Annotated in this window: 43 protein-coding genes and 1 tRNA gene (2 of these 44 cut by a window edge); 15 read left to right on the top strand and 29 right to left on the bottom strand. The window is 66.6% G+C overall.

Annotated elements, in window-relative coordinates; translation table 11 throughout:
- From C8J45_RS12600 to C8J45_RS12580, 5 genes are all read right to left on the bottom strand, one after another.
- Window positions 1-811: the start of a DegT/DnrJ/EryC1/StrS family aminotransferase gene (locus tag C8J45_RS12600; RefSeq protein ID WP_107963505.1), read on the bottom strand. Its footprint begins 1,700 nt before the window's first position; only the first 811 of its 2,511 coding nucleotides appear in the window; it begins with the start codon at window positions 809-811; its stop codon lies off the left edge, out of view.
- 299 nt (window positions 812-1,110) lie between these two features.
- Window positions 1,111-1,410: a hypothetical protein gene (locus tag C8J45_RS12595; RefSeq protein WP_060525867.1), complete on the bottom strand. Its 300-nt coding sequence runs from the start codon at window positions 1,408-1,410 to the stop codon at window positions 1,111-1,113.
- 16 nt (window positions 1,411-1,426) lie between these two features.
- Window positions 1,427-4,258, bottom strand: coding sequence for a pitrilysin family protein (locus C8J45_RS12590; RefSeq protein ID WP_107963504.1), 2,832 nt, complete (start codon window positions 4,256-4,258; stop codon window positions 1,427-1,429).
- Window positions 4,259-4,361: 103 nt separating this feature from the next.
- Window positions 4,362-6,935, bottom strand: coding sequence for a TonB-dependent receptor (locus C8J45_RS12585; RefSeq protein ID WP_258191433.1), 2,574 nt, complete (start codon window positions 6,933-6,935; stop codon window positions 4,362-4,364).
- A 144-nt stretch (window positions 6,936-7,079) separates the two neighbouring features.
- The gene (locus C8J45_RS12580; RefSeq protein ID WP_107963502.1) at window positions 7,080-8,414 is read right to left on the bottom strand and encodes a sugar porter family MFS transporter; all 1,335 of its coding nucleotides are present in this window, start codon (window positions 8,412-8,414) and stop codon (window positions 7,080-7,082) included.
- Window positions 8,415-8,581: 167 nt separating this feature from the next.
- Here C8J45_RS12580 and C8J45_RS12575 point away from each other — a divergent pair, with 167 nt between their 5' ends.
- Window positions 8,582-9,619, top strand: coding sequence for a protein CsuE (locus tag C8J45_RS12575; protein WP_107963501.1), 1,038 nt, complete (start codon window positions 8,582-8,584; stop codon window positions 9,617-9,619).
- On the opposite strand, the gene C8J45_RS12570 is transcribed toward C8J45_RS12575, so the two are convergent.
- The 10 genes from C8J45_RS12570 to C8J45_RS12525 form a co-directional block, all read right to left on the bottom strand.
- Window positions 9,604-12,009 (bottom strand): DUF3772 domain-containing protein, encoded by a 2,406-nt coding sequence (locus C8J45_RS12570; protein ID WP_107963500.1) that lies wholly within the window; start codon window positions 12,007-12,009, stop codon window positions 9,604-9,606. The two genes, C8J45_RS12575 and C8J45_RS12570, sit on opposite strands and share 16 nt — an antisense overlap.
- 503 nt (window positions 12,010-12,512) lie before the next feature.
- Window positions 12,513-14,534 (bottom strand): acetyl/propionyl/methylcrotonyl-CoA carboxylase subunit alpha, encoded by a 2,022-nt coding sequence (locus C8J45_RS12565; protein ID WP_107963499.1) that lies wholly within the window; start codon window positions 14,532-14,534, stop codon window positions 12,513-12,515.
- Window positions 14,535-14,648: 114 nt separating this feature from the next.
- Window positions 14,649-15,704, bottom strand: a complete 1,056-nt coding sequence (gene bioB, locus C8J45_RS12560; protein WP_107963498.1) for a biotin synthase BioB — start codon at window positions 15,702-15,704, stop codon at window positions 14,649-14,651.
- Window positions 15,701-17,971 carry a methylmalonyl-CoA mutase gene (gene scpA / locus C8J45_RS12555; protein WP_107963497.1) on the bottom strand — a complete coding sequence of 757 codons (2,271 nt, stop codon included), beginning with the start codon at window positions 17,969-17,971 and terminating at the stop codon, window positions 15,701-15,703. The genes bioB and scpA overlap by 4 nt, the downstream gene beginning before the upstream one ends.
- A gap of 130 nt (window positions 17,972-18,101) precedes the next feature.
- Complete coding sequence (locus C8J45_RS12550; RefSeq protein WP_107963496.1) at window positions 18,102-18,887, bottom strand: enoyl-CoA hydratase-related protein; 786 nt, start codon at window positions 18,885-18,887, stop codon at window positions 18,102-18,104.
- 10 nt (window positions 18,888-18,897) lie between these two features.
- Window positions 18,898-19,323 carry a methylmalonyl-CoA epimerase gene (gene mce, locus C8J45_RS12545; RefSeq protein ID WP_107963495.1) on the bottom strand — a complete coding sequence of 142 codons (426 nt, stop codon included), beginning with the start codon at window positions 19,321-19,323 and terminating at the stop codon, window positions 18,898-18,900.
- Window positions 19,320-19,823, bottom strand: coding sequence for a hypothetical protein (locus C8J45_RS12540; RefSeq protein WP_107963494.1), 504 nt, complete (start codon window positions 19,821-19,823; stop codon window positions 19,320-19,322). The genes mce and C8J45_RS12540 overlap by 4 nt, the downstream gene beginning before the upstream one ends.
- A complete protein-coding gene (locus C8J45_RS12535) occupies window positions 19,820-20,032 on the bottom strand; it encodes a hypothetical protein (protein WP_146168618.1) in 213 nt (70 codons plus the stop codon). Before C8J45_RS12535 ends, C8J45_RS12540 begins: the two co-directional genes overlap by 4 nt.
- Window positions 20,029-20,331 (bottom strand): hypothetical protein, encoded by a 303-nt coding sequence (locus tag C8J45_RS12530; protein WP_107963492.1) that lies wholly within the window; start codon window positions 20,329-20,331, stop codon window positions 20,029-20,031. Before C8J45_RS12530 ends, C8J45_RS12535 begins: the two co-directional genes overlap by 4 nt.
- Window positions 20,332-20,388: 57 nt before the next feature.
- Window positions 20,389-21,915, bottom strand: coding sequence for an acyl-CoA carboxylase subunit beta (locus tag C8J45_RS12525; protein WP_107963491.1), 1,527 nt, complete (start codon window positions 21,913-21,915; stop codon window positions 20,389-20,391).
- A 100-nt stretch (window positions 21,916-22,015) separates the two neighbouring features.
- On the opposite strand from C8J45_RS12525, the gene C8J45_RS12520 reads away from it, so the two are divergent.
- Window positions 22,016-23,410 carry a short-chain fatty acyl-CoA regulator family protein gene (locus C8J45_RS12520; RefSeq protein ID WP_107963490.1) on the top strand — a complete coding sequence of 465 codons (1,395 nt, stop codon included), beginning with the start codon at window positions 22,016-22,018 and terminating at the stop codon, window positions 23,408-23,410.
- 132 nt (window positions 23,411-23,542) lie between these two features.
- On the opposite strand, the gene C8J45_RS12515 is transcribed toward C8J45_RS12520, so the two are convergent.
- From C8J45_RS12515 to C8J45_RS12490, 6 genes are all read right to left on the bottom strand, one after another.
- Window positions 23,543-24,895, bottom strand: a complete 1,353-nt coding sequence (locus C8J45_RS12515) for an ammonium transporter (protein ID WP_107963546.1) — start codon at window positions 24,893-24,895, stop codon at window positions 23,543-23,545.
- A gap of 23 nt (window positions 24,896-24,918) precedes the next feature.
- On the bottom strand, window positions 24,919-25,257 hold the full coding sequence (locus C8J45_RS12510) for a P-II family nitrogen regulator (protein ID WP_056053652.1): 339 nt from the start codon (window positions 25,255-25,257) through the stop codon (window positions 24,919-24,921).
- 273 nt (window positions 25,258-25,530) lie between these two features.
- A complete protein-coding gene (gene purH / locus C8J45_RS12505; protein WP_107963489.1) occupies window positions 25,531-27,105 on the bottom strand; it encodes a bifunctional phosphoribosylaminoimidazolecarboxamide formyltransferase/IMP cyclohydrolase in 1,575 nt (524 codons plus the stop codon).
- Between the two features lie 232 nt (window positions 27,106-27,337).
- The gene (locus tag C8J45_RS12500) at window positions 27,338-29,074 is read right to left on the bottom strand and encodes a heparinase II/III family protein (RefSeq protein ID WP_107963488.1); all 1,737 of its coding nucleotides are present in this window, start codon (window positions 29,072-29,074) and stop codon (window positions 27,338-27,340) included.
- Window positions 29,071-29,727, bottom strand: a complete 657-nt coding sequence (rpe, locus tag C8J45_RS12495; protein ID WP_107963487.1) for a ribulose-phosphate 3-epimerase — start codon at window positions 29,725-29,727, stop codon at window positions 29,071-29,073. Before rpe ends, C8J45_RS12500 begins: the two co-directional genes overlap by 4 nt.
- A 134-nt stretch (window positions 29,728-29,861) precedes the next feature.
- Window positions 29,862-31,139: an RsmB/NOP family class I SAM-dependent RNA methyltransferase gene (locus C8J45_RS12490; RefSeq protein WP_107963486.1), complete on the bottom strand. Its 1,278-nt coding sequence runs from the start codon at window positions 31,137-31,139 to the stop codon at window positions 29,862-29,864.
- A 106-nt stretch (window positions 31,140-31,245) separates the two neighbouring features.
- Between C8J45_RS12490 and C8J45_RS12485 the strand changes: the two genes are divergently transcribed.
- Window positions 31,246-31,404 carry a DUF1674 domain-containing protein gene (locus tag C8J45_RS12485; protein WP_107963485.1) on the top strand — a complete coding sequence of 53 codons (159 nt, stop codon included), beginning with the start codon at window positions 31,246-31,248 and terminating at the stop codon, window positions 31,402-31,404.
- A gap of 21 nt (window positions 31,405-31,425) precedes the next feature.
- On the opposite strand, the gene C8J45_RS12480 is transcribed toward C8J45_RS12485, so the two are convergent.
- Window positions 31,426-31,839, bottom strand: coding sequence for a thioesterase family protein (locus C8J45_RS12480; RefSeq protein WP_056064733.1), 414 nt, complete (start codon window positions 31,837-31,839; stop codon window positions 31,426-31,428).
- Between the two features lie 181 nt (window positions 31,840-32,020).
- Here C8J45_RS12480 and clpB point away from each other — a divergent pair, with 181 nt between their 5' ends.
- Window positions 32,021-34,600 carry an ATP-dependent chaperone ClpB gene (gene clpB, locus C8J45_RS12475; RefSeq protein WP_107963484.1) on the top strand — a complete coding sequence of 860 codons (2,580 nt, stop codon included), beginning with the start codon at window positions 32,021-32,023 and terminating at the stop codon, window positions 34,598-34,600.
- 58 nt (window positions 34,601-34,658) lie between these two features.
- Here the strand turns inward: clpB and C8J45_RS12470 are convergent, their stop codons facing one another.
- Window positions 34,659-37,667, bottom strand: coding sequence for a TonB-dependent siderophore receptor (locus tag C8J45_RS12470; RefSeq protein WP_181321208.1), 3,009 nt, complete (start codon window positions 37,665-37,667; stop codon window positions 34,659-34,661).
- 825 nt (window positions 37,668-38,492) lie between these two features.
- A tRNA-Leu gene (locus C8J45_RS12465) sits at window positions 38,493-38,579 on the bottom strand.
- 112 nt (window positions 38,580-38,691) lie between these two features.
- Here C8J45_RS12465 and C8J45_RS12460 point away from each other — a divergent pair.
- The 7 genes from C8J45_RS12460 (at window position 38,692) to C8J45_RS12430 (ending at window position 48,459) form a co-directional block, all read left to right on the top strand.
- Window positions 38,692-39,645 carry a complex I NDUFA9 subunit family protein gene (locus C8J45_RS12460; protein WP_107963482.1) on the top strand — a complete coding sequence of 318 codons (954 nt, stop codon included), beginning with the start codon at window positions 38,692-38,694 and terminating at the stop codon, window positions 39,643-39,645.
- 68 nt (window positions 39,646-39,713) lie between these two features.
- Window positions 39,714-40,520 (top strand): undecaprenyl-diphosphate phosphatase, encoded by an 807-nt coding sequence (locus C8J45_RS12455; protein ID WP_107963481.1) that lies wholly within the window; start codon window positions 39,714-39,716, stop codon window positions 40,518-40,520.
- A gap of 151 nt (window positions 40,521-40,671) precedes the next feature.
- A complete protein-coding gene (locus C8J45_RS12450; RefSeq protein WP_107963480.1) occupies window positions 40,672-42,114 on the top strand; it encodes an NAD(P)-dependent oxidoreductase in 1,443 nt (480 codons plus the stop codon).
- The gene (locus C8J45_RS12445; protein ID WP_181321207.1) at window positions 42,111-42,692 is read left to right on the top strand and encodes a DUF2059 domain-containing protein; all 582 of its coding nucleotides are present in this window, start codon (window positions 42,111-42,113) and stop codon (window positions 42,690-42,692) included. Before C8J45_RS12450 ends, C8J45_RS12445 begins: the two co-directional genes overlap by 4 nt.
- Before the next feature lie 2 nt (window positions 42,693-42,694).
- A complete protein-coding gene (gene gltB / locus C8J45_RS12440; RefSeq protein WP_107963545.1) occupies window positions 42,695-47,209 on the top strand; it encodes a glutamate synthase large subunit in 4,515 nt (1,504 codons plus the stop codon).
- 241 nt (window positions 47,210-47,450) lie between these two features.
- Window positions 47,451-48,125 (top strand): glutathione S-transferase family protein, encoded by a 675-nt coding sequence (locus tag C8J45_RS12435; RefSeq protein ID WP_056054264.1) that lies wholly within the window; start codon window positions 47,451-47,453, stop codon window positions 48,123-48,125.
- Complete coding sequence (locus C8J45_RS12430) at window positions 48,112-48,459, top strand: tRNA-binding protein (protein WP_107963478.1); 348 nt, start codon at window positions 48,112-48,114, stop codon at window positions 48,457-48,459. Before C8J45_RS12435 ends, C8J45_RS12430 begins: the two co-directional genes overlap by 14 nt.
- Window positions 48,460-48,602: 143 nt before the next feature.
- On the opposite strand, the gene C8J45_RS12425 is transcribed toward C8J45_RS12430, so the two are convergent.
- On the bottom strand, window positions 48,603-49,277 hold the full coding sequence (locus C8J45_RS12425) for an OmpA family protein (protein WP_107963477.1): 675 nt from the start codon (window positions 49,275-49,277) through the stop codon (window positions 48,603-48,605).
- A 195-nt stretch (window positions 49,278-49,472) separates the two neighbouring features.
- Here C8J45_RS12425 and C8J45_RS12420 point away from each other — a divergent pair, with 195 nt between their 5' ends.
- Window positions 49,473-50,774 carry a hemolysin family protein gene (locus tag C8J45_RS12420; RefSeq protein WP_107963476.1) on the top strand — a complete coding sequence of 434 codons (1,302 nt, stop codon included), beginning with the start codon at window positions 49,473-49,475 and terminating at the stop codon, window positions 50,772-50,774.
- Window positions 50,775-51,119: 345 nt separating this feature from the next.
- On the opposite strand, the gene C8J45_RS12415 is transcribed toward C8J45_RS12420, so the two are convergent.
- The 3 genes from C8J45_RS12415 to purD form a co-directional block, all read right to left on the bottom strand.
- Window positions 51,120-52,223, bottom strand: a complete 1,104-nt coding sequence (locus C8J45_RS12415) for a VacJ family lipoprotein (RefSeq protein ID WP_258191432.1) — start codon at window positions 52,221-52,223, stop codon at window positions 51,120-51,122.
- A 169-nt stretch (window positions 52,224-52,392) separates the two neighbouring features.
- On the bottom strand, window positions 52,393-53,187 hold the full coding sequence (locus C8J45_RS12410; RefSeq protein WP_107963475.1) for a hypothetical protein: 795 nt from the start codon (window positions 53,185-53,187) through the stop codon (window positions 52,393-52,395).
- A gap of 96 nt (window positions 53,188-53,283) precedes the next feature.
- Window positions 53,284-54,546, bottom strand: a complete 1,263-nt coding sequence (gene purD, locus C8J45_RS12405) for a phosphoribosylamine--glycine ligase (protein WP_107963474.1) — start codon at window positions 54,544-54,546, stop codon at window positions 53,284-53,286.
- Between purD and xseA the strand changes: the two genes are divergently transcribed.
- From xseA to C8J45_RS12390, 3 genes are read left to right on the top strand one after another with little or no spacing between them, the layout of a single operon-like run.
- Window positions 54,545-55,981 carry an exodeoxyribonuclease VII large subunit gene (xseA, locus tag C8J45_RS12400; protein WP_181321206.1) on the top strand — a complete coding sequence of 479 codons (1,437 nt, stop codon included), beginning with the start codon at window positions 54,545-54,547 and terminating at the stop codon, window positions 55,979-55,981. The genes purD and xseA overlap by 2 nt on opposite strands.
- A gap of 12 nt (window positions 55,982-55,993) precedes the next feature.
- Window positions 55,994-56,194, top strand: coding sequence for a DUF2093 domain-containing protein (locus C8J45_RS12395; RefSeq protein ID WP_107963473.1), 201 nt, complete (start codon window positions 55,994-55,996; stop codon window positions 56,192-56,194).
- Window positions 56,191-57,030 carry a M23 family metallopeptidase gene (locus C8J45_RS12390; RefSeq protein WP_107963472.1) on the top strand — a complete coding sequence of 280 codons (840 nt, stop codon included), beginning with the start codon at window positions 56,191-56,193 and terminating at the stop codon, window positions 57,028-57,030. The genes C8J45_RS12395 and C8J45_RS12390 overlap by 4 nt, the downstream gene beginning before the upstream one ends.
- A 496-nt stretch (window positions 57,031-57,526) precedes the next feature.
- On the opposite strand, the gene C8J45_RS12385 is transcribed toward C8J45_RS12390, so the two are convergent.
- On the bottom strand, window positions 57,527-57,671 hold the end of the coding sequence (locus tag C8J45_RS12385) for a CBS domain-containing protein (RefSeq protein ID WP_107963471.1). Its footprint extends 281 nt past the window's final position; the window shows 145 of its 426 coding nt (coding positions 282-426); its start codon lies beyond the right edge, outside the window; it ends in the stop codon at window positions 57,527-57,529.

Here is a 57,671-nt window from a genome sequence, read left to right as displayed (position 1 = left end):
CTTCGAGATGGGCGCGGTGCGCGGTGATGGAGTCGATCTCGGAGAGCTTGGCCTGTGCCATGATCGCGAGGATCTCGGGCAGCTTGGCGTTGATGCCGGGCAGGGTCGCGTTGCGGCTGCCTTCGAACCCGAAATTGCCCATCGCGCGCAGCGTCGCGATCAGGTCGACGTCGCCGCTGTGGACCAGCCCGCCCTCCCCGACCGCGAACGTCTTGGTCGCGTGCATCGAGTGGACCACCGCGAACGGCGCGCGCGCGCCGAACCCCTCGCCCGCGTCGTCGCGCGTGCCGAGCGAAGACGCCGCGTCGATCACGATGCCGACGCCGTAGCGCCTCTGGTAATGCGCGTACCGATCGAGGTCGATCGCGTTGCCGAAGGTGGCATAGGGCACGACCACGCCGATCCGATCGCCGTGGCGGTGCAGCAGCCGCTCCTCGTCGCGCGCGCATGCGCCCCAGTCGTCGGGATCGATATCGCAGATCAGCGGCGTCAGACCCGCCCATGCCGCCGCCTGTGCGGTCGCGGCGAACGTCATCGCGGGCATCAGCGCCAGCGTGCCGGGCTTGGGGTCGAGGTTACCCGTCCGCATGCCCGATGCGTGACGGATCGCGAGCATCAGGCCGAGCGTCGCGCTGCCGACCGCGAGGCTGGCGCCGTGGCCGCCGAACAGCGTCTCGGTCACGCCTGCCTCGAACGCGCGCACCTCCGGGCCATTGTTGCTGAACACCCCCGACTCCTCGACGCGGCGCAGCGCATCGAGATGCTCGCTCAGGCGCGGCGGGTTCGGGGCGATCAGGGGAAGACGTTTCATTGGCGGTCCCGGCGGCTGTTCGCGCAGACCTTGGCCTACAGCCTCCTAAGAACCAGTTACATCGCCGTGTTTTAGAGTTTTGTACAGTTTTGACATCGATCTGGGCAGATATCTCGATCGTATCGACTGCAGGCTCATCTAGGAACGATCGCCCGGTGGTGCCGATCGGATCGCGGCGCGACTCACGATCAACTCTATCGCCGACGCGAAATCCCGGATTGTATCCATGTCCATGAAAAGGCCCGCCTCTCCCTGTCTGGAAAGACGGGCCCTTCAGGTCTCGGATACTGGCCTTCCGGTCAGGCCGTACGCGTACCGGTTAACGGGAAGCTGCCGAAAGCGCCGGCCGCGACGCTGCCCTTGAGGACGTCGTCCTCGACGGTCGCCTTGCAGTCGAGCGTCATCGGCATCGGCACGGTCATGCTCTGCTTCCAGGTGATCGTGTCGCCATCGACGTCACCCGTTACGTCCATGCCACCCATCGCGCCCGATACCGCACCGGTGAAGGTGCTACCGGCGCTGTTGACGGTCAGCGTCATCTTCTGATCGCCCAGCGGCGATTTGACCACGCAATCCCAGCTGCCATCGACGTTTGCCATTGCACTCTCTCCTGAACTACTTGGCGCCGGCTACCGACGCCGCCGGGATGACCTCGACCGGCAGGCCGATGCTGTCAAGCTGCGGGCGCACCGTCTTGGCGTCGCCGACCACGACCCAGATCGTCTTGCCTGGATCGATCGCCTGCTGGATCGCGGTGTTGAGTTGAGGCAGGTTAAGCCCCTGGTATCGCTGCGTGATCGTCGCGTAGTAATTGTCGGGCCGCTTGAGCAGGTCGTTCTGCTGCATCGCGCCGAGTACCGCGTCCGACGTCTCGAAATTACCCGACAGCGAGCGGATCGCGCCGTTGATCGCGCGGTCGAACTCCGCCTGCGTCATCGGCTCCTTGCCGAGGAACGCAGCGACATCGCTGCGCAGTGCAGCGATCGACGGACCGGTCTGGTCCGCCTGGACGGGTGCCGACAGGATGTACGGCGCGGCATTCTCGGACTGCTGGAAGCGACCCGAGACGCCGTAGGACCAATGCTTGCTCTCGCGCAGGTCCATGTTGACGCGGCCGAGGAAGCTGCCGCCGAGCGCATCGTTCGCGGTCGCGATCGGCAGCAGGTCCTGCGTGCCCTTCAATCCGGTCGGGATGCCGGCGATGATCAGCGACTGCGGACTGTCCGGCCGGTCGATCAGCACGATCTTCGGCGCGGACGGCGTCACCGTCGCCGGGAACGCCTTGACGCCCGGCGCCCCCGTCGGCCGCCACGTCCCGAACCGCGTATCGAGCGCGGCCTTCACTTCGGCGAGCGGACGATCGCTGACGACGAAGATCTTCGCCTTGTCCGGCCGCAGCCACGCCTGCTGGAACGCGACCAGATCGGCGCGGGTTAGCCCTGCGACTGCCTTCGGATCGCCGCTGCCCTGCGCCTTGGCATAGGGCGAGGTCGGCCCGAGCAGCTTCGGCAGGACGCGAGTCGCCAACCCCTGCGGGCTGGTCAGTTCCTGCGCGATCTGCGCGAGTTGCTGGTTCTTGACGCGCGCGACCTCGGCATCGGCGAAGGCCGGGTTCTGCGCGATATCGGCGAACAGGTCGACCGCGGGCGCGAGGTTCGCGCTCGGCACCTGCAACGACAGGAAGGTCCGGTCGTTCGACGCGCCCGAACCGATCTCCGCGCCGAGCCGCTCCTTGGCTTCGGCCAGCGCGACCGAATCGCGCGTCGCGGTGCCCTGGTCGATCATCGACAGCGTCAGCTTCTGCGTACCGAGCTTGGTCGGAACGTCCGCCGCCACGCCCGCATCGAAGCTCAGCACCGCCTGCGTCACCGGCACCGCGGTGCGCTGTGCGTAGACAAGCTCGATACCGTTCGACAGGCGCGTGCGCTCGACGCTCGGGAAGCTCAGGCCGGCAACCGTGCCGACGCCGGGCAACGGCCCACGCGTCCCCTTGGGCGGCGCCTCGGGTGCGGGCACGACGTCGACCTTGGGCGGCACAACCGCGTTGGCGTACGCATCGCGCGCGCCCGGTACGACGGTCAGCGAATAGGCCGGGCGCGACAGCCACTTCGCCGCGGCGGCCTTCACGCTCGCGGGCGTCTCGGCGGCCAGCTGCAACAGCTGTTTCTTGTAATAGCCGGGATCGTTCGAATAGAGCGCGCCTTCGGCGAGCGTCACCGCCTTGCCGCCGAACCCGCCGACGGACTCGAGACCCTCCATCGTGCGCGATGCAGTCGTCGTGGCGACGCGGCTGACCTCGTCGGCGGTCGGGCCGTTCTTGAGGAAGTCGGCGAGGATCTCGTCGATCCGCTTCGACACGAGCGCAGGGTCGACGCCCTGCCGGACGATCGCCTCGATCTGGAACATGCCGAGCTGGCTGAAGCTGTTGTTCGACGCGGAGATGCGCGTGACCAGCTTCTCCTTCTTGACCAGCGCGGTGTCGAACCGGCTGCTCGCGAGACCGCCAAGCACGCCCGCCGCGACGCTAAGCGCGGTGCCGTCCTTGTCGTTGAGGCCGGGGACCACCCAGTTGCGGCTGATCATCACCGCGGCGACACGGTCCTTGATCGTCTCGCTCACCGGCGCCGGCAGCGTCGGGATCGGTGCCGGGGGAACGATGCTCTCGGCGCCCTTGGGAATGCCACCGAAATACTTCTCGGCGAGACGCTTCGCGGTCGCCGCATCGACGTCGCCGGCAAGCACCAGCACCGCGTTGTTCGGGCCGTAATGATCCTTGAACCAGTCCTTCACCGTCTGCAGCGACGCCGCATCGAGATCCGCCATCGAGCCGATCGTGGTGTGGCCGTAGGGGTGCGTGGCGGGGAACAGCCCCTCGGTGATCTTGTACTCGGTCAGGCCGTAAGGCTGGTTGTCGCCCTGGCGCTTTTCGTTCTGGACGACGCCGCGCTGCTCGTCGAGCACGCCCTGCGTGATCGCACCGGTGAGATAGCCCATGCGGTCGGATTCGAGGAACATCGCGCGGTCGAGCGCAGCGGTCGGCACCGTCTCGAAGTAATTGGTACGATCATAATAGGTCGTGCCGTTGTAGTCGGTCGCGCCGACCTGCTTCAGCGGCTCGAAGAAATCACCCGGTGCGTTCTCGGAGCCGTTGAACATCAGATGTTCGAACAGATGCGCGAAGCCGGTCTTGCCCTTGGGCTCGAACTTCGAGCCGACGTTGTACCAGACCGACACTGCCACGACGGGCGCCTTGCGATCGGTGTGCACGACGACGCGCAGGCCGTTCTTCAGCGTGAACTGCTGGTAGGGGATATCGACCGACTTCACGAGCTCTGCGACCGGCGCCGGCTTTGCCGTGGGCGTAGCGGGCCGCTGCGTCTGGCCCATGGCGGGCGAGACGAGGGCGATTGCAGCGACACCCGCAAGCGCGGTCATTTTCAAAGCCATATGCGAACACTATCCTAGGTTTCGAACGATCTCGTCGCATCATAGGCGCGCTTCGTCGTCGGGCAACAGGATAGATGCATCGAGTTTCGCGGCAAAATGGCGCTCAGAAGAACAGCTTACGGACGCTGATCCGGACCGCGCGGCCGAACGGGTCGAGATAGTCCGGCTGGTAGTTGTTCGGCGTCGCGCCGGTCGCATCGGTGACGCGCTGGCGGGTATTGAGGACGTTGTCGACCGACAGGCTGACGCGCATCCCGCGCAGCCACGGGTGCGCCTTCACCCATTCGAGGCGCTGGCCGAGATCGGCGAACAGACGGATGTTGGCGGTCGCGAGGCCGCCGAAGTTGAGCGTCGAGGGCGCGGCCGCGGTGCCGCCATTGACCGTCGTGCCGGTTGCGTAATTGGCGGAGATGCGCGCGCCGAGGCCGTTGTTGGTATAGCCCGCCTGCGCCTCCAGTTCGTGGCGCGCCTGGCCACCGCTGTTGCCGATCGCATCGCCGTCGAGCAGGTTCAGGCGTGGGCCGCCATCGGCGACGAGCACGCGATCGGTGAAGTGCCAGGTGTGGTAGACCGCGAACTGGATGCGACCGCCGGCCTGTCCGCCGCGACCACCGAAGCCGCGCCCGCCGCCGCCACCGCCGGGTCCGGGTCCACCGCCGCCAGGCCCGCCACCACCGGGACCGCCCTGCCCGCGCGGACCGTCGCCACTCGCGCCTTCGGGTCGACGGAAGCCGCCGGGAGGCTGGAGCCCTTCGAACGGGTTGGGGCCGGTGCCTGCGCGATAGGCCTCGAGTTCTTTCTGGATCTTCGACTTCAACGGCGCGGAGAAGTTGATCCCCCAGCGCAGTTCGGAGCGCTCGCTACGCGCGAAATTGATCGGACGGCGGTCGACCTGCAACAGGTTGCCACCGGCATCGCGCGTGAAGCGGCTGGGGAACGCCGCTTCGATCGCCGCAGTCGCCGAGGGGAAGGCGGCGATCGGATCGTCGACCCGGCTCTCGACATAGTTCGCGGTGATCGACAGGTCCTTGGCGGTCCAAGGCTTCAGCGTCAGGCCGACTTTCTTGACGTGGTTGTTGTCGGCGACCAGCCCGGGATTGCCGCCGCTGATCGTCGTGACGGTGGCGGTCGTGCCGGTCACGTAATCGAAGATGCGGACGTTGGGCGTGGCGATCGACGGGTTGCCGAGCTGCTGTGCGGTCGGTGCCTCGTCGGTGTCGGTGACCGAGGCGATGACGCGCACGCCCTCGATCGGCGACCAGTTCGCGCCGTAGCCGAGCGTGGTCAGCGTGCCGAAGTCCGACAGGTGATCCTCGGCGAGGTTGAAGTTCGCCGACAGCGTGCCGAGGAACGGCAGGACGCCCTTCGACCGGCTGGTGAGCGGCAGGTCGACGTTGACCTGGCCGTTGACCGTATCGCGCGAGACCTGCCCGGTCTGTTCACGCAGCGCACTGAAGGAGCGGCTGCTGAAATCGGCGGTTTCCGCACCGAGCTTGATCGTCGTCGAGATCGCGCCCGCCGGCAGGTTGAACAGGTTGCCGTTGATGACCGCATCGACGCCGCCGGTGCTTTGCGAGGCATAGGCGCGGTTGCCGGGCGCCGCACCGATGTCGCCCGCGGTGAGGCGGCCGAACGGATTGGCGGTCGGATCGCCCACCGCGAGCCTTGCATTGAAGGCGGTCGCATCGACGCCCGTCTCGGTGAAGGTCTGCGTATCGCTGCGGTCGTAATTGCCCGTCACGTTCCAGCGCCACGTGCCGAGATCGCCGTTAAGCGTGGTGCCGAGATGCGCGGCGATCGACGAGGTGCGCTGCGCGAGCGGGAGGAAGCCGTCGTCGTCGAGCGCACGGTTGATGACGGCGGTCCCGTCCGCGAGCGTCAGCGCGGCGACGGGCAGGCCGTTCAGGCTGCGGCTGTCGGTCGATTCGATGCGTCCGTTGATCGTCGCACCGATGTTGCCGAAGATGTTGCGCGCATAGACGCCGTTCGCGGTGAACGTGCTGTTTTCAGGCTCTAGCGTGCGGAACGGCCGCTGGTCGACTACCGTGTTGTTCGCGCCGCGTGGGCTTTGGGCAGTAGCAGTCAGCGCGTCGATATCGCGTTCGGCCTCGGTCAGCGTCGAGGTCGAGGTGTATTCGACGTGGAGGTTGAGCCGGCGGTCGCGCGCGATGGTGAGCAGGTCGACCTCGCCCAGCGGCGTGTTGCTGCCCCCCTCGGTCGGCATCCGGTCGGTCGCCTCCGCGGTGACCGCGCGGAAGCGGCGGCGCAGGACGAAGTTCACGACCTTCTGGTCCGCGCGGTAGCCGTATTTGAGCGCGACCTCCTCGGGCAGGATCTCGACGCGCTGGATCGCCTCGGTCGGGATGTCGCGGATCTCGGAGAAGCTGGAGATACGGCGGCCGTTGAGCAGCACGACGGGCGCGCCGCCGCTGCCGCGACCGCTGGTGGTCTGCGGGCTGAGTTCGCTCAGCAGGTCGGAAATCGAGCTGACGCCGTACGAACGGATCTCGGCCTGGCCCAGCGTCTGGTCGGGCGGGATGTCGCCGATCACCGAGCCCGGCAGCTTGCGCGATCCGGTGACGACGATCTCCTCGGCGTCGGCCGCCTCGTCCTGTTCCGGCGTCTGCGCGGCCGCCGCGGCGGCGGGCTGCGACGGCGCCTGTTGTGCGGCGGCCATTGCAGGCATGCTTACCGCCAGAACCAGACCCAAACTGCGCATACCCGTTCCACCCCGATGATCGACCGTCGATCAGGGGTTTGAACTAGCGCCCAATTGTCGCAGGATTGTGCCGGTTCGGCAGTGAATCGTCGCGACCGCGGGTTACCGCGACATGTGTGCGTCCATCTCCTCCAGCGGCACGCCCTTGGTCTCCGGGAAATAGAGGAGCACGGTGACGAACTGCACCGCCATCATCGCGGCGAAGAAGAGGAACGGCACGCCCGCCGACCATGCCGCGGCGATCGGGAAGACCTGTGCGATCACCGCATTCCAGCCCCAATGGCTCGACGAACCGATGCTCGACCCGCGCGCACGGACGCTCTGCGGGAAGACCTCCGAGATATAGACCCAGATCACCGCGCCCGAACCCGGGGCGAAGAACATGATGAAGACGATCAGCGACGGTAGCAGCAGCCAGTTGGGCAGCACGCCGAGCAGCGCCAGCCCGCCGACGGTGAGCGCCGCGGTCATGCCGGCCGAGCCCCAGAGCAGCAACGTACGCCGGCCGATACGGTCGATCAGCAGCATGCCGAGCAGCGTGAACACCATGTTGGCAACCCCGATCATCACCGCCTGGAGATCGGGCGAGAGGCTGCCGCCCGAGGCCTTGAAGATGTCGTTGAGGTAATAGAGGAACGCGTTGATGCCGCTGAACTGGTTGAACATCGCGACCAGGAAGGCGAGCGTGATCGGCTTGCGATGACGCGTCCAGGAGAGCTTGGCATCGCCCTTCGGCGTGTCGAGCTCTTGCCGGGCGATGTCGGGGCTCATGCCGACCAGCGCCAGCACGTCCTTAGCCTCGGCATCGCGGCCCTTGGCGAGCAGCCAGCGCGGTGAATTGGGGATGCGGAACAGGAGACCGAAGAAGACCAGCGACGGTGCCGCGACGATCCCGAGCTTCCACCGCCACTCGACATCGCCGAGATCGAGCGAACCGATGACCGCGTTCGAGACATAGGCGAGCAGGATGCCGAGGATGACCGCGAACTGGAAGCCGCCGACCATCTTGCCACGCTGGGCGGGCGGGGCCAGCTCGGCGATGTAGGCGGGCGCGAGTACCGACGAGCCGCCGATCGCGATGCCGTTGATGAAGCGGAAGCCGAGAAAGCTGTGCCAGTTCCACGCCAGCGCGCAGCCCAGTGCAGTGACGACGTAGAGAAAGGCGAGGATACGCAGCACGTTGCGACTGCCGTAGCGATCGCCGAGCGTGCCGATGAACAACGCACCGATCAACGTACCCCAGAGCGCGGACGACACGGTGAACCCGAGCCACGCCTCGCTGAGCGCGAACTTGGCCTTGAGGGCGCCGGTGACCCCGGCGATCACCGCGGTGTCGAAACCGAACAGGAGGCCCGCCAGCGCGGCGGTGGCGACGCTCGCGATCAGGACAGTGCCGGGCGGAGCCGAAGGGCGAGATGCGGTGGGAGCGATCGTCATGCCCGCCACGTTTCATCAGTTTGACGGCCGCCGCAAGCGTCGCAAGGCCGCCGACACCCTCACGATGAACCGGTTCGACGAAAACACCCATTTTAGGTCTTTGAAAGTGCCTTAACGAATCGCCGACTAGCCCCTGTCGCACGAGTAAGGCGCGAAGGGACCAAGCGTTGACGACTGGACTGAAGAAAGCGCTGATCGCCATCGCGGCGCTGGCGATGCCGTCATCGGCCTGGGCGGCCTGTACCGTGACGAGTCCCAGCCCGACCGCGCTCGGCACCTATTCGCCGCCGGCGCTGGTCAATGGTGCGCCGCCCTATGTCGACGTGCCCGGCGGGTTCGACTGTCCAAGCACCGTGATCTCGCTGCTGGGCGGCAACTATCTGCGCGCGACCGTCACCAGCCCCGACGGTTTCAAGCTGACGTCGACCAACCCCGCGAACACCGTGACGGCCAAGTACGTGGTCGCGGCGGACGCCGCGGGCGCCTATCCGTTCACGCCGGGTACCCCGTTCGTCTACATGAACGGTGGCGTCGTCAATCTGCTCGGGTTGCTCGGCGGCACCGCGCGCAACGTGCAGGTTCACGTCCGTCCGTCGTCGACCGCCGCAGTCGCGCCCGGCACCTATACGGGCAGCTTCAAGATCGCATGGGAGTGGCGGTTCTGCGACGTGCTCGGTTTGCTGGGCGCTTGCGTCGGCACGCTGGATCAGAACCCCGCGACCATCCCCGTCGCCAACGTCTCCGTGACGATGATCGTCGCGGCCAAGCCGATCGGCGTGACGATCATCACCCGGACGACCTGGGATCCGCTGTCGGCGACCAACAATCCACGGGCTATTCCGGGCAGCAAACAGCGGACGACGATCACGCTGACCAATTCCGATATCGTCGCGGTCGACGCCAATTCGCTCGCGATCGTCCTGCCGACGCCCAGTCGCGGCGCGGTCGCACTCGACGGCGACGGGAGTGCCTCGACTGCGTTCGTGACGACGGCGGAGGGCTCGCCCGCATCGTCACTCGCGGTGACCTATGCCGCGCCCGCCAGCACCACCGACGACGTCGATTTTTCAGCGAACGGCGGTACCAGCTGGACATATGATCCGACGTCCGCGCCCAAGTCCGTCACCACCGTCCGCATCCGTCCGCGCGGGACGATGGCGGCCGGATCGAGCTTCAGCGTGTCGTTGCCCTACGTCCTGTTCTGATCGGGGTTCTGATCGCCGGTCTGTTCTGAAATGGGCGGGGTCGGCAACGATCCGACCAGCTCCATCTTGGTCGCGGTCGAGCCGACTTCGATGCCCGCCTCGCGGAACTGGCGGAGCAGCGTGAACAGCAGTTCACTGCGCATCGGATAGGCATCGCGCGGGCTCGCGACGTACGCGAAGCAGTTGAACTTGGCGCGGCCGGCGTCGATCGAATCGATGAACACCTTGGGCTCGGGATCGTCGAGCACCTCGTGCTTCTCCGCGAACGCCGCGAACAGCATCGTCCGCACCGCGTCGAGATCCTCCTCGAGCGGCACCGAGAATTGCAGCTGGATCCGGCCGATGGGTGCTGCCAGCGTCATGTTCTGGATCGTCTTGGTGATCAGCTCCGAATTCGGCACGATCAGCGTCGAGCGGTCCGCCACCTGGATCTCGGTCGAGCGGACGTTGATGCGCTTCACGTCGCCTTCCATGTTGCCGATCCGGACGAGGTCGCCGATCTTCACCGGGCGCTCGGCAAGCAGGATCAGCCCGGAGACGAAGTTCTGCGTGATCGCCTGGAGGCCGAAGCCGATCCCGACCGACAGCGCGCCAAGCACCACGGCCAGCTTCTCCATGCCGATACCGAGCGCGCCGAGCGCCCACAGTACCGCGGCGATGATCCCGGCGTAACGCGCGACCATCATCACCGAATTCTGCGCGCCCGCATCCATCGCGGTGGTCGGTAGATAGCTGTTCACCAGCCAGTGCTGCAGCCCGCGCATGATCGCGAGCGCGACGAACAGCACCGCGATCGAGCGCAGCACCGCGCCCGGCGAGATCGTGACCTGGCCGATCGTCACGCCGTTCGCGACCGTCCCGAACAGCTCGAACGCCGAGCCAACGCCCGCCCCGAACGGCGCCATCACCGCGCCGACCGCGAGCAGGATCAGCAACAGCCGCAACACCGCCGACAGCAGCACGCCGATCTGGTCGACGGTCTTGTTGTCGACCCCGAACCCGCTGTTCGCCGATCGCCCGAGACGGTTGCCGCTCGACAGCAACGTCCGGCACGCGTCGTCGGTGAAGGTCATCATCAGGTACAAGGTCGCCCCGACGATCGCGCCCCACAGCAGCCACGTCGCGACCTTGAACGCGAAGTTCACATAGCCGATCAGGCCGGCGATCAGCGTGACGAGCAGCACCAGCCAGACGAGCGTCGCGACGATCGCCAGCAGCGTGTTGCGCGCGGGCTTGGTCGGGTCGGGCAGCGCGGCGGCGCGCAACCGGCCCAGCGTCACCAGAATCGCGCCGAGCAGGACGATGTGGAGCAGCGCGACGATTGCGCTGGCGGCGCTCGATGCCGGCGCGCTGATGCCGATCAGCATGTTGGTCGCGATCAGCAGCTGGCCGAAGAAGATCAGCCCGGCGGCCATCCAGGTGTACGGGCGCAGCGCCTGCGCGGCCGGGTCGCCGATCGGCAGCAGCCGCCACGTCGACTGGCCGCGCAGCAGCAGCGCGCCGCCGAGCGACGACACGAACGCGCAGAACCACGTAATCCCGACGAAGAGCGCGCCGAACCGGCTCCAGGCGGGCGACACCAGCCCGGCCCAGCGCAACGACGCGACAATCGCCCATGCAGCGAAGCCGGGCAGCGCGGTGCCGATCACCACCAGCCATAGCGCATAGGCCGAACGGCGCAGGCGACCGCCCGGTGCGTGGTTGGTCGCGTATCGGCGGCCGACGCCGTGCAGCCAGCGTCGTAGCGGCACGATCAAGACCAGCGCGGTGAGTATCCCGATCAGCAGGCCGGTGCCCGCGCGCATGTCGAACCGCGCGCCGAACTGGCGGATCTCGACATTGGCGAACCGCATCATGCGCGCGGTGTCGCGCGGCAGGTGATCGACGATCGCGGCCCACAATGTCGGCGACAGCGGCGAGCCGGTGTTCTCGGACAGTTGCTGGCCGAGTTCCTCCGCTTCGGCCGCACCGATGTCGTCGATTTGCTGTTTGGCCTCGATGCCGATGAGGCGCGCGCGCTTGATCGCGGAATCGATCCCGGACTGGCTCTGGGCGAGGAGTTTGCGTTGCGCGCGGATCTCGGGCGCCTCGACCACGCCGGGGGTGGCGGCGCCGAGCTCGGTGACGCGCGCCTGGACGAGGGCCATTTCGGGGGTGAGCGTGCGGACGGCGTCGGCGGCTATTGTTTGTACGGCCTGCGCGCGGGTGCGGAGAGCCTGGCGCGCTTTGTCGTCGCGCGCGGCGGGCGTGGCGTCGTCGATTGCTTGAAGCTCGGCGGAGGCCTGGGTGAGGCTCGCTGCGACGGTCGCGACCTTGGGCTCGTCCTGCGCGATCGCGGGGAGCGCGGTGGCTAGAAGGAGGAGCGCGGCGAGGTAACGGAGGAGGGTCATCCGGGGTGCTTTACAGCGATGGGGCCGGAAACGGGAGGGGGTGGCGTGGGGCTCGGGTCCTTGCACCGCTACCGCTGCTTTCGGCAAAGTCTCAGGATGAACGCTTACCCATTACACGTCCCACCCCGGCGAAGGCCGGGGCCCAGTTGGCAAGGTCGCTGTAACGGAGCGCTGGCCTAAATCACCAGCCGCTCCCAACTGGGCCCCGGCCTTCGCCGGGGTGGTGTTAGGGGGGACGCGGTCCTGCAAACACAGCCGCCGGCCTGCTCCCCCTTGTTCTCCCGCGAAGGCGGGAGCCCAGACTGGGTCCCCGCCTTCGCGGGGAAACAAGAAGTGCGGTCCGCTGCGCCAGGATCATCAATAAGAACGCGCACCCTTCCCCACTCCGTCACCCCGGCGGAGGCCGGGGCCCACCGCCCCGCGGACTCAATTCTATCGGGTGTGCGGAACGGTGGATTCCGGAACGAGCTCGGCATACCGGGCGGGACGAGTGAAGCGCTAACTCAGTCGAGTTCGAGGATCACCTGATCCACTGCGAGGCTGTCCCCGGTCTTCGCAGCAACCGACTTCACCGTCCCCGTCTTCTCGGCGCGCAGGATGTTCTCCATCTTCATCGCCTCGACCACCGCCAGCGCCTGCCCCGCCTCGACCTTGTCACCCGCCGCGACGTCGAGCCGCACCAGCAGACCCGGCATCGGGCAGATCAGGAACTTCGACAGATCGGGCGCGACCTTCTCGATCAGGTGCGCGGTGTAGGGTGCGACGCGGGCGGGCAGAACGCGGGCGACGTGGCTTGCGCCGCGGGTCGTCAGCTTGAAGCCGGCGCGGGCCTTGGCGATGCGGATCGTGAGGTGCTCGTCGCCATCGGTCCCGTGGCCGTCGGCGACGACCATGCGATCGCCGGGCGTGTATTCGAGCGCCAGGTCGAGGTCTTCGCCGTCGACTGTGATGCCGTCGGTCGAGACCGTCACCGCGTGGTCGATCCTGGCGATCGTCACCGACCAGTCGGCGGGCGGGCGGAGGCGCTTACCGAGCTGGCCATCGATGCGGCGGGCGCGGTCGGCTTCGGCCGTCGCAGCAAAAGCAGCCACCGCGGCGAGCGTCTTGAGCAACGCGGCGTCGGCGGGGGCGCCGTGGAAGCCGTCGGGATATTCCTCGGCGATGAAGCCGGTGGTGAGCGCGCCCGACTGGAACCGCGGGTGCTGCATGATCGCCGAGAGGAAGTCGATGTTGTTGCCGGGGCCTTCCAGCTCGAACGCGTCGAGCGCGGCGATCTGCGCGGCGATCGCGCCGTCGCGGGTGGGTGCCCAAGTGATGAGCTTGGCGATCATCGGGTCGTAAAACATGCTGACCTCGCCGCCCTCGCGGACGCCGTCGTCGACGCGGACTCTCGCTTCCCCCGCTCCCGCTTGCGGGAGGGGGAAAGTTTCGGGCGGGTTGTAGCGGACCAAGCGACCGATCGACGGCAGGAACCCGCGATACGGATCCTCTGCATACACCCGGTTCTCGATCGACCAGCCGTTGAGCTTCACCTCGTCCTGCGAGAACCCGAGCGGCTCCCCGGCAGCAACCCGGATCATCAGTTCGACCAGATCGAGCCCGGTGATCTCTTCCGTCACGGGATGCTCGACCTGAAGCCGGGTGTTCATCTCGAGGAAGTAGAACCCCTCCCCCGTCGTATCCGCGCCCGACACGATCAGTTCGACCGTCCCCGCCGAATAATAGCCGACCGCCTGCGCGAGCGCGACCGCCTGCTCCCCCATCGCTTTCCGCATCTTCGGCGTCACGAACGGCGACGGCGCCTCCTCAACGACCTTCTGGTGGCGGCGCTGGATCGAGCATTCGCGCTCGTTGAGATAGACGATGTTGCCGTGCTGGTCGCCGATCAGCTGGATCTCGATATGACGCGGGCTCTCGATGAACTTCTCGATGAACACGCGGTCGTCGCCGAAGCTCGCGAGCCCCTCGCGCTTGGTCGCCTCGAAGCCTTCGCGGACGTCCTGTTCGCTGTAGGCGAGCCGCATGCCCTTGCCGCCGCCGCCTGCGCTCGCCTTCATCATCACCGGATAGCCGATGCCACCGGCGATCTCGACCGCGTGATCGGTGCTGTCGATTTCGCCGAGATAGCCCGGCACGACATTGACGCCCGCCGCCTTGGCGAGCTTCTTCGATTCGATCTTGTCGCCCATCGCGGCGATCGCGTTGGGGGGCGGCCCGACGAAGGCGATCCCGGCCTCGGCGCACGCCAGCGCAAAACTCTCGCGCTCGGAGAGGAAGCCGTAGCCCGGATGGATGCAGTCCGCGCCGGTCTCCTTGGCGGCGAGCAGGATCAGCTCGGCCTTGAGATAGCTCTCCGCGGCGGGTGCCGGCCCGAGCCGCACGGACTCGTCGGCCATCAGCACGTGCGGCGCGCGCGCGTCGGCGTCGGAATAGACCGCGACGGTCTTGATGCCCATCGCCTTGGCGGTCCGCATTACCCGACACGCGATCTCGCCCCGATTGGCGACCAGGATTTTCTTGAACATCACTCGCTCCCCTCCCGCCTGCGGGAGGGGCCGGGGGAGGGCCTGTCCACGCGCGGATATTATGGTGCGGGAGGACAGGCCCTCCCCTAACCCCTCCCGCAAGCGGGAGGGGAACTACTCCGCCGCGGCCCGCATCGGCTCCGCGCCGACCATCGGTTTCATCCCCAGCTTCGCCAGCAGCGTCGCATCGGCGCTGTCGCCGGCGTTGCCGGTGGTCAGCAGCTTGTCGCCGGTGAAGATCGAGTTCGCGCCGGCCATGAAGCACAGCGCCTGAGTCGCCTCGGACATGCTTTCGCGCCCCGCAGACAATCGCACCATGCTCAGCGGCATCGTGATCCGCGCGACCGCGACCGTCCGGACGAACTCGATGTCGTCGATCTGCGCCATCGGCGTACCCGCGAGCATGTCGCCGAGCGGCGTGCCCTTGACCGGGACCAGCGCGTTGACGGGGACGCTCTCCGGGTGGCGCGGCAGCGTGGCGAGCGCGTGGACGAAGCCGACTCGGTCGCTGCGCGTCTCGCCCATCCCGACGATCCCGCCGCAGCAGACCGAGATCCCCGCGTCACGCACGTTCGCCAGCGTCTCGAGCCGATCGCCGAAGGTGCGCGTGGTGATGACGTTGCCGTAATTCTCCGGCGAGGTGTCGATATTATGGTTGTAGTAATCGAGGCCGGCGTCGGCGAGCTGCTTGGCTTGGTCAGCGTCGAGCATGCCGAGCGTCATGCACGTCTCGAGCCCCATTGCGCGGACGCCCTCGACCATCGCCACGACCTTCGGCATGTCGCGCGGCTTCGGGTTGCGCCAGGCAGCCCCCATGCAGAAACGCTGCGAGCCGGCGGCCTTGGCCTGCGCGGCGTCGGCGAGGACCGCGTCGACATCCATCAGCTTTTCCGCCTTCAGGCCGGAGTCGGACGAGGCGGACTGCGAGCAATAGCCGCAATCCTCGGGGCATCCGCCGGTCTTGATCGACAACAACGTGCAGAGCTGGACCTCGCCGATCGCGTGGTGCGCGCGGTGGACGGTCTGCGCGCGGAACATGAGTTCGTCGAACGGGAGGTCGAACAGCGCGGCGATCTCGGGACGGGTCCAGTCGGTGCGGGAAACGGGAGCATCGCGCACCAGGCTCGGAGCCACTGCATGTGCGAGAGTACGGAGGAGGGTATCGGTCATTCGGCGGCTTCCTCTTGCGGGGCCATGTTGTGGCCGAGGAGTTTCAACACGTCCTCGGCGGCCTGGATCAGGTTGGTGCCGGGTCCAAAGATCGCCTGGACCCCGGCATCGCGCAGCGCCTGATAGTCCTGTGCAGGGATAACGCCACCCGCGATCACCTTGATGTCGGCGCGGCCTGCCTCGCGGAGGTAGCCTATCAGCTCGGGGATCAGCGTCTTGTGGCCCGCGGCGAGTGACGAGGCACCGACGATGTCGACGTCCTTCTCGAGCGCGAGCGCGGCGGCTTCGGCGGGGGTCTGGAACAGCGGGCCGGGGACGATCTCGAAGCCCAAGTCGCCGAACATCGACGAGACGAGGTTGGCGCCTCGATCGTGGCCGTCCTGGCCCATCTTGGCGACCAGCATGCGGGGCTTGCGACCCATGCGGCGCTCGGTGGCTTCGACGCCGTCGGTGAGACGCGTCCAGCGCGCGTCGTCTTCGTAGGCGCCGCCGTAGATGCCGGAGACCGGCGTGGGCTGCGTGCCGTAGCGGCCGAACACGTCCTCCATCGCGGAGGAGATTTCGCCGAGCGTGGCGCGGGCTCGGGCGCACTCGACCGCGAGCGCGAGGAGGTTGTTCTCAAATCCTCCCCGGTCCGGGGAGGTGTCGGCCGCAGGCTGACGGAGGGGGGCTTCAACAGGCGAATCCGTTTGTGGAACGCCCCCTCCACCAGCCGTTGGCTGGTCCCCCCCCCCGTTCCGGGGGGGAATTCGCGCGCCTTCGCGGAGGGCATCTAGAGTGGCTTGGCACGCGGCTTCGTCGCGCGTGGCCTTTACCCGGTTGATGCGTTCGATCTGGCCTGCCCTCACCGCGACGTTGTCCACGTCGAGGATCTCGATGGCATCCTGTTCGGCTAGCTTGTACTTGTTGACGCCGACGATGACGTCCTCGCCGCGATCGACGCGCGCTTGCCGCCCGGCGGCGGCTTCCTCGATCATCGCCTTGGGCCAGCCTGCCGCGACCGCCTTCGCCATGCCGCCTTCGGACTGGATCCGCTCGATCAGCGTCCACGCGCCGTCGACCAGCGACTGAGTCAGGCTCTCGATGTAATAGCTGCCGCCGAGCGGATCGACGACCTTGGTCATCCCAGTCTCTTCCTGGATCACGATCTGCGTGTTGCGCGCGATCCGTGCCGAGAAGTCGGTTGGCAGCGCGATCGCCTCGTCGAGCGCGTTGGTGTGGAGCGACTGCGTGCCGCCCAGCATCGCCGCCATCGCCTCGATCGTCGTGCGCATGACGTTGTTGTACGGGTCCTGCTCGGTGAGCGAGACGCCGCTCGTCTGGCAATGCGTGCGCAGCATCTTAGAGCGTTCGTCCTGTGCGCCCAATTGCGTCATCGCGCGGTGCCAGAGGACGCGGGCGGCGCGGAGCTTGGCGATCTCCATGAAGAAGTTCATGCCGATCGCGAAGAAGAAGCTCAGCCGCCCCGCGAACTTGTCGATGTCTAGGCCGCTCGCGACGCCGTATTTCACATATTCCATGCCGTCGGCGATCGTGAAGGCGAGCTCGTGGAGCTGCGTCGCCCCTGCCTCCTGCATGTGATAGCCGCTGATCGAGATGCTGTTAAACTTGGGCATCTCGCGCGACGTGTAGCCGAAAATGTCCGAGATGATCCGCATGCTCGGCTCTGGCGGGTAGATGTAGGTGTTGCGGACCATGAACTCCTTGAGGATGTCGTTCTGGATGGTCCCGTCGAGCAATTTCCGGTCGACGCCCTGTTCCTCGCCCGCGACGATGAAGAAGGCGAGGATCGGGATCACCGCGCCGTTCATCGTCATGCTGACCGACATCTTGTCGAGAGGGATGCCGTCGAAGAGGATCTTCATGTCCTCGACCGAGTCGATCGCGACGCCTGCCTTGCCGACGTCGCCGGTGACGCGGGGGTGGTCGCTGTCGTAGCCGCGGTGCGTGGCGAGATCGAATGCTACCGAGAGGCCCTTCTGGCCGGCGGCGAGGTTGCGGCGATAGAAGGCGTTAGAGGCTTCGGCGGTCGAGAAGCCGGCGTACTGGCGGATCGTCCAGGGGCGGCCTGCGTACATCGACGCGCGGACGCCGCGGGTGAAGGGGGCAAAACCTGGGAGGCCTGGGTCGGTAGTGACGTCGTCCGCGGTGTAGAGCGGCTTGACGTCGATGCCTTCGGGTGTCGGCCAAGTGAGGTCGGCGCCTTTTACTTCCTTGGTAGCGGCGGCCTGCCAGTCGGCGAGGGTGGGGTTCGGTTTGTCAGTCATTACCTAGCACCTAGTTCCCCGGCGAAGGCCGGGGCCCAGCCCCTCGAATACGCCGCGCGCGGGAGCGCGTTCGATGCTGCGCATCGAGCCTGGGCCCCGGCCTTCGCCGGGGAACGAGAAGGAAAGCGGTTCACTTGCCCGTGAACACCGGCTTGCGCTTCTCTAGGAATGCGCGGCCGCCTTCCATCGAGTCCGCCGACCCGCGCGCATCGCGCTGGTTCGCCGCCTCGGCCTGCATCGCGGTCGCGTAATCCGTCTCGTACGCCGCAGTGATCGCCCGCCGCATCAGCCCGAGCGCCACCGTCGGCATCGCCGCAAGCCGCTCAACCAGCGCGAACGCCTCCGCATCGAGCGCGCCGTCCGGGACGACCTTGTGCACCATCCCCCAGTCGAGCGCCTTGGCCGCCGAAACCCGCTCGCCGAGCATCATCATCTCGGTCGCCCGCGCCTTGCCGATCAGCCGCGGCAGCATCCACGACGCACCACCGTCGGGCACCAGCCCGATGTTCACGAACGCCTGAAGGAAATACGCGGTCTCACTCGCGACGCAGAAATCCGCAGCGAGCGCGAGGCTGCAGCCGATCCCCGCCGCCGGCCCGCGCACTGCGCTGACCACCGGCACCGACAGATCGGCGATCGCCGTCATCGTCGGATTGTAACTGCCGGTCAGCGCCGCGAACGTCGCCTCGCCCGGGTTCTCCGAGCCAAGCGCCCCGCCGCCGACATCCGCGCCCGAACAGAAGGCGCGGCCAGCGCCCGCAATCAGCACCGCCCGCGCACCATCCAGATTACCCAGCGCCGCGCGCAATTCCTCGAACATCCCCGGCGGCGCGGCGTTCAGCCGGTCGGGCCGGTTCAGCGTCAGCACCAGCACGTCGCCGCGCCGCTTGCTCAGGATATGCTCGTACGCGGCCATCAGATCTCTCCTAGTGCGCGCCGGTGTCGCCCGGCGTCTCCATCAACTCGACCAGCATGCCGCCGAAGTCCTTCGGGTGCACGAACACGATCGACGTGCCATGCGCGCCGATCCGCGGCTCGCCCAACACGGTCGCGCCCTTTGCCTTCAGGTCGGCGACGGCGGCATGGATATCGGCCACCTCGAAGCAAACATGATGCTGACCACCGGCCGGGTTCTTGCGCAGGAAACCGGCGATCGGCGAACTCTCGTCATACGGCTCGATCAGCTCGATTTGCGTGTTCGGCGCATCGATGAAGCACACTTTGACCCCCTGCGCGGGCAGGTCGAACGGCTCGCCGATCGCAGTCGCGCCGAGCAACAGCCGATACGTCTCGACCGACTTCGCGATCGACGGCGTCGCGACCCCGACATGGTTGAGGCGGCCTAGGGTCATTGCGCGTCTTTCGGCGGCGGCGGCGGCGGGGGAACGACACCCAGCGTGTAACCGCACACACCGAGCACCTGCCGGATCATCGCATCGCCGGTCGGCGCGACGAAGTTCGCCTGCACCGCGAAGTTCGCGCCGTTGGTGGTCTCGACCCGCAGCGTCTTCGACTTCACGAGAAACGTCGTCAGCCTGGTGATCGCTTCGGGATCGGTGACGTAGGTCCCCGTTCCCGGAAACTGCCAGTTATAGGTGAACGCCGGCCCGCCATCAAAGCGCACTGCAACGGGCTTGTCCGCGCCGGACCCGAGCGGCTGCGGCTGGATGAACTGGATCGAGACGATCGGCTCCGAACCGACGTCGCACTTTACGACGAACCGCGAGAGCCCGTCATTGCCGGTGACCGACGCGGAGATGCTGCGCACCCCCGCCGGGCTAGTCCGATCGGCGATCTTCCAGGCCGGCGCCGCGGCGGGAATCGCGGCCTGTGCAAGCAGCAGCGCGATCACCGCTCGATCCTTGGCAAAGGCCTTACCCCTGATCGCACTTCTTCAAACGCTTCCAGGCGGATCAAGCGTCCGTTGATCTGGATGACCGAATCAACCACGCGTCGCACCTGTGCATTCGTCGCGGCCAGTTCTTCGTTCAACCGCTCCACCTTGCTGCGGAGCAGGATAACGGACTCGATCGTCCGCATCGCGTCGCCGATCATGCTCATGCGACACACTCCGCTTCGGACAAGCCGGCGTCGCGTAGCATGGCATCGATGTCGGCCCGCAGGCTCTGTTGCCCCTCGATCGCGTGGTCGAGCGCGGCGTGCATCGCCGGCAACGCCTCGTCGAGTTCGTGGATCAACAGCTTGAAGCGGTCGTCCTCACTCATGTCGCCCTCGATGACATAGCGCGTCGTCGCCTCGCGAACGACATGGCCGACGGACATGCCGTTGCTGGCGGCAAAGGCATCAAGCGCGGCCTTGTGATCGCGGGTGGTCAGAAACGTCACGCGTTCGGTCTGCATGTCACGACTCCTTCGCATGACATGCTAATGTGCTTATCATCACCGAACAAGCATCGCTCACAACGGGATGTTGTCATGCTTCTTCCACGGATTCTCCAGCGACTTGCCGCGGAGTTTCCGTAAACCCAGCGCGATACGACGACGCGTCGAGTGGGGTTGGATCACTTCGTCGATGAAGCCCTTCGACGCGGCAACGAACGGGTTGGCGAAACGCGCCTCGTATTCCGCGGTGCGTTCGGCAATCTCTTCTGGCGTCTTGCCGCGGAAGATGATCTCGACCGCGCCCTTGGCACCCATCACCGCGATCTCGGCGGTCGGCCATGCGTAGTTGAGGTCGCCGCGCAGATGCTTCGACGCCATCACGTCGTACGCGCCGCCGTAAGCTTTGCGCGTGATGACGGTGATCTTGGGCACGGTCGCCTCGGCATAGGCGAACAGCAGCTTCGCACCGTGCTTGATGATGCCGTTATGCTCCTGCGACGTGCCGGGCAGGAAGCCGGGGACATCGACGAAGGTGACGATCGGGATCTCGAACGCGTCGCAGAAGCGCACGAACCGTGCCGCCTTTTTCGACGAATTGATGTCGAGCACGCCGGCGAGCACCAGCGGCTGGTTCGCGACGAAGCCGACCGTGCGCCCCTCGATACGCCCGAAGCCGGTGATGATGTTGGCCGCATGCGCCGGCTGCGTCTCGAAGAAATCGCCTTCGTCGACGGTCTTCCGGATCAGCTCGTGCATGTCGTAGGGCTGGTTCGCCGACGCCGGGATCAGCGTGTCGAGGCTCTCCTCGATCCGGTCCCATTCGTCCGCGGCCGGGCGCTCGGGCACGCCGTCACGGTTCGACGCGGGCAGGAAATCGAAGAAATCGCGCGCGGCCAACAAGGCCTCGATATCATTCTCGAACGCGTTGTCGGCGACCGACGTCTTGGTGGTGTGCGTGACCGCGCCGCCGAGCGCCTCCTGCGTCACGACCTCGTTGGTCACCGTCTTGACCACGTCGGGGCCAGTGACGAACATGTAGCTTGAATCCTTCACCATGAAGATGAAGTCGGTCATCGCGGGGCTGTAGACCGCCCCGCCCGCGCACGGTCCCATGATGAGTGAGAGCTGCGGGACGACGCCGGACGCGAGCGCGTTGCGTTGGAACACCTCGGCATAGCCGCCGAGGCTCGCGACGCCCTCCTGGATACGTGCGCCGCCGCTGTCGTTGAGGCCGATGATTGGCGCGCCGACCTTCATCGCGCTGTCCATCACCTTGCAGATCTTCTGCGCATGACGTTCGCTGAGCGACCCGCCGAACACGGTGAAGTCCTGGCTGAAGACGAAGACGAGGCGGCCGTTGATCGTGCCCGAGCCGGTGACCACGCCGTCGCCGGGGATCACCTGGTCCTGCATGCCGAAATCGACGCAATTGTGCTCGACATACATGTCGAGCTCCTCGAACGAACCCTCGTCCAGCAGCACGTCAAGGCGCTCCCTCGCGGTGAGCTTACCCTTGGCGTGCTGCGCTGCGATCCGCTTGAGGCCCCCGCCGACTCTGGCGGCTTCGCGGCGGCGTTCAAGCTCTTCGATCGTCGATGACATCGTCTCTCCGTCCTGCTGACTGCCTTCACAGAGCGGGATGCGATGCGCAAATGCAATGTTGCAAACTTGTCCGAGGCATGTTTGCAAACTAGGCGGGGATATGACTTTGCCCGCTCGTCGCCTCTTCGTCGGACACCGACTGCGCGACCTGCGCCGCGTTCTGGGAATCAGCCAGGCGGCGATGGCCGCGCGGATCGGGCTGTCCGTCAGCTACCTTTCGCAGATCGAGAATGGCGACCGCCCGGTGACGGAAGGCGTGCTGATCACGCTCGCACGCGAGTTTCCGGCGGACTGGGGGAGCATCGATGCGGCGGACGATACCGCGCTGCTGATCGCGACGCTCGAGGCTGTTTCGGACACGAGCGTCGAGGCCCCCGCGCTAGACGAGACGGCGGTGCGCCGCGCGGTGAAACATCAGCCGCTGTTGGCTCAGCGTCTGGTTGCGATGCACGACGCGTATCGCCGCGCGCAGGAGCAGTTGCGGGCGCTCGACGATCGGCTGGTGGCGGGATCGGGTGCGCCGGGGTTGCTGCCGTGGGAGGACGTGCGCGACTGGTTTCATGCGGCAGGCAATTATGTCGATGCGCTCGACCGGCGGGCGGAGGAGATCGGCGAGACGCTGGGCGCGGACCGGATCGCGGCGCTGGAGGCTCGGCTCGCGGCGCGCGGTGTGTCGGTCGCGATCTCGGGCGCGCTCGCCGCACCGTTGCGCGATTACGACGGCGCGACCCTAAGGCTAGACGGATCGCAGCCGGGCGAGACCACCCTGTTCTCGCTCGCGCACCAAGTCGCGCGGCACGAGTTCGGTGACGTCATCGGCGGGATCGTCGCCGCGTCCGAGATGGCGTCGGAAACCGCGCGCGCGCTGCTGACCGCGGGGCTGACCAATTACGCGGCGGGGGCGATCGTCATGCCCTACACCCGCTTCCGGACGGAGGCGCGGAGCGTGCGGCACGACATCGACCGGCTGCGGCGGATCTTCGGGACGAGCTTCGAGCAGACGTGTCACCGGCTTTCGACGTTGCAGCGACCCGGCGCACTCGGCATCCCGTTCTTCTTCTGCCGCGTCGACATGGCGGGGAACATCACCAAGCGCCACTCCGCCACGCGACTTCAGTTCGCGCGGTTCGGCGGCGCGTGTCCGTTGTGGATCGTCCACGAGGCGGTCGCGATCCCCGACCGGATCCTGACGCAGCTGATCGAGACGACTGACGGGATCCGCTACGTCTCGATGGCGAAGGGCTTGGTGAAACCGTCCGAGACCTACACACGACCGGCGCGGCGCTATGCGGTGGCGCTGGGATGCGAGGAGGCGAACGCATCGGAGTTCATATATGCGGATGCGCTGGGAACGGGAGGGATCGCGACTCCGATCGGGTCGTCATGCCGTATCTGCCTGCGCACCGACTGCGACCAACGCGCGTTTCCGCCGGCCGCCAGCGAGATCCGGGTCGATCCGGACCGCCGCGGGGCCGTGCCGTACGAAGTGGTTTAGCCCACCCCTCCAAACTCGATCGAAGTACCACTTCGGTCGACGGACAAAAAAGGCCCGGTGTGTTTCCACACCGGGCTAAGGTTGTCCGCAGGAGGAACGTCGTGGGTGCGGGCTCGACTGGCCCGCTACCGATCAGTTGTAAGCGCGTTCGCCGTGCTCGCCGATGTCGAGACCCTCGTGCTCGACTTCCGGCGATACCCGCAGACCGGTGACGGCCTTGGCGACGTAGATCGCGATCGTGGTGCCGATCGTGGCCCAGATGATCGTGACGATCACCGCCTGGAGCTGCACGAAGAGCTTCGCGCCCATCGCATAGTCCGCAGCACCAGGCCCGCCGAGCGACGGCGCGTAGACCACCGCGGTACCGATCGCGCCGATCATGCCGCCGATGCCGTGGATCCCGAAGGCGTCGAGCGAGTCGTCGTAGCCGAGCATCGGCTTGAGCTTCGACACTGCCATGAAGCAGACGAGCGAGGCGATCGCGCCGAGGACGATGGCGCCGAACGGACCGGAGTTGCCCGCGGCCGGCGTGACGGCGACGAGGCCGGCGACGATGCCCGAGCAGAAGCCGAGTGCGGAACCCTTGTGACCCGAAAGCTTTTCGGCAAGCATCCAGAACAAAGCGGCCGACGCGGTGGCGACGAAGGTGTTGAGCATCGCGAGCGCGGCAGAGCCGTTCGCCTCGAGTGCCGAGCCGGCGTTGAAGCCAAACCAGCCGACCCAGAGCAGCCCGGTGCCGATGCCGGTCATGACCAGCGAATGCGGTGCCATCGGCTCCTTCGGGTAGCCGATCCGCTTGCCGAGGATCAGGGCTGCGACCAGCGCCGAGACGCCGGCGTTGATGTGGACCACGGTGCCGCCGGCGAAATCAAGCGCGCCGGCCTTGAAGAAGTAGCCGCTCGACGCCCAAACCATGTGCGCGATCGGGAAGTAGACGATCGTCAGCCAGACCAGGCCGAACACCATAACCGCCGAGAACTTCATGCGCTCGACGACCGAGCCCAGGACCAGCGCGATGGTGATCGCGGCGAAGGTCATCTGGAAGCAGATGAAGACATATTCGGGGATCTCGACGCCGGCCGTGAAGGTCGCTGCCTGCGAGGCTGGCGTGACGCCCTTCAGGAACGCCTTGTCGAAGCTGCCGATGAAGTTGCTGAGCAGCGGGTTGGTCACGTCGGGACCGAACGCCAGCGTGTAGCCCCACATCACCCAGATCAGCATCGCGAGCGCCGCGACGGCACCGATCTGAGTCATGGTCGACAGCATGTTCTTCGACCGCGTGAGGCCGCCGTAAAACAGAGCGAGACCGGGCAGGATCATCATCAGGACGAGGACCGTCGAGGTCATCATCCAGGCGGTGTCGCCCTTGTTCACGGTCGCTACGACCGGGGCCACTACGGGTGCCGCAACCTCTTGTGCCCAGGCGGGTGCGGCGGCGATCATCGCCGCGCCGAACCCCAGAACCGCCGAGGCGGCTGTCTTCATGTCATGCTTCATCATGTCCCCCCTCAGAGCGCTGAATCGTCAGTTTCGCCGGTGCGGATCCGCACGGCTTGGCCGACGTCGAGCACGAAGATCTTGCCGTCGCCGATCGCGCCGGTGTTCGCCGATGCCTGGATCGCCTCGACCACGCGGTCGGACAGGCTGGCGGCGCAGACCACCTCGATCTTGATCTTCGGCACCATGTTGGTGCTGTATTCGGCCCCCCGATAGATCTCGGTCTGGCCCTTCTGACGGCCGAACCCCTTGACCTCGGTGACCGTCATGCCCGCGACGCCGATCGTGGTGAGCGCTTCGCGCACCTCGTCGAGCTTGAACGGCTTGATGATGGCAATGACGAGTTTCATCGCGCCCCTTCCCCTTGTTACGGAAGGTGCCTAGCAATGTGCGTGCCAGTTGCGGTGGGGAGGGGTGAGGTGTGCTCGACGGGCGAGCAGCGGGGGTTTTGGGGTTAAAACTTGTGCAGTGCGGTGCTGGTGCCTGTTTTATGGGCAGCGTCACTATGCACGATGTTCTCCCGCGAAGGCGGGAGCCCAGGGTTACGAGCGATAGCGTTTGTGGTCCTGGGCCCCCGCTTTCGCGGGGGAACAGTTAGCGCAAGCGATCCGACCGTGTCGAACTCAGTGGCGGAAGTGGCGCATGCCGGTGAAGACCATCGCGAGGCCGGCTTCGTCCGCGGCGGCGATGACGTCGGCGTCGCGGATCGAGCCGCCGGGCTGGATCACCGCGGTCGCGCCGGCTTCTACCGCCGCCAGCAGGCCGTCGGCGAACGGGAAGAACGCGTCGGAGGCGACCGCCGAGCCGATCGTGCGCGGGGTCGACCAGCCGGCCTTGTCCGCCGCGTCCTTCGCCTTCCACGCGGCGATGCGCGCGGATTCGAGGCGGTTCATCTGCCCGGCACCGATGCCCGCGGTGCTGCCATCCTTGGCGTAGACGATCGCGTTGGACTTGGTGTGCTTGGCGACGGTCCAGGCGAAGCGGCAGTCGATCAGCTCCTGCGGCGTCGGCTGGCGCTTGGTGACGACCTTCAGCTCACCGGGCGTGCCGTTGTCGCGGCCCTGGACGAGCCAGCCGCCGGCGATCGACTTTGCCGTCAAGCCGAGGCGGGCGGGATCGGGGAGGTCGCCGGTGAGCAGCAGGCGGAGGTTCTTCTTGGCGGCGAACAGCGCGACCGCGTCCTCGTCGGCATCGGGGGCGACGACGACTTCGGTGAAGATGCCGGTTATCTGGCGCGCCGTCTCGGCGTCGAGCGTGCGGTTGACGGCGATGATGCCGCCGAATGCGGAGACCGTGTCGCAGGCGAACGCGGCGGCATAGGCTTCGGCGAGGGTAGCGCCGGTGGCGACGCCGCAGGGGTTGGCGTGCTTGACGATCACGACCGAGGGCTCGGCGTCGCGGAACTCGGCGATGAGTTCGAGCGCGGCGTCGGCGTCGTTGAGGTTGTTGTAGCTGAGCGCCTTGCCTTGGAGCTGGCGGGCCTGGCCGATGCCGCGGACGCTGCCGGTTGCGGTGTAGAACGCGGCGGACTGGTGCGGGTTCTCGCCGTAGCGGAGCGTGTCGCCGCGCTTGAGCGTTATCGGCAGGGTGGCGGGGAATTCCTCGGCCTGGTCTACCGTGCCGAACCACGTCGCGATCGCCGAGTCGTAGGCGGCAGTGGTGGCGAAGGCCTTGGCGGCGAGCTTCTTGCGATCGTCGAGCGTGGTGGTGCCGCCCGAGACGAGCGCATAGTCGGCGGGGTCGGTGACGATCGCGACATAGGCGTGGTTCTTGGCCGCCGAGCGCACCATGCTGGGGCCGCCGATGTCGATGTTCTCGATCACGGTGTCGCGGTCGGCGCCCTTCGCGACGGTCGCCTCGAACGGGTAGAGGTTGACGATGACGAGGTCGATCGCGCCGATCTTGTGCTCGGCCATCGAGGCGGCATGGCCGGCGTCGTCGCGAACCGCGAGCAAGCCGCCGTGGACCATCGGGTGGAGCGTCTTGACGCGGCCGTCCATCATTTCGGGGAAGCCGGTGAGTTCGCTCACATCGCGGACTTCGAGGCCGGCCGCGCGGAGGGCGGTGGCGGTGCCGCCGGTGGAGACGAGTTCTACGCCGTGGCTCGCGAGCGCCTTGCCGAGATCGACGATCCCGGTCTTGTCGGAGACGGACAGGAGCGCGCGCCGAATGGGGAGGGTGTTCGGGATGCTGGTCATGAGGGTCTTTCGTCGGGGGTCGCCGTGCGGCGGTGCCTTAGCGTTGGTTGCCGCCCGGGAACAGGGCTCCTCTGCTCTGTCGATCCACTCAACAAAGGTAGCACCTCCCCGGCGAAGGCCGGGGTCCAAGTGGAAAGGTGGCAATAACGGAGTGCTGTCCCCGGTTAGCGACGTTTCCCAATTGGGCCCCGGCCTTCGCCGGGGTGGCGCGTTAATCTCGATGGTGTGGCTGTCAGGCCTTCTTCAGCGCCCAGCTTACGCTGGCACCGCCGGCCGCGGCTTCACCGGTGATCATCAGCTGCTGCGTCGCGACGGGGCGACCGTCGGCGTCGATCCAGACGCTGTCCTCGACCACCAGCGCGCCGCCGCGGCAGCGGAATTGCCAGAGCGGGCCGCCGGGCAGGCGGAGGATCGCGCCGAGGCCGTCGGCTGTCGGGGAGACTTGCACGCCCTCGCCCAAATGGAAGCGGATCGCGAACAGTGACAACCCGGCGCGGCGCTTGCGGCCTTGCGGCAACAGCGCGTCCTCGCCGCGGAGTTCGCGGCCGTCGCCGGTGAGCATCAGCTGGCGGCGGTGGAGGAAGCCCCAGCGGCGGACATAGCCGTCGTGGCTCGCCTCGATCCGGCTGGCGGCGTCCGATTCCTGGCGGCTGAGCTCGACTTCGCCGACGCCGCGGCCGAGCGTGCCGTCGGCGAGGATCGCGGTCGAGTTGCTGTCGGCGATCGTCAGCGTCGAATGGGCCGCGGTCGAGCGCAAACCCTCGACCATCGCGGGCGGGAGTTGCGCGATGCCCGCACGGGCGCCGCCGCAATTGACGACGATCCGCGCGGGGCCATCGGAGAATTCGAACGCGAGCGTCGACGCGCAACCGCCTTCGACGAGACGCGCGATCGGCGGCGGGGCGGCGTCGACGATCAGCACGGCGGTGCCAGCGGCGAGGCGTTGATAGCCCCAGTCGCGGGCCTGGCGGAGCGGACGCGTGCGGACGCCGCTGGCTTCGATGACCGCAGCGACCTGCGTTTCGCTGGCCGGACCGCCGCCCTGCCAGCTCGACAGGCCGCGATCGGCGTGCGCGACGCCGAGCAACGCCGCGACCATCCGGCTGAGCGTGACCGCGACCGTCTCGGGGAGTTCGGCGCTGCGGGCGGCGTAGCTTTCCTGGAGCAGGGTGATCAGTTGGATCGAGTCGAGCAGCATCGCCGGGCTGCGCGAGACCGAGCCGCCATCGTCGAACAGCCCGGTGCCGAGCGCGCGAAGCAGGCCGGCTTCACCGAACGCCTGCCTTGGTTCTCCGCCGGGGATGAGGAGGCCAGCGGCGACGACTCCGCACCACGCGGCGATGCGTGGCGCACCGGCCGGTGCCTTGTCCGCGGTGCGGTCGAGATGAAGCGCGCCCTTCGCCAGTGCGTTCAGCACCTTCGAACGGTAGATCTGGTCCGACGACGACAGGATCAGCGGCGCATGCGCGGTCCAGGCAAGAATGCGGCGACCCCACAGGTCAGGCCGCCACGCGATCCCGCCCTGCGTGTCGGCATAGGCGGTCAACCAGAGGCCCATCAGGTACTCGGCGATCGGCGCGCCCCGCGCGCGGGTCGCGACGGTCGAGAGGTCGCGTAGCCACGCGAAACTGTGGAGATATTCTGCGAAGGGTTTGGGGAGCGGCTTCGAAAGATCGAGCGCCTCGATGTCGCGCGCCTCGCCGCGGAACGAGAGGACGCCTTCGAGCAGCATATGCCCGCGGGGGATGTCGCCGAGGATCGGATCTTCGGGGACCGCAATCAGCTTCAGCGGGTAGCGGCCCTTGAGGCGGAGCGTGTGGAGCGGGGTGCGCCAGGTCAGGCGGTGGAATCGCTCGGCGAGGCGATCGGCGAGCGACAGCCCCTTGTCGCCGCCGAGACGGATCAGGCGGCGGCCTTCGTCGATCCCGTCGGGGGCGGGATCGGTTACAGGATCACGCGGCTCGTTCATCCCCGCAACGCGGCGATGTTGGCGGCGTAGTGGTCGGGGCCACCGCGGAAGACCGAGGTGCCGGCGACCAGCGCGTCGGCGCCGGCGTCGATGCAGCGCTTGGCCCATTCCGCGTCGACGCCGCCATCGACTTCGAGATCGATCGCGCGGCCGCTCTTTTCGATCATCGTGCGGATCGCCGAGATCTTCTTGAGCTGGCTGGGGATGAAGCTCTGGCCGCCGAAGCCGGGGTTGACGCTCATCACGAGGACGAGGTCGACCATGTCCATGAGGTAGTCGAGCATTTTGGCCGGCGTGCCGGGGCAGATGACGACGCCAGCGCGCTTGCCGAGGCCCTTGATGTGCTGGAGTGAGCGGTGGATGTGCGGGCCGGCTTCGTAATGCACGGTGATGCAGTCGGCGCCGGCCTCCGCGAACGCATCGAGATAGGCGTCGACGGGGGAGATCATCAGGTGGACGTCGAACGGCTTGGTGGTGACGCCGCGGACCGATTTCATGACCGCGGGGCCGAACGAGATGTTGGGGACGAAATGCCCGTCCATCACGTCGATGTGGATCCAGTCGGCGCCGGCCGCGTCAATGGCGCGAACTTCCTCGCCGAGTTTCGAGAAGTCGGCGGAGAGGATCGAGGGGGCGATGCGGACGGGTTGCATGATTTTGTCCTAGCGCGGGACCGGTACGCTGTACCAGCCCCTCATGTTTTCCTGCGCAGGCAGGAATCCAGGGTTACGAACGGCCCGCTGAGTCATCCTGGGCCCCCGCCTTCGCGGGGGAACGGCCTTCTTGGTTAGCTGCGCTTCAGTCTCGCGATGAAGAAACCATCGCAGCCGCCTTGGTCGGCCAGCATGCCGGGGAGCGTGCGGAGCGTGCCCGCCTCCGTCGGCGTAATACCGGCGGGGAGTTCCGACTGGTCGATCGGGGCGATCGTGTAGTCGCTGCGGGCGGCGAGGAACGCGTCGAGTTGCGCTTCGCCTTCCGACGGTTCGAGCGAGCAGGTGGCGTACACGAGCGTGCCACCCGGCTTCACCCAGTCCGCCGCGCGCGCGAAGATGCGCGCCTGGAGCGCCGCGGTCTCGGCGATGATCGAGGGGCGGACGCGGTGGAGGACGTCGGGGTGGCGGCGGAAGATGCCGGTGGCGCTGCACGGCGCGTCGATCAGGATCGCGTCGGCGGGCTCGCTCGGCGCCCATTCGAGGATGTCGGCGTTGACGACCTCGGCCTTCAGGTGCGTGCGATACAGGTTTTCGCGCAGGCGCTTGATGCGGCTCTGCGAATTGTCGACCGAGGTGACGGTCCAGCCGGCGCTCGCGAGTTGCAGCGTCTTGCCGCCGGGGGCTGCGCAGAGATCGAGGACGTGGCCCTCCCCTTTCCCGAGCAACCGCGCGGGCAGCGAGGCGGCGATGTCCTGTACCCACCACGCGCCGTCGCCGAAGCCTGCCATGTCGGGGACGGAATCGTGGTCGCCGAGACGCAGGTGGCCGGGCATGAAACTCTCGCCCCCGAGTTTCTCGCGCCAGCCTTCGGTCTCGGACGGGTCGGCGATCGTCAGGTCGAGCGGCGGCACCTGGGCGATCGCGCGGCCGGCGGCGTCGACCATCTCCTCGCCCCACGCGGCTTCCCAACGCAGTTCGACGGGGGCCGGCAGCGCCGGCACTTCGGGGAGCAGCATGTTGGCGCGGAACAGCGTGCCGAACACGCCGTGGACGAGCTTGCGCGGGCCGCCATCGACCAGCGGCAACACGGTCGAGATCGCGGCGTGCGAGGGCGTGCCGAGGATCAGAACCTGGACGAGCGCGATCCGCAGCGCCATCCGCGCCTTGGCATCGTCGGGCAGGTTGGTCTTGGTGACAGAATCGATCATCGCGTCGAGATCGGGGAGGCGACGAAGCGTCTCGGCGGCGATCGCGTGGGCTAGGCCGCGATCGGGGCCGTGGATGGCACGCGTTGCGGCAGGCAGCGCGGACTCGAGCGACTCGCCGCGACGCAGGACGGCGTCGAGCAGGCGGAGCGCGGCGCGGCGGGTGGGGACGCCGAGCGGCTCGGGGGCGTGGGTATAGTCGGGCATATGAAGGTCCTTCGCGTTCGGTTTGTCGCGCGGCCGTTATGGCAAAGCGGCGCAACAGGGCCCATGTGGCGGTTACGACGCCAACACGCAAATCCGGAGAGCCGCGATGGGCCAGCGCCCCGATCACGTTAAGCCACCCGAATATCTCGCGAAGAACACGCCGGTGCCGAAACCCGAGGCGATCGTGCCGGACAAGGACCCCGAACCGCGCGATCCTACGCGCTATGGCGATTGGGAACTGAAGGGCATGGCGATCGATTTCTGAGGGTCGATCGCCCGAGAGACGTCAGTCTTTAGGGTCGGTTTTCGGGAAGAAATGCTCGACGACGCTGTTCGCCAGCCGCGACGGGCGGAGCGTCTCGGCATCGAGGCAGCACCAGCTCGACTTCACCTCGGCGAGCACGTCTTCGCCGCGCTTGATGATCGTCTCGTAGAACGCGCGCGCGCCCTGGACCTTCTCGAGCAACACCGTCGCGATGACGTCGTCGTCAAGAAACGCCGGTTTCCGATACGTAATCTCGTGTTTCAGCGCGACCCAGAGGTGCCCGGCCACCGCCTCGGCAGGCGCAAGGCGCTGCCAATGGTCGATCACCGCGGCCTGTACCCACTTCAGATAGTTCGCGTTGTTGACGTGACCCATGAAGTCGATGTCGGCCGGCTCGATGCCGATGGCGTAGGTATGGGGGAGCGCTGTGGACACGCCATCCATATAGCATGCGAACCTGAACATAGCGATGACGGCGGCGCTTCGATACCGACAATAAACGCTATTCCGGATGCCTCGCGCGGGCCCTAGCATCCGAACTGCGCCCGCCTCTTGTGTTGCCCAAATACAACACCATCTTTCGGCCAACACCGAACCAATCCCACAGGAATTCGTCATGAACATCGACAAATTCACCGACCGCGCGAAGGGCTTCCTGCAATCCGCGCAGACCGTCGCGATCCGCATGAACCATCAGCGGATCGCCCCCGAGCATCTGTTGAAGGCGCTGCTGGAAGACGAGCAGGGCATGGCCGCCGGGCTGATCAAGGCGGCGGGCGGCGACGCCAAGCGTGCGACCTCCGAGACCGATCTCGCGCTCGCGAAGATTCCGGTCGTGTCGGGCTCGGGCGCACAGACCACGCCGGGGATCGACAACGACGCGGTGCGCGTGCTCGACCAGGCCGAGCAGATCGCGACCAAGGCGGGCGACAGCTTCGTCACCGTCGAGCGGCTGCTGGTCGCGCTCGCGCTGTCGCTCAACACTGCGGCGGGCAAGGCGTTGAAGGCCGGCGGCGTGACGCCCGAGGGGCTGAACACCGCGATCAACGGCCTGCGTCGGGGCCGCACGGCCGACACCGCGGGCGCCGAGGATCGTTATGATGCGCTCAAGAAGTTCGCGCGCGACCTCACCCAGGCGGCGCGCGACGGCAAGCTCGACCCCGTCATCGGCCGCGACGAGGAGATCCGGCGCACCATCCAGATCCTCGCGCGTCGGACCAAAAACAACCCCGCGCTGATCGGCGAACCCGGCGTCGGCAAGACCGCGATCGCCGAAGGGCTAGCCCTTCGCATCGCCAATGGCGACGTGCCCGATACGCTGAAGGACCGCCGGCTGATGTCGCTCGACCTCGGCTCGCTGATCGCGGGCGCGAAATATCGCGGCGAGTTCGAGGAGCGGCTGAAAGGCGTACTCGACGAGGTGAAGGCCGCCGAGGGCGACATCATCCTGTTCATCGACGAGATGCACCAGCTGATCGGCGCGGGCAAATCCGAGGGTGCGATGGACGCGGGCAACCTGCTGAAACCGGCGCTGGCGCGTGGCGAGCTGCACTGCGTCGGCGCGACCACGCTCGATGAGTACCGCAAATATGTCGAGAAGGACCCGGCATTGCAGCGGCGGTTCCAGCCGGTGATGGTCGGCGAACCGACCGTCGAGGACACCATCTCGATCCTGCGCGGGTTGAAGGAGAAGTACGAGCTGCATCACGGCGTACGGATCACCGACGGCGCGATCGTCGCCGCCTCGACGCTGTCGAACCGCTACATCACCGACCGCTTCCTCCCCGACAAGGCGATCGACCTGATGGACGAGGCCGCGTCGCGAATCCGCATGGAGGTCGAATCGAAGCCCGAGGCGATCGAGAACCTCGACCGGCGGATCATCCAGCTCAAGATCGAACGCGAGGCGTTGAAGCGCGAGACCGACGACGCCTCGGTCGACCGGCTCGACACGCTGGAGGGCGAACTCGTCAATCTGGAGGAGCAATCCGCCGAACTGACGACGCGCTGGAAGGGCGAGAAGGACAAGATCAACGCCGAGGCGCGGGTCAAGGAACAGCTCGATGCCGCGCGGCTGGAGCTGGAGCAGGCGCAGCGGTCTGGCGATCTCGCGAAGGCGGGCGAGCTTTCCTACGGTACGATCCCGGGATTGCAGCGCCAGCTCGACGAGGCGGCGGGCGCGACCAAGGGCGCGATGCTGCGCGAGGAAGTGACCGCGGACGATATCGCCGGCGTGGTCAGCCGCTGGACCGGCATTCCGGTCGAACGGATGCTCCAGGGCGAGCGCGACAAATTGCTCGCGATGGAAGCGACGATTGGCAAGCGCGTGATCGGCCAGGCGCATGCGGTGAAAGCCGTCTCGACTGCAGTCCGCCGCGCGCGGGCGGGGTTGCAGGATCCCAACCGGCCGCTCGGCTCATTCCTGTTTCTCGGACCGACCGGCGTCGGCAAGACCGAGCTGACCAAGGCGCTGGCCGAATTCCTGTTCGACGATCCGTCGGCGATGGTCCGCATCGACATGAGCGAGTTCATGGAGAAGCACGCGGTCGCGCGGCTGATCGGTGCGCCTCCGGGCTATGTCGGATACGAGGAAGGCGGCTTGCTGACCGAGGCGGTGCGCAGGCGTCCGTATCAGGTGATCCTTTTCGACGAGGTCGAGAAGGCGCACGGCGACGTGTTCAACGTGTTGTTGCAGGTGCTCGACGACGGGCGACTGACCGATGGCCAGGGGCGCACGGTGGATTTCAGCAACACGCTGATCATCCTGACGAGCAACCTCGGCAGCCAGTATCTGGCGAACATGGCGGAGGGCGACGACGTGTCGTCGGTCGAGCCGCAGGTGATGGAGATCGTCCGATCGCACTTCCGGCCGGAGTTCCTCAATCGGCTCGACGAGGTGATCCTGTTCCACCGCCTCGGCCAATCGCACATGGCGCCGATCGTCGACATCCAGGTGTCGCGCGTCGACAAGCTGCTGGCGGATCGCAAGATCGTGCTGGATCTGACGGACGCCGCGAGGGCGTGGCTCGGCCGAGTCGGCTACGACCCGGTGTACGGCGCACGGCCGCTGAAGCGTGCGGTCCAGCGCTATCTGCAGGACCCGCTCGCCGACATGATCCTGCGCGGCGAGGTGAAGGACGGCGCGACCGTCAAGGTCGACGAGGGCGACGGCAAGCTGGTGCTTCAGGTCGCCTGAACGTAAAAAGGGCGACTTCCGCGAGGAAGCCGCCCTTTTTACGATTTAGCGATATGCGTTAGAACGTGAAGTTCGCACCGGCGCGGAAGGTACGGCCGATGACGCCGGCATAATGCCAGGTCGGCAGATAGTTCGTGCCGGAATACGAAGCCGGTGCGATTGGCGCCTTCTCGTTGGTGAAGTTGCCGACATTGAAGTTGAACGAGAACTTGTCGTTCACGGCAACGGCGACGTTCAGATCGGCGTAGATGAAGCGCTTGACGTTACAGAACTTCGTACCGGTACCGTAGAGGTTGCCGTCGAGGTCGGGATCATCCGAGCAGGTCAGCGGCGTACCCTCGTCGGCGGCCACTGCCTTGATCTTCGACACATAATAGGTCGTCGCGCTGATCGACAGTGCCCCGAATTCCAGCGTGTTCTGCCAGTTGCCGCGCCACTTCGGCGTACCCGCGCCCGACGACAGCTCGTACGGTCCGAGCGTACCGGCGAACTTCTGGATCACGCCGTCGCCATTGTCCTGGTTGTACTTCAGGACGCGAGTCACGTCGGCCCGGCTGACGAAGCGGATGTCGTCGGTCAGCGGAATGTTGGCGTTCAGGCCGAAATCGAGCCCCTCGGTCTTGACGCTCGCCGCGTTCACATAGGGCGCATTGATGATCAGCACGCGGGGGATCGCAGTCGGAAACAACGGATCGATCGCGTCGACCGCCGACACCGTGTAACCGGCCGGCAGCGGCTGCCCGGCGTAATAGGCAGCACGAGCGGCGCCGGCGTTCGGGCCGGTCACGATCACGTCGCTCTTCTTGATGTTGTAGTAATCGACCGTGAAGCTCAGCCACGGCAGCGGCTGGACGACCGTACCCGCGGTGAAGCTGCGCGACTTCTCAGGCTTTAGATCGGGGTTGCCGCTGAAGCCCGAGCCGAGGCTGTAGGACTGCGCATACGGGTTCGTGTTCGGCGTGAGACCCGAGTTCGCAGGAGGGTTGATCAAACCGCCATGCGCAAGCTGGAAGCTGGTCGGCGGCGTGTAGGTGACGAAACCGGCAAAGCTGCTGAGCGGGTTGTTCTCGGCGAACGTCGGTGCACGGAAGCCCTGCGAATAGGTACCGCGGATCGCGAGTTCCTTGATCGGCGTGAACTTCGCGCCGACCTTTGGCGAGAAGCGTCCGAACCCTTCCGAATAGTGATCGTAACGGCCCGACGCGTTAATCTCGAGCTGCGTCAGCACCGGTGCGCTGATTTCGAAATACGCCGCCGAAACGGTGTGCTTGCCAAAAGCTGCCGAGGTGTTGGCGTAACGATCGAGGTTGGCGTTCAGGCTGTTATTCTCTTCGACCTCGTGACGCACCTGCCCACCGACGGCGAGTTGGAGCGGACCACCCGGAAGCTGGAACAATGCCTTGCTGATCGACCCGTCGAGCGACACCATCGAGGTGTGCGACCCTACCGTGTAGGTCGGCGAGACCAGCGCGCGTGTTGCGGCGCTGTTCTGGCTTGGATCCATGAAGTTGTACGCGCCGGTGTTGATCGCCTGCTTCAGGCCGGCGATGTTGATCACACCGAACGACGTGATGTTGAGGTTGTCCTTCGCGCCGACCGCGTCGACCTGCCAGTTCCAACCGTCGCCGAAATCGCCATGCAGGCCGGCGGCACCGCGGATGACTTCGTTGGTGCGGCTCGTCCCGACGGGGATGTCGCCGAACAGATAATAGATGCGGGCAGCGCTGTCCTCGCCAGCCAGCGCGTACGGGTTGTTCGGATTCCGCGTCCGATCGGCGGCAGTCGCGCAGTTCACGCCCGCAGCGCAGATGTAGACGGGAAGGACGATGCCCGGGTTGCTCGACGCCAGGGCTGGGGCTGCACCGTAAGGCTGCGTCTGACGGATCGCCGCAGGCGGACGAACGATGTCGACCCGGCTGTTGGAATAGCTGCCGGTGACATAGCCTTCGATGTTGTCGCTAAGACGGACGCTCAAGCGACCGCTAAAGTTGTAGCGTTCCTGCATCGGCTGGATCTGGCCGTATTCGTACGTGTTGTCGTGACGGCATCCAGTGCCTCGTGAGGCGCCGCTCGTGACCGTATAAGTCCCGTTTGCGCAGTTCGTGTTCAGCGTCGTGTAGTTGCTGTAGGGAACCGTCAGCCCGGCTGCGTTGACGTAAGTTCCGCTCGGGGTCGCCGCCGTGCTACCTGCAAAGGGGTTGTTCGTATCCGTCTGCCCGGCCCGGACCACGACGGCATTGGCGGTTGCCGTCGTCAGCGAACTATCGGCGGCGTTGCCGTCGATCCCGCCGATCGAGCTCAAGTCGAGCGTGTTGTACGGAAACCCACGATCCTTCACGGCAATCGCGGAATCACGCTGATATTCGCCGTTGACGTAGAAGTTCCAACCGGTCGAGGCGTAGTCGCCAAAGCCGGCGGTCAGGTTGGCACGGTAGCGGCTGCCGTCGCCATGCTCGCTCACGCCGCCTTCGGCCGTGCCGGCGACGCCGACGAACTGCTTCTTCATGATGACGTTGACGACGCCACCGATCGCGTCGGCGCCATAGGTTGCCGATGCGCCATCCTTCAGCACTTCGATCCGCTCGACCGCGCTGAACGGGATCGAATTGAGATCGACATAGGCGTTGTGGCCATCGTCGTTGAGCGGGAAGTTGGTCGAACGCAGGCCGTCGATCAACACCAGCGTCGACGACACGCCCAGACCGCGCAGCGACACCGCCGCACCACCGGCCGAGAAGCCGTTCTGGAACCCGGTCGAGATCGACCCGGCGCCATCGGCCGAGATCGACCGCACCGCGTCGTTGATGTTGGTGATGCCTGCCCGCGTGAGGTTCTCGGTCGTCAGCACGGTGACGGGCGACGGCGTCTCGGTATCGGTACGACGAAACCGCGAACCGGTGACGACGATGTCCTGAGCTGGCGCATCGGCCGAGGCCTTGTCAGCGGTTTGTGCCGGAAGCGGCGCAGTCGTGGCAGCCGTTGCGTCAGGAGTTGTCGTCGCGTCCTGGGCGAACCCCGAAGCCGTCGACATGATGAACGCCAGCGGCGTTGCAGCAGCGAGAAGCATTGCCCTGGACTTAAAGCAAGATGTTGTGATCACGAACAATTCCCCAACTCGACCCGACACGGTCGTTTTGACGATCCGCATCGGTCATGGCCTACCCCTACCTGCCGAAACGTACGGTGATGCAAGGCGATGACAGAGGCATGCGAGCCTCCCGATTTCGAGTAAAGACGCCGTGACTTGAAATTGTAACTTTCGGAAACCTAGTGCCGAAAAGGACACACAATATGACATATCTGTTAGATTTGGTCGATTGTACGATTGTTATGCGTGGTCGCACTCACCTGCCCGCCCCCATCGGCAATCACGCTATGTCCGTCTGAATAGGGTCTATTCGATGCGGTCCGGTGGACCCGCGCCGCCGTATGGACGGAAGCCGGCTGGTGCGGCGCTCACCGACCTCAACGCGCTCGCCAGAATTACCAAACGCCGCTCAGACCTCGTCGTCGCCCTCAACGAGACACTGCGCGGGGACGGCTTCATTAAAGCTATACGCTGCCATCCAACCGCGACGGCATCGTAGTGCCGCTGGTCCAGAGGAAAATCGGGCAGAACGCGACCTCGCCGGCTCGAAGGTAAACCCCGCACGCTGAACCCTGTCGGACTGGATCTGACGAGAAAGCGATCGATCGTTTCAGCGATATGCCGCGTAAAAAGATGCGGGGCGACAGCAGCGCTCTCCGGTCCGCCTACCTCGAAATGTTGATCGATACGGCAGGTGCGTCGAAGCGGGAGATCATGCCCTCCGGTCCGGTCTCATGCCTTGAAAACGGTGTCGCTGCAGGACGTTCCGTCGAAGACGGCACACTGCCCGCCTTCGATCAGTAGTGGTGCCCGGAAGAGGACTCGAACCTCCACGACCTTGCGATCGCCAGCACCTGAAGCTGGTGCGTCTACCAATTCCGCCATCCGGGCACTGGGTAGGAGGGCGCCTCTAGTGGAGGGTCCCGATGCTTGTCAACACGCCTCTTGCTGGGGCAAGGGGTTATTCGTGATTGGCAGGCAAAACAAAGTGGACGGACGCGCGATGAACGACAAACTGGTGACGCTGATCGGGGGTGGCGGTTTCGTCGGCCGCTATGTCGCACAGGCGCTGCTGGCGACGGGCGCCCGCGTCCGCATCGCACAGCGCGATCCGCGGCAGGCGTTCTTCCTAAAACCGCTCGGCGGGCTCGGCCAGACGCAGTTCGTCGGTGCCGACGTCACCAAGCCCGAGACGATCGCGCATGCGGTGCACGGCTCGGACGTGGTGGTGAACCTGGTCGGCGTGCTCGCGGGCGATTTCCAGCGCGTCCAGGCACTCGGCGCGCAGACGGTGGCGCAGGCTGCGGCGGCGGCCGGCGTCGGTGCGCTCGTGCACGTCTCGGCGATCGGCGCCGATCCTGCCTCCGCCTCGGCATACGGCAAGTCCAAGGGACAGGGCGAGGCAGCGGTGCTCGGGGCGTTCCCGACCGCGACCATCCTGCGACCGTCGATCGTGTTCGGCCAGGAAGACCAGTTCGTGAACCGCTTTGCCGGGATGATCGCCAAGGCGCCGGTCGTGCCGGTCCTGCGCGCGGGCGCGAAGTTCCAGCCGGTGTTCGTCGGCAACGTGGCCGACGCAGTGGTGGCAGCGGCGTCCGATCCCGAGACGTTCGGCGGCCAGACGCTGGAACTCGGCGGGCCGGATATCATCACGATGGGCAATCTCATCCGCTGGATCGCCAAGACGATCGGCCGCAATCCCTCGATCATCGAGCTGCCGGACTTTGCCGGCGCGCTGATCGCGAAGGGCGGCTTCCTGCCGGGCGCGCCGATCACCAAGGACCAGTGGACGATGCTGCAGAGCGATAATATCGTCACCGGCACCGATGGCCTTGCCGCGTTCGGGATCGAGGCGACGCCGCTGTCGACGGTCGCACCGGGCTGGCTGGTGCGCTTTCGCAAGGCCGGACGGTTCGGCCGGCGCGCCGAAACGCGGGCGGAAGTTCACGCAGGCTGATGCTGCACGTGCTAAGCCTGCCCTGACACCCGCGCCTTTTTTGAAACCCGCGACGCCGGAGCGCCTGCTTGACCGAACTTCTCACCGTCATCCTCCTCGGCATCGTCGAAGGGATCACCGAATTCCTTCCCGTCTCGTCGACTGGGCATCTGATTCTCGCGACACGGCTGCTCGGCTATGACGCGGGGCGCTGGGAAGTTTTCAACGTCGTGATCCAGCTCGGCGCGATTCTCGCGATCGTCGTGCTGTACTGGCGGACGTTCTGGGCGGTCGGCATGGGGCTGTTGAAGCGCGAGCCGAAATCCTGGCTGTTTCTGCGCAACCTCGTCGTCGCGTTCATCCCGGCGGCGGTGATCGGCCTTGCGCTGCACAAGTATATCGAGGCGCTGCTCGGGAATGCTGAGGTGGTCGCGATCGCGCTGATCGTCGGCGGCTTCGCGATCCTCGCGGTCGAGCGGTTCGCGCCGCGCAGCGACATCAGCGGCGTGGCGGACATTCCCCTGAAGACGGTAATCGGTATCGGTTTCCTTCAGTGCCTGGCGATGGTCCCCGGCGTCAGCCGCTCCGGTGCGACGATTCTCGGTGCGCTGGCGTTGGGCGTCGAGCGGCGCACGGCGGCCGAGTTCAGCTTCTTTCTCGCGATCCCGACGATGCTGGGGGCAAGCGCGCTCGAACTGCTAAAGAACCGCGATGCAATCGCTAGCGGCGGTGTCGGGCTTGGCGCGATCGCGATCGGCGCTGCGGTGTCGTTCATCGTCGCGCTGCTGGTGGTGAAGTGGTTCGTCGGGATCGTCACCAAACACGGGTTCGTGCCTTTTGCCTGGTACCGGGTAGCTGCCGGCTCGGCCGCGCTGGTCTGGTTGCTCAGCAAGTAGGTCCGCTTCGGTATCAATAAGCCTTGTTGAGAATTGTTCTTAGCTAATTTGGTTGATTTGATCGATTAATACGTCAGTCATGCTGACATTCTGGTCGATTTCACGGTGACAAGCTGCCGATGCCGCAATAACGCGGCTGTCGGAGGCATGTATGGCGAACGATTCGATGCTAAAGTTTGTCGGGCGGGAGCAATCCTATCCGGCAAAGCGCACCGCGGATGAGCGGCAGGAGGATTTCCGTGAGATCGCGCAGCGATACGCGGTCCAGCCCGCCGAGGAGCAGGCCGGACGCTGTTCGCAGTGCGGCGTACCCTATTGCTCGGTCCATTGCCCACTGCACAACCATATCCCCGATTGGCTCCGGCTGACCGCGGAAGGTCGGCTGCGCGAGGCGTATGAGCTCAGCAACGCGACCTCGACGATGCCCGAGATCTGCGGCCGGATCTGCCCGCAGGACCGGCTCTGCGAAGGTAATTGCGTCATCGAATTCACCGGGCACGGCGCGGTCACGATCGGATCGGTCGAGAAGTTCATCACCGACACCGCCTGGGAGAATGGCTGGGTCGAACCGCTGGTCCCCGGCAAGTCGCGCGGCCAGTCGGTCGGCGTGATCGGTGCGGGGCCGGCAGGTCTCACCGCGGCAGAATATCTGCGCGGACACGGCTATGACGTCCACGTCTACGACCGCTACGATCGCGCGGGCGGCTTGCTCACCTACGGCATCCCCGGCTTCAAGCTCGAAAAGCCGATCGTCATGCGCCGTGTGGAGCGCCTCAAGGCCGCCGGCATCGTCTTCCACGAAGGCTTCGCGGTTGGCGACGATGCGAGCCTCGACGATCTCCGCCAGCGCCACGACGCGATCCTGATCGCGACCGGTGTCTACCAGGCGCGTGCGATGGACCTCCCCGGTGGCGGATCGAACGGCGTTGTCGCAGCACTCGACTTCCTCGTCGCCTCGAACCGCAAAGGCTTCGGCGACGCCGTCCCAGCATTCGACGACGGCAGCCTCAACGCGGATGGCAAGGACGTGGTCGTGATCGGTGGCGGCGACACCGCGATGGACTGCGTCCGCACCGCGATCCGCCAGGGCGCCAAGTCGGTGAAATGCCTCTACCGTCGCGACCGCGCCAACATGCCCGGCTCGCAGCGTGAAGTCGCCAATGCCGAGGAGGAGGGCGTCGAGTTCGTCTGGCTGTCGGGCCCGCAAAGCTTCGATGGCGGCGATACCGTGTCGAGCGTCAAGGTCCGGAAAATGCGTCTCGGCGCGCCCGATGCAAGCGGCCGCCGCGCGCCCGAACCCGATCCAGCGGGCGACTATTCGGTCGACGCCGATCTCGTCATCAAGGCGCTCGGCTTCGATGCGGAGGACCTGCCGACGCTGTTCGCCACACCTGAACTGGGCGTAAGCCGTTGGGGCACTGTGCTCGTCGACGGCAAGACGCTGATGACCTCGCTCGACGGCGTGTTCGCGGCAGGCGACATCGTCCGCGGCGCAAGCCTCGTCGTCTGGGCGATCCGCGACGGCCGCGACGTCGCCGCGACGATGCACAAATGGCTGAAAACCAAGGCGGCCAGCGCGAAGGTTGCGGCATGAGGCTCGGGTTTCTCAGCGCCGTGTTACTGGCGGGCGCAATGTTGCCTTCGGCGGCGCATGCGCAGGCATCGCCAGTCGCCGTCACCGCCCCCGATCCGGCCCGCCTCACGGCGGCGCGCGAGCTGATTAACGTGCTGATGCCGCCCGAATCGCGTGAACGGATGATCGAGAGCATGATCGCGCCGATGCTCGGCAATCTGCAGCAGGGCATGGCGCAGAGCCCGATGTTCAGCAGTGCGATGGCGGACCACCCGGAGATGCAGACGCGGTTTGCCACCTTTCTGGAACGGCAGCAGGCGCGCACGATGACGCTGATGCGCGACGGATTGCCGAGCATGGTCGAGGCGATGGCGCGCGCCTATGCGCGACGCTTCGATGTCGCTCAATGCCGTGACATCAAGGCGTTCTTTGCGACGCCGAGCGGTCGCGCGTACATGCAGCAATCGCTGACGATCATGGCCGACCCAGACGTCGCCGCTTGGCAGCGGTCGATGATGCAATCCTCGATGGCGCACATGCAGGCCGATGTCGCCGAATTCGCCAAGCAGGCGGCGACGCCCGAAGAGAAGAAGAAGTGACGATGACCGATTTCATCACCGATCAACGCGCCCGTCTCGCCGAGCACGGTATGTACCGCCCCGAATTCGAGGGCGATGCGTGTGGCGTAGGCCTCGTCGCCGCTACCGACGGGCGCGCGTCACGGCGTGTCGTGCAGTCGGCGGTCGATGCGCTGAAGGCCGTCTGGCACCGCGGCGCCGTCGATGCGGACGGCAAGACCGGCGACGGCGCAGGTCTGCACATCGACCTGCCGCTGCGCTTCTTCGACGACGCGGTCGCCGCGTCGGGGCACAAGGTACGCCCGAACCGTCTCGCGGTCGGCATGATCTTCCTCCCCCGCACAGATCTCGGCGCGCAGGAGGATTGCCGGACGATCGTCGAGAGCGCGATCATCGAAGCGGGCTACACCATCTATGGCTGGCGCCAGGTGCCGGTCGACGTGTCGGTGATCGGCCAGAAGGCGCAGGCGACGCGTCCCGAGATCGAGCAGATCATGATCGCCGGGCCCTTGCCCGAGGAGCAGGACGCCGCCGAGTTCGAGAAGACGCTCTATCTGGTCCGCCGCCGGATCGAGAAGCGCGTGATCGCGGCGCAGATCCAGGGTTTCTACATCTGTTCGCTGTCGTGCCGCTCGATCATCTACAAGGGGCTGTTCCTCGCCGAATCGCTCTCCGTCTTCTACCCCGACCTGTGCGACCAGCGCTTTGAGAGCCGCGTCGCGATCTTCCATCAGCGCTATTCGACCAACACCTTCCCGCAATGGTGGCTGGCGCAGCCGTTCCGCTGCCTTGCGCATAACGGCGAGATCAACACGATCCGCGGCAACAAGAACTGGATGCTCAGCCACGAGATCCGCATGGCGAGCCTCGCGTTCGGCGACAATTCGGAGGACATCAAGCCGGTGATCCCGGCGGGCGCGTCCGACACCGCCGCGCTGGATGCCGTGTTCGAGGCGATCTGCCGCTCGGGCCGCGATGCGCCAACCGCCAAGCTGATGCTCGTTCCCGAAGCCGCCAGCCCGGACATGCCGCCCGAGCACACCGCGATGTATCAGTATCTCGCGTCGGTGATGGAGCCGTGGGACGGCCCCGCCGCGCTGGCGATGACCGATGGCCGCTGGGCGGTCGCCGGCATGGATCGCAACGCGCTGCGTCCGCTCCGCTATACGCTGACGTCGGACGGCCTGCTGATCGTCGGGTCGGAGAGCGGCATGGTCGTCGTTCCCGAATCGACGATCATCGCCAAGGGCCGCCTTGGGCCGGGCGAGATGATCGCGGTCGACCTCGACGAGGGGCGTCTGCTCCAGGATCGCGAAGTGAAGGATCGCATCTCCGGCGAGGCGGATTACGCTGCGATGATCGGCGAATTCCACACGCTCGCCGACCTGCCCTCGGTCGAGGACGCCGTGGTGCGCTACGACCGCGCCGAACTAGCCCGTCGCCAGGTCGCGGCGGGCCAGACGATGGAGGACATGGAGTTGATCCTGTCGCCGATGGTCGAGTCCGCGAAGGAAGCGATCGGATCGATGGGCGACGACACGCCGCTGGCGGTCATCTCCGACAAGCCGCGGCTGATCAGCCAATTTTTCCGCCAGAACTTCTCGCAGGTCACCAACCCGCCGATCGATCCGCTGCGCGAGCGTCACGTGATGTCGCTCAAGACGCGGTTCGGCAATCTCGCCAACATCCTCGACGTCCGCGACCAGCGCGAGCGCGTGCTGGTGCTCGACTCGCCGGTACTGACGGGCGAGCACTGGTCGCGGTTGAAGGCGCATTTCGGTAACGCGGTCGCCGAGATCGATTGCACGTTCGATGTCGGCGGCGGCCCGGAGAAGCTCCGCGCGGCGATCCAGCGGATCCGCAACGAGGCCGAACAAGCCGTCCGCCAGGGCAAGAGCGAGATCTTCCTCACCGACGAGGCGATCAACGAGGACCGCGTCGGCATCGCCGGCGTGCTCGCGGTCGCCGCGGTCCACACGCACCTCGTCCGCCGTGGCCTGCGCTCCTATGCGTCGATCAACGTCCGATCGGCCGAGTGCCTCGACACGCATTATTACGCCGTGCTGATCGGCGTCGGCGCGACCACCGTGAACGCGTACCTCGCCGAGGCCGCGATCGTCGATCGCCAGTCGCGCGGGTTGTTCGGTGATCTCGACCTCGCCGAATGCCTCCGTCGCCACCGCGTCGCGGTCGAGGAGGGGCTGCTCAAGATCATGTCGAAGATGGGCATCGCGGTCATCTCGTCCTACCGCGGCGGCTATAATTTCGAGGCGGTCGGCCTGTCGCGCAGCCTCGTCAACGACCTGTTCCCCGGCATGCCCGCGAAGATCAGCGGCGAGGGCTATGCGTCGCTCCACGTCAACGCGACCGATCGTCACGAAGCAGCGTTCGATCCGGCGGTGGCGACGCTGCCGATCGGTGGCTTCTATCGCCAGCGCCACACCGGCGAGACGCACGCTTATTCCGCGCAACTGATGCATCTGCTCCAGACCGCGGTCGCGACCGACAGCTACACCAGCTACCTGCAATTCTCACGTGGCGTGTCCGACCTGCCGCCGGTGTATCTGCGCGATCTGCTCCAGTTCAACTTCCCCGCGGAGGGCGTTCCGGTCGATCAGGTCGAGGCGATCACCGAGATCCGCAAGCGCTTCGTCACCCCCGGCATGTCGCTCGGCGCGCTGTCGCCGGAAGCGCATGAGACGCTCGCGATCGCGATGAACCGGATCGGCGCGAAGGCCGTCTCGGGCGAGGGCGGCGAGGACAAGTCGCGCTTCGTGCCGTACGCGAACGGCGACAACGCCAACTCGTCGATCAAGCAGGTCGCGTCGGGGCGCTTTGGCGTCACGGCGGAATATCTGAACGCGTGCGAGGAGATCGAGGTCAAGGTCGCGCAGGGCGCCAAGCCCGGCGAAGGCGGTCAGCTACCCGGCTTCAAGGTCACCGAGTTCATCGCCAAGCTGCGCCATGCGACGCCCGGCGTGACGCTGATCTCGCCGCCACCGCACCACGACATCTACTCGATCGAGGATCTCGCCCAGCTCATCTACGACCTGAAGCAGATCAATCCGCGCGCTCGCGTCTGCGTGAAACTGGTCAGCTCAGCGGGCATCGGCACGGTCGCGGCGGGTGTTGCGAAGGCGCATGCCGACGTGATTCTGATCGCTGGCCATGTCGGCGGTACTGGGGCCAGTCCGCAAACGTCGATCAAGTACGCCGGCACGCCGTGGGAGATGGGGCTGTCGGAGGTCAACCAAGTGCTGACGCTCAACGGCCTGCGCGGTCGTGTGCGGCTGCGCACCGATGGCGGGCTCAAGACCGGTCGCGACATCGTCATCGCCGCGATCCTGGGCGCAGAAGAGTTCGGGATCGGCACGCTGTCGCTGGTCGCGATGGGCTGCATCATGGTGCGGCAATGCCATTCGAACACGTGCCCGGTCGGCATCTGCACGCAGAACGACGCGCTGCGCCAGAAGTTCGTCGGCACGCCCGAGAAGGTGATCAACCTGATGACCTTCATCGCGGAGGAAGTCCGCGACATCCTTGCGCGGCTCGGCGTGAAGAGCCTCGACGATGTGATCGGCCGCACCGAGCTGCTGCGGCAGGTCAGCCGCGGCGCGGAGCATCTCGACGATCTCGATCTCAACCCGATCCTGGCGAAGGTCGATGCCGATGATTCGCAGCGGCGGTTCTCGCTTTCGACCTTCCGCAACGAGGTCCCCGACAGCCTCGACGCGCAGATCATCAAGGACGCGTCCGCAGTGTTCTCGCGCGGCGAGAAGATGCAGCTGACCTATTCGGTGCGCAACACGCACCGCGCGGTCGGCACGCGACTGTCGAGCGAGATCACGCGGAAGTTCGGGATGTCGACGCTGGCCGACAACCACGTGACGATCCGGCTGCGCGGGTCGGCGGGCCAGTCGCTCGGCGCGTTCCTGTGCAAGGGCATCACGCTCGAAGTGTTCGGGGATTCGAACGATTACGTCGGCAAGGGGCTTTCGGGCGGCACGATCATCGTGCGGCCGGCGGTGAGCTCGCCGCTGGCGTCGCAGGAGAACACGATCATCGGCAACACCGTGCTCTACGGCGCGACCTCGGGCCGACTGTTCGCGGCGGGGCAGGCAGGCGAGCGTTTCGCGGTGCGGAACTCGGGTGCGAGCGTGGTCGTCGAGGGCTGCGGCGCGAACGGGTGCGAGTACATGACCAACGGCATCGCAGTCGTGCTCGGCGCGGTCGGCGCGAACTTTGGCGCAGGCATGACCGGCGGCATGGCGTTCGTCTACGACCCCGACGGCGTGTTCGCGAAGCGTGCCAACCCGGAGAACATCACCTGGGACCGCGTGAAGTCGCTCCACTGGGCCGATGTGCTGCTCGACTTGGTGCGCAATCATGCCGACCACACCGACAGCAAATGGTCGAAGGGCCTGCTGGAAGATTGGGACCGCGTGGCTCCCCATTTCTGGCAGATCGTGCCGAAGGAAATGTTGACCCGCTTGTCGCACCCACTGGACGACAGCGCGGAACTGGTGGCGGCCGAATAACCTCAAGCCCTGACACCACCCTGGCGCCCGCCGGGGTGGTGTCAGGGCTTGAGGGTTTCACGCGGAGACGCGGAGACGCGGAGCTAAAGTCCCTCTGCATCTCTCCTAATACGATCCGTGATGAAGGAGCTTCGCTCGCGGCGAGCGCAACACCTCCGCGTCTCCGCGCGAACCAAATCTTCTTGCTCGGCGCCAACCCGCGCTAGTGACACAGCCGCCCCCCACCGCCTAAACGGATGGCATGTGGCAGCTTTATCAATTCCCCCTGTGTCCCTTCTCGCGAAAGGTGCGCCTGCTGCTGGGCGAGAAGGGGGTCGGCTACGAACTGGTGCGCGAGTCGCCCTGGGATCGCCGCGACGAGTTCATGGACATGAACCCCGCCGGCCAGACCCCGGTGATGGTCGACGCGTCGCGCGGCGTCGCGCCGCTGATCGATTCGATGGCGATCTGCGAGTTCTTCGAGGAGACCGTCGAGAAGGCGGCGATGATCAACGGCACCGCGACCAACCGCGCCGAAATCCGCCGGCTGGTCACGTGGTTCGACACGCATTTCTACCGCGACGTCACCGGACCGCTGCTCCACGAACGCATGGTCAAGCGCCTCGCCCACCGCACCGCGCCCGACGCCAAGGGCCTGCGCGAGGCGATGAAGGCCGCGGTCGGCCATCTCGACTATATGGATTACCTGCTCGACCACCGGAACTGGCTCGGCGGCGCGACGATGAGCCTCGCGGATCTGGCGGCGGCTGCACAGATATCGGTGACCGATTATCTCGGCGGGATCGACTGGAAGGGCCACGACCAGACCGCGCGCTGGTATCGCGGCTTCAAGAGCCGCCCGAGCTTCCGCCCGCTGCTGTCCGAACGGATGGAGCTGATCTCACCCCCGGCGCACTACGACAATGTCGATTTCTGAGATGATCGCGTATCCGGACTTCGAGAAGGTCGACATCCGCGTTGGTACGATCGTCGAGGCCGAACCCTTCCCCGAAGCACGGAAACCCGCGTTCAAGCTCCGGATCGATTTCGGCGGAGAGATCGGCGTGAAGCGCTCGTCCGCGCAGATCACCGAGCATTATACGCCTGAGACGTTGGTCGGGCGTCAGGTCGCTGCGGTCGTCAACTTCCCGCCGCGTCAGATCGGCCCGATGATGTCGGAAGTCCTGACGCTCGGCTTCCCCGATGCGGACGGCAAGGTCATGCTGATCTCGCCGACCGGACCGGTCCCGAACGGCGGCCGGCTGTTCTAAACAATAATCCTCCCCCGCCAGGGGGAGGTGGCTGGCGCTTGCCAGTCGGAGGGGGAGGAACGCGAAACGGCTGTTCCGGGGCCCTCCCCCTCCGTCACCTTCGGCGACACCTCCCCCTGGCGGGGGAGGATCAACCGAGGCCCTTACTGGCGCAGGTCGTTCTGCGTGATCGGCACGATCTTCACCTCGACGCGACGGTTCGCAGCGCGGCCAGCATCGGTGTCGTTCGACGCGATCGGCTGCGTCTTGCCATAGCCGCGCGTACCGATGCGTGCCGCCTGCACGCCGTGACCCGACAGGTAATCCGCGACCGAACGCGCGCGACGCTCCGACAGCGTCTGGTTGTACGCGTCGCTGCCGGTCGAATCGGTGTGCCCGTACACGTCGACATAGGTCTGGTTGTACTGCGACAGCGTGTCGGCAACCTGGTCGAGCGTCCGCTGGAACTGCGGCTGCACGTTGGCGCTGTCATACGCGAAGGTGATGCCCGACGGGATGTTGAGCACCAGGTCGTCGCCCTGGCGGATCACCTGCACATCGGTGCCCGCGGTGCGTGCGCGCAGGTCTCGCTCCTGCTTGTCCATATATGCGCCGATGCCCGCACCCGCGAGACCGCCGATGCCCGCGCCGAGCAGCTTCTCGGTCCGGTCATGCCGGCCACCGACCACGTCGCCGAGCAGATAGCCGCCCAGCGCGCCGCCGATGCCGCCCAGCGCGGTCTTGGAAATCGTCTGGCGACCGGTCTCCGGATCGGTGGTGCAGCCGCTGGTGGCGATCAGTGCCGCGAGTGCAGCGCCTACGAACATCTTGGTTTTCATAGATAATCTCCCTGAGACATGACGAATGACGGCTTCGTGCCCGATACGCCCGATAACCCGGTGTCGCGACGATTGTTCCGCCTGCGCACTGAACCGAGCCTGACCATCTTCGCCTTCCGATGTCGAGTATGCACCACCGCACGTGCATGGACGGTTGTGCGACGGACCGTTGTCCTGCAAAGAGCGCGTGAGCCAATGGCACCGCTTCCCCCCTTCCCCTGGATCGACGTCGCGATCATCCTCGCGCTCGTCGCTTTGAACGGCGTGTTCGCGATGAGCGAACTCGCGATCGTCTCGGCGCGGAAAGCGCGGCTCGAGGCGATGGCGCGCCAAGGCAAGAAGGGCGCGCGGGCCGCGCTGGTGCTGGCGGCCGACCCGGGCAAGTTCCTGTCGACCGTCCAGATCGGGATCACGCTGATCGGCATCCTCGCGGGTGCCTATTCGGGCTCGAGCCTGGGCATGCCGACCGCCGCCCGGTTGCAGGCGTGGGGCCTGTCCGCTTCGACCGCCGAGACTGCTGGGTTCGCGATCGTCATCGGCCTCACCACATACGCATCGCTGATCATCGGCGAGCTCGTGCCGAAACAGTTCGCGTTGCGCGCGCCCGAGGCGATCGCGTCGTTCATGGCGCCGGTGATGCGCTGGCTCGCGATCGGCACCGCGCCGATCGTCTGGGTGCTCGATTCGACCAGCGCGCTGATCTTCCGCGCGCTCCGCTTAAACCGCGAATCGGAAGAGCACGTCACCGCCGAAGAGCTCCACATGATCGTCGCCGAAGCGTCGAAATCGGGGATCATCGAGGAGCATGAACGCTCGATCATCTCGGGCGTCGTCCGCCTCGCCGACCGCCCGGTGCGCGAAGTGATGACGCCGCGCACCGAGATCGACTGGCTCGACTGCGACTGGGGCCCCGACGAGATCCGCGAGACGCTGCTCGCCTCGCAGCACACCCGCCTGCCGGTCGGCGAAGGCTCGATCGATGCGGTCAAGGGCGTCGTCCAGGCGCGCGACATCGCCGCCGCGCTGTTCCGCGGCGATCCGATCGATCTGCGCGCGCTGATGCGGAAAGCGCCCGTCGTGATCGACCAGATCGACGCGATGGATGCGCTGCTGGCGCTCCGTGAGGCCGAGGTGCCGATGGCGCTGATCCACGACGAATACGGCCATTTCGAAGGGATCGTCACGCCGGCCGACCTGCTCGCGGCGATTGCCGGCGAGTTCAAGTCGGACTCGGATCCGGACGATGCGCCTTCGGTCGTGGTGCGCGACGACGGCTCGCTGCTGGTGGCAGGCACGATGGCGGCGGATTCGCTCGCCGACCGGCTCGGTATCGACCTACCCGAGGACCGTGACTACGCGACCGTCGCCGGCCTCGCGCTGTCGGTGTTCCGTCACCTTCCCGGCGAGGGCGAAAGCTTCGTCGAACAGGGCTGGAAGTTCGAGATCGTCGACCTCGACGGCCGCCGCATCGACAAGTTGTTGGTGAGCGAAGTCTGAGGGCTGGTTATCCTGCGCTGCCAGGATTGAGTCATGGTGGACGGGAAGGCCTCGCCTCTAAATCCCGTCATTCCAGCGGAAGCTGGGATATCCCCGCTTATGCGCGACATATCCCAACCGGGAGACCCCAGCGTGCGCTGGGGTGACGAGTGTTCGGGCGACGATCTCCCAAAACCCGTTCGTCCTGAGTGCCGCTGAGCTTGTCGAAGCGGCGTATCGAAGGACAGGTTGGCGCGCGGAACCCATGCTTCGATACGAGCCCTCAATACGCTCCTGACGGAGCTACTCGGTCTCTACTCAGCACGAACGGGGGGACGACGACGAGAGCGTTCGGCTCCGTCCTTTCTACTGTCCGGTTTCGGCCGCCGGCTTCGCATCAACCGCCGGCGTCTCGACCACCTGAGTCTTTTCAGGCACCTCCGAAACCGGCCTCGCCCCCGGCTCCAGGTCGCTCGGCACGAACGGCACCACGCTCGGCGGCGGCCCTGACATCCCCGCCGGATCGCCCTCGACCCGCCCATGGAGATGGTCGATCTCCGCCTGTCGCCGGTTGAGATAGAATGCGCGCGTCGCTGCGTACGGATCTGGCGAGTTGTCGTGCAGGTCCTTCAACGTCTGGTCGAACTCCGACCGGTGATCGAGCGCACCCAGGATGCCCGCGGGGATCGCGTACGCCGTGCTGGTGAACGGCTTGCCAATGGCGACCGGCAGGATCAGGCGATCGACCGCACCGCCCAGCAGGTCGCGGATCGTCGTCGGTCCGACCAGCGGCAGGAACAGGAACGGGCCATTCTTGACGCCGTAATAGCCAAGCGTGTTGGCGAACCCGTTCGAACGGCGCGGCAGGTGGAACGGCTTCTTCTTGGCCATGTCGAGCACGCCGGCCACGCCGATCGTCGTGTTGATCGCGAACCGCCCGACCGTCTCCGCTGCCTTGCCCGGCTTGAACTGGAGCAGGAAGTTGAGGAAGACGATCGGCTCGCGCAGATTGTAGAGGAAATTGTGGATGCCGCGCCGAATGGGGCTCGGCACGGTCTTCTTGTAGGTCCGCGCGACCGGACCGATCACCGCGTCGTCGACCTTCTGCGTTACCGCGAACGACTCGGCGTTGACCGCGCGCAGCGGATCGCCCGCGCTCTCCTTGCGGCCGGTAACGACGATGTCGTTATGCGCTCGCTCGGCAGGCGGCGTCCCCAACGGAGCGGGGCCGACCGGCGGAATGTCCTGCGTCGGCAGCCCCTGCGCGAAAATCTCGATCGCCGGAAGCGACGCGGCCAGGGCAAGCGGCGACACCGCCATCGACGCGGCGTCCGGGAAGTCGTTGGAAAATGGCGACAGCACCGCGCCGGGCAGCGCCACGCGCGCGGCGTCGCCGGGCAACGCGATCGGTACGGCTGCCACGTGAACGGGGGCAGCCGTCAACAGCATTGCGCTCATCGTTACCAGCATGTGCACTCATCGCCCTGTTATCGGCCGCTCTCCTACATCGAGATGCGACGCGCCTGACATGCCCGTCGGCGCGCGTGGAGCATAGAGCCAATCGTCATCCGCACGTGCGGATCGCGGTTAACCGATCGCGTGCGATCCCGGCGTGGGTCGTCTCGCGCGAAGGCCTCGCTCAGAGCTTGCCGAACACCGCTTCGAAGCCGGCCTTGTCGCCAGCCGCCAGCAACCGCGCCTGCTCGATCCAGCGATCGCGGCCCATCCGGCCAGTGAAGTTGCCAAGCTGCGCGTCGATGCGCTGCGCTTCGCTGTCCGACAGCGCCGCCATCTCGCCGACGGTCGCGACGCCGAGCGCGCCAAGCTGTGCCGCAACCTTCGGTCCGAGCCCCTTCAACTGCGTGACGGGGCCGTCCGCATAGGACTGCGCCGGTGCTGCGGGTGCGATCGGCGCCTGTTCGGGTGGCGCTACGGGTGCGGGTGCGGCGGTTTCAATTGCCGGGGTTGCCACCGAGGGCGACGCGGCGGCGGTCGGTTCGTCAGCCAGACGATCGTGCGTTTGCGGCGCATCGTCGTCGCGCAAGACCGGCGTAGGTTCGGGCGCACTGCGCACGGGTGCAGACGGGGGCGGCGCAACCGGCGCGATCGGCGCCTGCGTCTGCACTTGGGATTGCTCGGCCTTGCGCGGCTCGACCTCTGGTTTAGCCGCGATCGGCTCGGGTGGTTTCGCCGCGATCGGCTCGGGTGGTTTTGCCGAGACCGGCTCGGGCGGAACGCCGGCCTCCTCGGCATTGGCGATCACGTCGTGAGCGGCCTTGGTGCGGCTACGCTTGGCCCGGATGCCCCAGATCAGGCCGATCACGACGAGGATCGCGACGACGGCGATGATCGTGAAGTGGATCGCCGTCAGCGTGGCGATGCCGTCGGGCAGCAGGCTCAGGCCCGAGGCGGAGGTCGCGGAAGTTTCGTTCATTGCCATACCGTAGCGTCACGCGCGAAGGGCGGCGAGACCTAATCGGCGGGACAGTCAGCCTGATCCTCCCCTTCGCGGGGGAGGATCAGGCGTGCATCACCCGCGCGCGATTTCGCGCCAGCCGATGTCGCGGCGGTAGAAGCCTTCCGCAAAATCGATCGCCTCGACCGCGCGATAGGCGTTGGCCTGCGCCGTCGCGACGTCGCCGCCGGTTGCGGTCACTGCCAGTACGCGCCCGCCCGAGGCGACCAGCCCGCCATCTTCCAACCGCGTGCCCGCATGGAACACCGTGCCCCCCGCAGCCCGCGCCGAGTCCAGCCCGACGATCGCGCCACCGGACTTGGGCGTACCAGGATACCCCTCGGCCGCCATAACCACCGTCAACGCAGTTTCGTCGCTGAACTGCGCCGCCGGCATCTCGCCGAGGCGGCCTTCCGCCACCGTCAGCATCGTCGCCAGCAGGTCGCCCTGGAAGCGCATCATCAGCACCTGCGTCTCGGGATCGCCGAACCTCGCATTATATTCGATCAGCTTGGGCCCCTGCGGCGTCAGCATCAGCCCTGCGTACAGCACGCCCGAGAACGGCATGCCTTCCGCCGCCATCGTAGCCACGGTCGGCGCAACGATCTCGTCGATCGCGCGCTTCTCCAGCGCCGGCGTCAGCACGAGCGCAGGGCTGTACGCGCCCATCCCGCCGGTGTTCGGCCCGGTGTCGCCCTCGCCGACGCGCTTGTGATCCTGTGCGGAGCCGAACGGCATCAGCGCCACGCCGTCGGTCAGCACGAAGAGGCTCGCCTCCTCGCCTTCAAGGAATTCCTCGATCACTGCCTCGGCTTCCCCGTCGGCGAACAGCGCGTCGAGCGCGGCATCGGCTTCGGCCGCGCTGAACGCGATCACCACGCCCTTGCCGGCTGCGAGGCCGTCCGCCTTGATGACCACCGGCAGCGAGAAGGTGCGGGCAAGCGCGATATCCGCCTCTTCGCGGCTCTTCACACGGACATAGCCCGCGGTCGGGATGCCGGCGCGCAGGCACAGATCCTTGGTGAAGCCCTTCGACCCCTCCAACTGCGCCGCCGCCTTCGACGGCCCAAACACCGGAACGTCGGCCGCACGCAGCGAGTCCGCCAGCCCGTCGACCAGCGGCGCCTCGGGTCCGATCACGACCAGACCGACCTCATGTTCGCGCACGAACGCGACGACGGCGGCGTGATCCGTCGCATCGAGCGGCACGAGCGTCGTAACGCGCGCGATCCCGGGGTTGCCCGGCGCGGCATACAGCGTATCGAGGCCGCGAGATTGCACCAGCTTCCACGCGAGCGCATGTTCGCGCCCCCCCGAGCCCAGCAGCAGGACGTTCATGCCCGATCCCTTTTCCGATGATGTGTCCAGCGACATGGTGGCAAACATGGGGCGGCTGGTAGCCGAGCAAGTCCCCGGCGACAACGCACTCGCCATGTCGGTCGGCGAACTGGCGTTCAAGCTGAAGCGGATGGTCGAGGGCGAATTCGGCCATGTCCGGCTGCGTGGCGAGATCTCGGGCTGGAAGCGCGTCGCCTCCGGGCATTGCTACATGTCGTTGAAAGACGACCAGGCGGCGATCGACGGCGTCATCTGGAAGGGCAATGCGTCGAGCCTCGCCTTCGTGCCGCAGGACGGCATCGAGGTCATCGCGACCGGCAAGCTCACCACCTATCCCGGCCGCTCGAAATACCAGATCGTCATCGAACGGATGGAGCTGGCCGGTGCCGGCGCGCTGATGGCGCTGCTCGAGAAGCTGAAGGCGAAGCTGGCGGGCGAGGGGCTGTTCGACGGCACGCGGAAGAAGCGCCTGCCGTTCATGCCGAAGGTGATCGGCGTCGTCACCTCGGGCACCGGCGCCGTCATCCGGGATATCCTTCACCGCCTGGAAGATCGCTGCCCGACGCACGTCATCGTGTGGCCGGTCAAGGTGCAGGGCGAGGGTTCCGCCGCCGAGATCGCCGCCGCCGTCCGCGGGTTCGACGCGATCGTCCCCGGCGGTCCGGTACCGCGCCCCGACCTCGTGATCGTCGCGCGCGGCGGTGGCTCGGTCGAGGATCTGTGGTCGTTCAACGAGGAGGTCGTGGTCCGCGCGGTCGCCGCCTGCACGATCCCGATCATCTCCGCGGTCGGGCATGAGACCGATACGACCTTGTGCGATTTCGCCGCCGACCTGCGCGCGCCGACGCCGACCGCGGCGGCCGAGATTGCGGTGCCGGTGCTCGCCGACCTGCGGCTGACGATCGACAGCCACCGCAACCGTACCGAGCGCTGCGCGCGCCGCCACGTCGAGCGTGGTCGCGAGCGGCTCGATGCGTTGGCGCGGTTGCTGCCAAAGCGCGACCAGTTGCTCGGGCCTCAGCGCCAGCGCGCCGACGACTTTGGCCAGCGTCTCGATCGCGGGCTGGAGCGGCGGCTGACCCTTGCACGCGGCAGTCTCGATCGCTCGGGCGCAGCACTCCGTCCCGCCACCCTCGAACGCAAACTCGAAGCGAAACGCGCGCAGCTCGACGCGACGTGGCGCCTCGTCCAGTCGCTCAACCCCGACGCGATCCTCGACCGCGGCTATGCCCGCGTCACGGCGCGTCCCGGCGGCGAGACGCTCGCCTCGGCCACATCGGCGCGCGATGCGGGGACGCTGACGCTCCACTTCCGCGACGGCGTGGTCGATGCGGTGACGGACACCGGCCTTGAGCGCCCCGCCGCCAAAACCTATGCTGCCCCCAAGGCCAAGCCCGCGCCCGATCCGGCGCCGCGCCAGCCGACCCTGCTGTAGAGAAGACCTGCCATGCTGATGTCCAACTCCGACCGCGTCGCCCGCCTGCACTATATGGCCAACGGCTTCCGCGTGCTCAGCCCCGGCGACCACGTCGCCTGCGCCGCCACCGGCCACCGCATCGCGCTCGAAGACCTGCGCTACTGGAGCGTCGCGCGCCAGGAAGCCTACGCCACCGCTGCGGCCGCCAGCGAAGCGATGGCCCCACGATGATCCGCGCGACGGTGCTCGTCCTGCTGGCTGCATCCGGTGCCGCCGCCCAGCAAGCACCGCCCTCGAATACCGCGTCCCAGTCCGCCTTCCGCTGGACCGGCACGCTCAGCCAGGGCGGGCTGATCCTCGGCACCGCCCCTGCCGGTACGCGCACGCTCGCGCTGAACGGCAAGCCGATCGCGCTCTCCCCCGACGGCCGCTTCATCGCCGGCTTCCACCGCGATGCGGGGTCGCAAGCGACACTGACGGCCACGTTTGCCGACGGCCGCAGTGTCACGCAAAGTCTAACGATTGCGCCGCGGGCGTGGCGGATCGAGCGTCTCGACACGCTCCCAAAATTCCCCGCGCCCGACCCGGTCTTCGCCAACCTGCGTCCGCCCGAACTCGCCCAGATCGTCGCCGCCCGTGCCCGCACCACCGACGCGCAGGGCTGGCGCCAGGCGTTCGCATGGCCGGCGACGGGCCGCATCTCTGGCCTGTTCGGCGCGCAACGCATCTACAAGGGTGAACCCGGCAGCTATCATTCAGGCACCGACATCGCCAGGCCAACCGGCGCGATCGTCACCGCCCCCGCCGACGGCGTCGTGATCCTCGCCGCCGATCACCCCTTCACGCTGGAGGGCAACCTCCTGATGCTCGACCATGGCATGGACCTGAATAGTGCGTTCCTGCACCTCTCGCGGATCGACGTGAAGCTCGGCGACCATGTGACAAAAGGCCAACCGATCGGCGCCGTCGGCATGACCGGCCGCGCCACCGGCCCCCACCTTCACTGGGCATTGCGCTGGAACGACGCCAAGCTCGACCCGATGCTGGTTGCAGAACCGATGCGATAACGCGCGGCTGGTTCTACCCGGCGAGCGTATCCAGCGTGCGCAACGCGCCTCACGCGCGCAGTAATACGCAACCAGCTCGTTTCGATTCTGCGCAATGCTTTACCACCAGCCAAGTTCAGCGCCCTGAAGCGCGTCGTCGCGTCTTTTCCAGCCGAACCGCGTCGTGTGCTCGATGCCATCCGCCATCGCTGCTGGCATCGCCCGACGCTCGGCGACGGCGTCGGTCCAAGTGACGGCTGGCGATCGGAATTGATCCGTCGAGCCTCGATCCCGCGGCACAGTGGGCGGCGCAACCTGATCCGCTATCTCCGTCCTGTACTCGACGCGCTGGCCGGATTCGGCATGGCGCGACGCCTAGGTGACGGTCGTTATGCCGCATGGTGTTCTCCGAGATGCCGACTTCATCGGATGCGACTGCCGACCACGTCCGTCATGCCGCCGGCGTGCCAAGAAAGACCCGCTGCATGGCGAACAAGCCCGGGTTCAATTCCTCAGGTCACGCGGACTGGATATATTCGCGCATCGCCGCGGCGTCGGCTTCGATCCGGTCGATGCGGTATTTGACGAGGTCGCCGATCGACACGAACCCGACCAGCACGTCGCCCTCGATCACCGGAAGGTGACGGATTCGCCGCTGGGTC

It is taken from the genome of Sphingomonas sp. PP-CE-3G-477 (assembly GCF_003050745.1).
GTDB lineage: Bacteria > Pseudomonadota > Alphaproteobacteria > Sphingomonadales > Sphingomonadaceae > Sphingomonas.
The sequence above is the reverse complement of the archived record's forward strand: the minus strand, read 5'-3'. Positions and strand labels throughout refer to the sequence as shown.

Coding starts and splice junctions, on each gene's coding strand:
- C8J45_RS12595 (WP_060525867.1), bottom strand. CDS start 1,410: ATGGCAAACGTCGATGGCAGCTGGGATTGCGTGGTCAAATCGCCGCTG.
- C8J45_RS12590 (WP_107963504.1), bottom strand. CDS start 4,258: ATGGCTTTGAAAATGACCGCGCTTGCGGGTGTCGCTGCAATCGCCCTC.
- C8J45_RS12585 (WP_258191433.1), bottom strand. CDS start 6,935: ATGGCCGCCGCACAACAGGCGCCGTCGCAGCCCGCCGCCGCGGCGGCC.
- C8J45_RS12580 (WP_107963502.1), bottom strand. CDS start 8,414: ATGACGATCGCTCCCACCGCATCTCGCCCTTCGGCTCCGCCCGGCACT.
- C8J45_RS12570 (WP_107963500.1), bottom strand. CDS start 12,009: ATGACCCTCCTCCGTTACCTCGCCGCGCTCCTCCTTCTAGCCACCGCG.
- C8J45_RS12565 (WP_107963499.1), bottom strand. CDS start 14,534: ATGTTCAAGAAAATCCTGGTCGCCAATCGGGGCGAGATCGCGTGTCGG.
- bioB (WP_107963498.1), bottom strand. CDS start 15,704: ATGACCGATACCCTCCTCCGTACTCTCGCACATGCAGTGGCTCCGAGC.
- scpA (WP_107963497.1), bottom strand. CDS start 17,971: ATGACTGACAAACCGAACCCCACCCTCGCCGACTGGCAGGCCGCCGCT.
- C8J45_RS12550 (WP_107963496.1), bottom strand. CDS start 18,887: ATGGCCGCGTACGAGCATATCCTGAGCAAGCGGCGCGGCGACGTGCTG.
- mce (WP_107963495.1), bottom strand. CDS start 19,323: ATGACCCTAGGCCGCCTCAACCATGTCGGGGTCGCGACGCCGTCGATC.
- C8J45_RS12535 (WP_146168618.1), bottom strand. CDS start 20,032: ATGAGCATGATCGGCGACGCGATGCGGACGATCGAGTCCGTTATCCTG.
- C8J45_RS12530 (WP_107963492.1), bottom strand. CDS start 20,331: ATGCAGACCGAACGCGTGACGTTTCTGACCACCCGCGATCACAAGGCC.
- C8J45_RS12525 (WP_107963491.1), bottom strand. CDS start 21,915: ATGTCATCGACGATCGAAGAGCTTGAACGCCGCCGCGAAGCCGCCAGA.
- C8J45_RS12520 (WP_107963490.1), top strand. CDS start 22,016: ATGACTTTGCCCGCTCGTCGCCTCTTCGTCGGACACCGACTGCGCGAC.
- C8J45_RS12515 (WP_107963546.1), bottom strand. CDS start 24,895: ATGAAGACAGCCGCCTCGGCGGTTCTGGGGTTCGGCGCGGCGATGATC.
- C8J45_RS12510 (WP_056053652.1), bottom strand. CDS start 25,257: ATGAAACTCGTCATTGCCATCATCAAGCCGTTCAAGCTCGACGAGGTG.
- purH (WP_107963489.1), bottom strand. CDS start 27,105: ATGACCAGCATCCCGAACACCCTCCCCATTCGGCGCGCGCTCCTGTCC.
- C8J45_RS12500 (WP_107963488.1), bottom strand. CDS start 29,074: ATGAACGAGCCGCGTGATCCTGTAACCGATCCCGCCCCCGACGGGATC.
- rpe (WP_107963487.1), bottom strand. CDS start 29,727: ATGCAACCCGTCCGCATCGCCCCCTCGATCCTCTCCGCCGACTTCTCG.
- C8J45_RS12490 (WP_107963486.1), bottom strand. CDS start 31,139: ATGCCCGACTATACCCACGCCCCCGAGCCGCTCGGCGTCCCCACCCGC.
- C8J45_RS12485 (WP_107963485.1), top strand. CDS start 31,246: ATGGGCCAGCGCCCCGATCACGTTAAGCCACCCGAATATCTCGCGAAG.
- clpB (WP_107963484.1), top strand. CDS start 32,021: ATGAACATCGACAAATTCACCGACCGCGCGAAGGGCTTCCTGCAATCC.
- C8J45_RS12470 (WP_181321208.1), bottom strand. CDS start 37,667: ATGCTTCTCGCTGCTGCAACGCCGCTGGCGTTCATCATGTCGACGGCT.
- C8J45_RS12460 (WP_107963482.1), top strand. CDS start 38,692: ATGAACGACAAACTGGTGACGCTGATCGGGGGTGGCGGTTTCGTCGGC.
- C8J45_RS12450 (WP_107963480.1), top strand. CDS start 40,672: ATGGCGAACGATTCGATGCTAAAGTTTGTCGGGCGGGAGCAATCCTAT.
- C8J45_RS12445 (WP_181321207.1), top strand. CDS start 42,111: ATGAGGCTCGGGTTTCTCAGCGCCGTGTTACTGGCGGGCGCAATGTTG.
- gltB (WP_107963545.1), top strand. CDS start 42,695: ATGACCGATTTCATCACCGATCAACGCGCCCGTCTCGCCGAGCACGGT.
- C8J45_RS12435 (WP_056054264.1), top strand. CDS start 47,451: ATGTGGCAGCTTTATCAATTCCCCCTGTGTCCCTTCTCGCGAAAGGTG.
- C8J45_RS12430 (WP_107963478.1), top strand. CDS start 48,112: ATGTCGATTTCTGAGATGATCGCGTATCCGGACTTCGAGAAGGTCGAC.
- C8J45_RS12425 (WP_107963477.1), bottom strand. CDS start 49,277: ATGAAAACCAAGATGTTCGTAGGCGCTGCACTCGCGGCACTGATCGCC.
- C8J45_RS12420 (WP_107963476.1), top strand. CDS start 49,473: ATGGCACCGCTTCCCCCCTTCCCCTGGATCGACGTCGCGATCATCCTC.
- C8J45_RS12415 (WP_258191432.1), bottom strand. CDS start 52,223: ATGCTGGTAACGATGAGCGCAATGCTGTTGACGGCTGCCCCCGTTCAC.
- C8J45_RS12410 (WP_107963475.1), bottom strand. CDS start 53,187: ATGAACGAAACTTCCGCGACCTCCGCCTCGGGCCTGAGCCTGCTGCCC.
- xseA (WP_181321206.1), top strand. CDS start 54,545: ATGCCCGATCCCTTTTCCGATGATGTGTCCAGCGACATGGTGGCAAAC.
- purD (WP_107963474.1), bottom strand. CDS start 54,546: ATGAACGTCCTGCTGCTGGGCTCGGGGGGGCGCGAACATGCGCTCGCG.
- C8J45_RS12395 (WP_107963473.1), top strand. CDS start 55,994: ATGCTGATGTCCAACTCCGACCGCGTCGCCCGCCTGCACTATATGGCC.
- C8J45_RS12390 (WP_107963472.1), top strand. CDS start 56,191: ATGATCCGCGCGACGGTGCTCGTCCTGCTGGCTGCATCCGGTGCCGCC.